At 71.4% G+C, this 40,573-nt stretch carries 41 protein-coding genes, 1 tRNA gene, 2 pseudogenes and 1 riboswitch; of the genes and pseudogenes, 24 read left to right on the top strand and 20 right to left on the bottom strand.

The genetic code is table 11. From position 1 onward, the window contains the following. Positions 1-86: pseudogene (locus SZN_RS42605) on the bottom strand (type II toxin-antitoxin system PemK/MazF family toxin); the annotation flags it as partial. A 255-nt stretch (positions 87-341) separates the two neighbouring features. Here SZN_RS42605 and SZN_RS16470 point away from each other — a divergent pair. Then, positions 342-3,872 (top strand): WD40 repeat domain-containing protein, encoded by a 3,531-nt coding sequence (locus SZN_RS16470; RefSeq protein WP_007496368.1) that lies wholly within the window; start codon positions 342-344, stop codon positions 3,870-3,872. On the opposite strand, the gene SZN_RS16475 is transcribed toward SZN_RS16470, so the two are convergent. Further along, a complete protein-coding gene (locus tag SZN_RS16475; protein ID WP_007496370.1) occupies positions 3,873-4,181 on the bottom strand; it encodes an NIPSNAP family protein in 309 nt (102 codons plus the stop codon). It abuts the gene before it with no gap. 382 nt (positions 4,182-4,563) lie between these two features. Between SZN_RS16475 and SZN_RS16480 the strand changes: the two genes are divergently transcribed. After that, positions 4,564-5,316, top strand: a complete 753-nt coding sequence (locus tag SZN_RS16480) for an MBL fold metallo-hydrolase (protein ID WP_007496371.1) — start codon at positions 4,564-4,566, stop codon at positions 5,314-5,316. Between the two features lie 72 nt (positions 5,317-5,388). Here the strand turns inward: SZN_RS16480 and SZN_RS16485 are convergent, their stop codons facing one another. Then, positions 5,389-6,639: a PTS transporter subunit EIIC gene (locus tag SZN_RS16485; RefSeq protein ID WP_007496372.1), complete on the bottom strand. Its 1,251-nt coding sequence runs from the start codon at positions 6,637-6,639 to the stop codon at positions 5,389-5,391. A 122-nt stretch (positions 6,640-6,761) separates the two neighbouring features. After that, positions 6,762-8,051, bottom strand: coding sequence for a PTS transporter subunit EIIC (locus SZN_RS16490; RefSeq protein ID WP_007496373.1), 1,290 nt, complete (start codon positions 8,049-8,051; stop codon positions 6,762-6,764). A 176-nt stretch (positions 8,052-8,227) separates the two neighbouring features. Between SZN_RS16490 and SZN_RS16495 the strand changes: the two genes are divergently transcribed. The 4 genes from SZN_RS16495 (at position 8,228) to rdgB (ending at position 10,480) form a co-directional block, all read left to right on the top strand. Beyond that, positions 8,228-8,461 carry a PTS sugar transporter subunit IIB gene (locus tag SZN_RS16495; protein WP_007496374.1) on the top strand — a complete coding sequence of 78 codons (234 nt, stop codon included), beginning with the start codon at positions 8,228-8,230 and terminating at the stop codon, positions 8,459-8,461. Between the two features lie 74 nt (positions 8,462-8,535). Beyond that, positions 8,536-9,282 carry a ribonuclease PH gene (rph, locus tag SZN_RS16500; RefSeq protein WP_007496375.1) on the top strand — a complete coding sequence of 249 codons (747 nt, stop codon included), beginning with the start codon at positions 8,536-8,538 and terminating at the stop codon, positions 9,280-9,282. A gap of 144 nt (positions 9,283-9,426) precedes the next feature. Continuing rightward, positions 9,427-9,828: a hypothetical protein gene (locus tag SZN_RS16505; RefSeq protein ID WP_007496376.1), complete on the top strand. Its 402-nt coding sequence runs from the start codon at positions 9,427-9,429 to the stop codon at positions 9,826-9,828. A 46-nt stretch (positions 9,829-9,874) separates the two neighbouring features. After that, complete coding sequence (gene rdgB, locus SZN_RS16510) at positions 9,875-10,480, top strand: RdgB/HAM1 family non-canonical purine NTP pyrophosphatase (RefSeq protein ID WP_007496377.1); 606 nt, start codon at positions 9,875-9,877, stop codon at positions 10,478-10,480. Positions 10,481-10,484: 4 nt separating this feature from the next. On the opposite strand, the gene SZN_RS16515 is transcribed toward rdgB, so the two are convergent. Beyond that, a tRNA-Leu gene (locus SZN_RS16515) sits at positions 10,485-10,568 on the bottom strand. A 39-nt stretch (positions 10,569-10,607) separates the two neighbouring features. Then, entirely contained in the window at positions 10,608-11,075 is a 468-nt protein-coding gene (gene bcp, locus SZN_RS16520; protein WP_007496378.1) for a thioredoxin-dependent thiol peroxidase, read from the bottom strand. Positions 11,076-11,170: 95 nt separating this feature from the next. On the opposite strand from bcp, the gene SZN_RS16525 reads away from it, so the two are divergent. From SZN_RS16525 to SZN_RS16535, 3 genes are all read left to right on the top strand, one after another. Continuing rightward, positions 11,171-11,500, top strand: a complete 330-nt coding sequence (locus tag SZN_RS16525) for a DUF3618 domain-containing protein (protein ID WP_007496379.1) — start codon at positions 11,171-11,173, stop codon at positions 11,498-11,500. A 131-nt stretch (positions 11,501-11,631) separates the two neighbouring features. Continuing rightward, complete coding sequence (locus tag SZN_RS16530; RefSeq protein WP_007496380.1) at positions 11,632-11,988, top strand: GroES family chaperonin; 357 nt, start codon at positions 11,632-11,634, stop codon at positions 11,986-11,988. 73 nt (positions 11,989-12,061) lie between these two features. After that, positions 12,062-12,123, top strand: a riboswitch (guanidine-III (ykkC-III) riboswitch). A gap of 35 nt (positions 12,124-12,158) precedes the next feature. Further along, on the top strand, positions 12,159-12,479 hold the full coding sequence (locus SZN_RS16535) for a DMT family transporter (RefSeq protein ID WP_007496381.1): 321 nt from the start codon (positions 12,159-12,161) through the stop codon (positions 12,477-12,479). Between the two features lie 21 nt (positions 12,480-12,500). Here the strand turns inward: SZN_RS16535 and SZN_RS16540 are convergent, their stop codons facing one another. Then, a complete protein-coding gene (locus SZN_RS16540; RefSeq protein WP_007496382.1) occupies positions 12,501-15,527 on the bottom strand; it encodes a transglycosylase domain-containing protein in 3,027 nt (1,008 codons plus the stop codon). Positions 15,528-15,749: 222 nt separating this feature from the next. Between SZN_RS16540 and SZN_RS16545 the strand changes: the two genes are divergently transcribed. Genes SZN_RS16545 through SZN_RS16555 form a run of 3 tightly spaced genes read left to right on the top strand, consistent with a single transcriptional unit; the run spans position 15,750 to position 18,390 of the window. Continuing rightward, entirely contained in the window at positions 15,750-16,550 is an 801-nt protein-coding gene (locus SZN_RS16545) for an ABC transporter permease (RefSeq protein ID WP_007496384.1), read from the top strand. Beyond that, the gene (locus tag SZN_RS16550) at positions 16,543-17,364 is read left to right on the top strand and encodes an ABC transporter permease (RefSeq protein WP_007496385.1); all 822 of its coding nucleotides are present in this window, start codon (positions 16,543-16,545) and stop codon (positions 17,362-17,364) included. The genes SZN_RS16545 and SZN_RS16550 overlap by 8 nt, the downstream gene beginning before the upstream one ends. A 9-nt stretch (positions 17,365-17,373) precedes the next feature. Beyond that, complete coding sequence (locus tag SZN_RS16555) at positions 17,374-18,390, top strand: ABC transporter ATP-binding protein (protein WP_007496387.1); 1,017 nt, start codon at positions 17,374-17,376, stop codon at positions 18,388-18,390. Positions 18,391-18,513: 123 nt separating this feature from the next. Here the strand turns inward: SZN_RS16555 and SZN_RS16560 are convergent, their stop codons facing one another. Both SZN_RS16560 and SZN_RS16565 read right to left on the bottom strand, forming a co-directional pair. Next, complete coding sequence (locus SZN_RS16560) at positions 18,514-18,726, bottom strand: DUF397 domain-containing protein (RefSeq protein ID WP_425274448.1); 213 nt, start codon at positions 18,724-18,726, stop codon at positions 18,514-18,516. Then, a complete protein-coding gene (locus tag SZN_RS16565; RefSeq protein WP_043731138.1) occupies positions 18,723-19,607 on the bottom strand; it encodes a helix-turn-helix domain-containing protein in 885 nt (294 codons plus the stop codon). Before SZN_RS16565 ends, SZN_RS16560 begins: the two co-directional genes overlap by 4 nt. A 216-nt stretch (positions 19,608-19,823) precedes the next feature. Here SZN_RS16565 and SZN_RS16570 point away from each other — a divergent pair, with 216 nt between their 5' ends. The 3 genes from SZN_RS16570 to SZN_RS16580 all read left to right on the top strand — a co-directional run bounded on the left by SZN_RS16570 (position 19,824) and on the right by SZN_RS16580 (position 21,583). Beyond that, complete coding sequence (locus SZN_RS16570; protein WP_007496394.1) at positions 19,824-20,144, top strand: recombinase family protein; 321 nt, start codon at positions 19,824-19,826, stop codon at positions 20,142-20,144. Next, entirely contained in the window at positions 20,141-20,713 is a 573-nt protein-coding gene (locus tag SZN_RS37675) for an ATP-binding protein (protein WP_007496396.1), read from the top strand. Before SZN_RS16570 ends, SZN_RS37675 begins: the two co-directional genes overlap by 4 nt. A 156-nt stretch (positions 20,714-20,869) precedes the next feature. Beyond that, positions 20,870-21,583, top strand: a complete 714-nt coding sequence (locus SZN_RS16580) for a DUF1707 SHOCT-like domain-containing protein (protein WP_007496399.1) — start codon at positions 20,870-20,872, stop codon at positions 21,581-21,583. 69 nt (positions 21,584-21,652) lie between these two features. Here SZN_RS16580 and SZN_RS16585 read toward each other — a convergent pair whose 3' ends face one another. Beyond that, positions 21,653-22,993, bottom strand: a complete 1,341-nt coding sequence (locus SZN_RS16585) for an SGNH/GDSL hydrolase family protein (RefSeq protein WP_007496401.1) — start codon at positions 22,991-22,993, stop codon at positions 21,653-21,655. 230 nt (positions 22,994-23,223) lie between these two features. On the opposite strand from SZN_RS16585, the gene SZN_RS16590 reads away from it, so the two are divergent. Both SZN_RS16590 and SZN_RS42610 read left to right on the top strand, forming a co-directional pair. Further along, on the top strand, positions 23,224-24,591 hold the full coding sequence (locus SZN_RS16590; protein ID WP_425274449.1) for a DUF445 domain-containing protein: 1,368 nt from the start codon (positions 23,224-23,226) through the stop codon (positions 24,589-24,591). A 59-nt stretch (positions 24,592-24,650) separates the two neighbouring features. After that, positions 24,651-24,958, top strand: a pseudogene (locus tag SZN_RS42610) (MFS transporter); the annotation flags it as partial. A 100-nt stretch (positions 24,959-25,058) separates the two neighbouring features. Here SZN_RS42610 and SZN_RS16595 read toward each other — a convergent pair. From SZN_RS16595 to SZN_RS16615, 5 genes are all read right to left on the bottom strand, one after another. Further along, positions 25,059-25,361 carry a hypothetical protein gene (locus tag SZN_RS16595; protein WP_007496405.1) on the bottom strand — a complete coding sequence of 101 codons (303 nt, stop codon included), beginning with the start codon at positions 25,359-25,361 and terminating at the stop codon, positions 25,059-25,061. Positions 25,362-25,521: 160 nt separating this feature from the next. Beyond that, a complete protein-coding gene (locus tag SZN_RS16600) occupies positions 25,522-25,725 on the bottom strand; it encodes a hypothetical protein (protein ID WP_007496407.1) in 204 nt (67 codons plus the stop codon). A 168-nt stretch (positions 25,726-25,893) separates the two neighbouring features. Beyond that, a complete protein-coding gene (locus SZN_RS16605; RefSeq protein ID WP_007496409.1) occupies positions 25,894-26,136 on the bottom strand; it encodes a hypothetical protein in 243 nt (80 codons plus the stop codon). A gap of 269 nt (positions 26,137-26,405) precedes the next feature. Beyond that, positions 26,406-26,597, bottom strand: a complete 192-nt coding sequence (locus tag SZN_RS16610) for a DUF397 domain-containing protein (RefSeq protein WP_007496411.1) — start codon at positions 26,595-26,597, stop codon at positions 26,406-26,408. After that, positions 26,594-27,442 carry a helix-turn-helix domain-containing protein gene (locus tag SZN_RS16615; protein WP_043731166.1) on the bottom strand — a complete coding sequence of 283 codons (849 nt, stop codon included), beginning with the start codon at positions 27,440-27,442 and terminating at the stop codon, positions 26,594-26,596. The genes SZN_RS16610 and SZN_RS16615 overlap by 4 nt, the downstream gene beginning before the upstream one ends. Positions 27,443-27,643: 201 nt before the next feature. Between SZN_RS16615 and SZN_RS16620 the strand changes: the two genes are divergently transcribed. Beyond that, positions 27,644-28,078, top strand: coding sequence for an ATP-binding protein (locus tag SZN_RS16620; protein WP_007496415.1), 435 nt, complete (start codon positions 27,644-27,646; stop codon positions 28,076-28,078). A 7-nt stretch (positions 28,079-28,085) separates the two neighbouring features. Here the strand turns inward: SZN_RS16620 and SZN_RS16625 are convergent, their stop codons facing one another. Next, a complete protein-coding gene (locus tag SZN_RS16625) occupies positions 28,086-31,169 on the bottom strand; it encodes a DEAD/DEAH box helicase (protein ID WP_050815077.1) in 3,084 nt (1,027 codons plus the stop codon). Positions 31,170-31,359: 190 nt separating this feature from the next. Beyond that, positions 31,360-32,376 carry an SEC-C domain-containing protein gene (locus tag SZN_RS16630; protein ID WP_007496419.1) on the bottom strand — a complete coding sequence of 339 codons (1,017 nt, stop codon included), beginning with the start codon at positions 32,374-32,376 and terminating at the stop codon, positions 31,360-31,362. Between the two features lie 141 nt (positions 32,377-32,517). On the opposite strand from SZN_RS16630, the gene SZN_RS16635 reads away from it, so the two are divergent. Beyond that, a complete protein-coding gene (locus tag SZN_RS16635) occupies positions 32,518-33,321 on the top strand; it encodes a class E sortase (protein WP_007496420.1) in 804 nt (267 codons plus the stop codon). A 175-nt stretch (positions 33,322-33,496) separates the two neighbouring features. Here SZN_RS16635 and SZN_RS16640 read toward each other — a convergent pair whose 3' ends face one another. Then, on the bottom strand, positions 33,497-34,915 hold the full coding sequence (locus SZN_RS16640) for an MFS transporter (protein WP_007496423.1): 1,419 nt from the start codon (positions 34,913-34,915) through the stop codon (positions 33,497-33,499). A 68-nt stretch (positions 34,916-34,983) separates the two neighbouring features. Here SZN_RS16640 and SZN_RS16645 point away from each other — a divergent pair, with 68 nt between their 5' ends. The 4 genes from SZN_RS16645 (at position 34,984) to SZN_RS16660 (ending at position 37,829) form a co-directional block, all read left to right on the top strand. Further along, entirely contained in the window at positions 34,984-35,511 is a 528-nt protein-coding gene (locus tag SZN_RS16645; protein WP_043731172.1) for a winged helix-turn-helix transcriptional regulator, read from the top strand. 79 nt (positions 35,512-35,590) lie between these two features. Continuing rightward, the gene (locus SZN_RS16650) at positions 35,591-35,902 is read left to right on the top strand and encodes a DUF6412 domain-containing protein (protein ID WP_007496426.1); all 312 of its coding nucleotides are present in this window, start codon (positions 35,591-35,593) and stop codon (positions 35,900-35,902) included. 156 nt (positions 35,903-36,058) lie between these two features. Then, positions 36,059-36,772: a YidC/Oxa1 family membrane protein insertase gene (locus SZN_RS16655; protein WP_007496428.1), complete on the top strand. Its 714-nt coding sequence runs from the start codon at positions 36,059-36,061 to the stop codon at positions 36,770-36,772. A gap of 199 nt (positions 36,773-36,971) precedes the next feature. Then, positions 36,972-37,829 (top strand): fumarylacetoacetate hydrolase family protein, encoded by an 858-nt coding sequence (locus SZN_RS16660; protein WP_043731148.1) that lies wholly within the window; start codon positions 36,972-36,974, stop codon positions 37,827-37,829. Positions 37,830-37,871: 42 nt separating this feature from the next. Here SZN_RS16660 and SZN_RS16665 read toward each other — a convergent pair whose 3' ends face one another. Together SZN_RS16665 and SZN_RS16670 are read right to left on the bottom strand one after the other, a co-directional pair. Further along, positions 37,872-38,384 carry a heme-degrading domain-containing protein gene (locus tag SZN_RS16665; RefSeq protein ID WP_007496432.1) on the bottom strand — a complete coding sequence of 171 codons (513 nt, stop codon included), beginning with the start codon at positions 38,382-38,384 and terminating at the stop codon, positions 37,872-37,874. Then, a complete protein-coding gene (locus SZN_RS16670) occupies positions 38,381-39,457 on the bottom strand; it encodes a Gfo/Idh/MocA family protein (RefSeq protein ID WP_007496434.1) in 1,077 nt (358 codons plus the stop codon). Before SZN_RS16670 ends, SZN_RS16665 begins: the two co-directional genes overlap by 4 nt. A 48-nt stretch (positions 39,458-39,505) precedes the next feature. On the opposite strand from SZN_RS16670, the gene SZN_RS16675 reads away from it, so the two are divergent. Beyond that, positions 39,506-40,573: ROK family transcriptional regulator (locus tag SZN_RS16675; protein WP_043731151.1), on the top strand; the 1,068-nt coding region annotated here is incomplete at its 3' end.

Raw genomic sequence — 40,573 nt, forward strand, 5'->3', positions numbered from 1 at the left:
CGCCCCCGGCCCCATCCGTCCACGAGCGTGGCGAGCAGTGCGAGCAACACCACCGCCGCGAGCGCCAACCACCACGACGTGTTCATGAGAACGAAGGTACCGGCGCACGGGGTCCCGGAGGGGGGTTGTCCGGGCAACCGGCGGGCTTGGTGCCGGTGTGGAGAACGAGGCAAGGAGCCGTGACCGGTTTTCTCGGGGGCTGTTGAGATCACGCCGCCCACCGCAGATGATGTTCCACGGGCGTCGGTGACCCGACGCCATGACGCGGTTGCGGCGGAGCGGGGGCGGGGAGTGCTGCGGCGACGTGGCGACGTGCTGGCTGGTGCGTCATGAGGAACCGTTTGCAGTTACTGCTCCAGGTCCTGTTGGTGCTCGTCGCGAGCCTGCTCGGAATCGTCACCAACTACGCCACCAACGAGAACGACGTGCCGTGGCTCCTGCAGGTGCTCCAGCAGGTCGCGATCCCGGCCATCGGCCTGCTGATCGTCACCATGGTGGTGGTGCAGCTCGTCGTCCACCGCCTGGAGAATCCCGGGCCTCCGCCGACGGACTGGCCCCGCGACCGCGTCCCGTATCCCGGCTTGGACGCCTTCGTGGAGGACGAGGCCGCCGTGTTCTTCGGCAGGGAGGCCCAGTCCGAGGATCTGACGCGCCGGCTGCACGAAGCGCAGGACCGTCCCGCCGACAGGCTCCTCGTCCTCGTCGGGGCCTCGGGGAGCGGCAAGTCGTCGCTGGTACGGGCGGGGGTGATGCCGCGGCTGCGCGGTCGGCGCTGGTCGGTCCTCCCCGCCTTCTCTCCGGGCCCCAACCCCCTGGCGGCCATGGCGTCCGTGATCTCTGCGGCCGATGGCGGGCGCGAACCGGTGAGCGCGGTATTGCGGCGCCTGCGCCAGGACCCTGCCGCCCTCCTTGCGGAGTTGTCCCGGCTGCGCGCCGGCAGGTTCCGCCGCATGCTCGTCGTGGTCGACCAGTTCGAAGAACTCGTCACTCTCGCCGGCGAGCGCGAGCGCACCCAGTTCCTCGAAGCCCTCCACGCCTGTGTGACGCGCGATGCGAGGATCCGCGTACTCGCCACCCTGCGCGTCGACTTCCTGGGACCCCTCCTCGCCACGGACCACGCCGACCTCTTCCAGCACCCGGTCGCCATCGGCGCGCTCGGCAGGAGACAGCTCGCCCAGGTGGTCGAGCAGCCGGCCACTCTTGTCGACCTCTCCTTCGCACCCGGTGTCGTGGAGGCCATCGTCAACGACGCGGGCACGGACGACGCCCTGCCGCTGCTCGCCTATCTGTTGCAGGAGCTGTACTTCGCCTCCGGCCCCGGCGAGACGGTCACCGAGGAGCTGTACCGCGGCCTCGGTGGCGTGGCCGGCACCCTCGCCCGGCAAGCCGACCACATCGTGGCGGAGCTCGGCTCCGCGGACGACGGCATCGACTCGGTGCTGGGGGTGCTGCTGAGGTTCGTCACCGTCCAGGGCCAGGAGACGGCCCGGCGCCGCGTGCCGCTCGCCGAGCTGACGGCACAGGAACGACGCGTCGTGGACGCCTTCGTCGAGGCACGCCTGCTGATGTCCGACGTACGCGCCGGCCAGGAGTCCTACGCGCAGGTCACCCACGAGGCGCTGTTCCGCCAGTGGGCACCCTTGCGGCAGGAGGTGGAGGCACGCGCGGAACAGCTGCGTCAACGCGCGGAACTCGAACGGTGGGCGGAGGACTGGGAGAGCTCCGGGCGCGGCGCCGACTATCTGCTCACCGGCGAGAGGCTCGCTCTCGCCCAGAGGTGGCTGCTCGCGCTGCGGGAGAGCGGGCAGGCCGCGACGGAGGCGGCACAGTCGCTCGTCGAGTCGTCGCAGCGGCGTGATCTCGCGTTCCTGCGCCGTGTTTCGGACAGCATCGGACAGCAGGTGCTCGGTGCCGTGGACCAGCAGCCCGAGCAGGCCCTCCTCCTGGCGCTTGCCGCGCTGGGCGAATGCACGCCGACCCCGAAGGCCCGGCGCGGCCTGATGACGGCTCTGGCGTTCAGCCACGGGCGCATCCAGCTGGACGGGCACACCGACACCGTCCGGCACGTCGCCTGGTCGCCGGACGGACTGCTTCTGGCCACCGCGTCCAGAGACGGCACGGCCAGGGTCTTCGACGCCCTGTCGGGTCGCTCCGTGCGGGTCCTGCCGTCCGAGGGCGTGATGGTCGAGGGTGTGGCCTGGTCGCCGGACTCCGCACGGATCGCCAGCGTGGGCCGCGACCGCGTCGTACGGATCTGGGACGCCGCGTCCGGGGAGCCCCTGCGCCTGCTCACCGGTGCCTCCGACATCGGACGGCAGGTGGCCTGGTCGCCCGACGGCCGGTGGATCGCGGGCAGTTCACGCGACCAGAGGGTGCGGGTATGGGACGCCGAGACGGGCGACCTGATCCGCGAGCTGCGCGGACACCGCGACGATGTGTGGGGCCTCGCCTGGTCCCCGGACAGCGCCCACCTGGCGTCGTCCTCGCACGACCAGACCGCCCTGGTGTGGGATCTGGCCACCGGCACCCCGGTGACGACGCTGTCCGGCCACTCCGACTTCGTGGAAGGCATCGCCTGGTCCCCGGACGGACGCCGCATCGCCACCGGATCCGGTGACCACACGGTCCGCGTCTTCGACGCCCGGAGCGGCGCGCAGCGGCTCCTGGTCCGCGGCCACACGGACTACGTCTGGAACATCGCCTGGTCGCCCGACGGGCAGATGCTCGCCTCGGCCTCCTCCGACCAGAGCGTACGCATCGTCGACGCGCACGACGCGAAGGTCGTCGCCGTCCTGCGCGGGCACTCCGACACGGTGTGGGGCGTGACCTGGTCCCCGAGCGGCGACAGGCTCGCCACCAGTTCCACCGACGGCACGGGCCGCATCTGGGACCTACGCCCCGGGGGCGCCGAACGCCTGCTTCTCCACGGGCACCGAGGGCCCGTGAACCAGGCTGCCTGGTCGCATGACGACACCCGCATCGCCACCGCCTCGGACGACGGAACGGTCCGCGTGTGGGACGCCACCACGGGAGCCCTCTCCGGGGGCGTCATCCAGCAGACGGGCCGTGTGTGGAGCGCCGCCTGGTCACCGCTCGACGATCGCCTGGCCATCAGCACCGACGACGGTGTGTTCCGCCTCGTCACGGAGAACCGGGCCGCCGCCTTCGACCACCGGGTACCTGTGGTCGAGTCGGTCGCGTGGTCCCCCGACGGCAGCCGCGTCGCCACCGGGGACCACGACGGCACTGTGAGGATCTGGTCGGCCCGAGCCGGGGTGGAGCTCGTCTCCCTGGGAGGACACCAGGACTGGGTCGGACGCGTCGCCTGGTCCTCCAGCGGTCGCCTTCTCGCCAGCGTCTCGGACGACCGTACGTGCCGGCTCTGGGACGTTGCCGAATGCCGACAGCTCACCGTGCTGCGCGGGCACGACGACTATGTCGACGACGTCGCCTGGTCCCCCGACGAGGGCCGCGTCGCCACCGCCTCCGGGGACTGGACAGCGGCCGTGTGGGACACCGCCACAGGCCGCCGCGTCGAGATCCTCAAGGGCCATGAGGGCCGCGTCCGCGCCGTGGCATGGTCTCCGGACGGCAGCCGCATCGCCACCGGATCCGACGACCGCACGGTGCGCCTCTGGTCGTCCGACACCTTTGAGGAGATCGCGATCGTAGGGGTGCACCAGGACAGGCTGGCCTCGGTCGCCTGGTCCCGGGACGGCACTCGCCTGCTCACCGGCTCCTTCGACGGCACCGCCCGGGTGTGGGCCGCCGAGCCCGACTTCGACCGTCTTGAGGCAGAAGCACGCGGCCGGGTCTTCCGCGTCCTCAGCGACGTCGAGCGACGGCACCACATGCTGCCGCCGAGCCCGTGATCACCCTTGCAGGTCCACCGTCTCGACCGTGCGGTCATCGGTGTGCACCAGGTACTCGTCCGGGTCGAGGTCCATCGCCTCGCGCTGCGGCGAGGCCCAGTAGAGCGCGTTCCGTTCGGCGAAGGTCTCCGGGCCGTCGTACGAGATGAGCCAGACGAACCGGTTGCGCTCGCGGTCTGCCCAGGCGCCGCCGATGGTGAAACCCAACTCCCGTCGCAGCGGCACGATTTCCGCACGCCACCGCTCCACCCACATGTCGAGCATGCCCTCCCGGACGGTGTAGGTGCGCAGCTGGGTGGTCCTGGGCATACGAGTCCCTCCTGAGTCCTGGCTCCGGGACCGCAGCGTACGCGTCGCAGCGCCGCCAGAGCGATGTCGTGCCACAGCTCCCGGGCGCCGGGAAGGCGCCGCCGCCGGCCTCGCGGACCAGGCCCCTCGTCTGGGGATCACCTTGCCGACCCGATGAAGACCGCGCGATGCGCGAGGCCCCTCGGATGCCCGCTGGGCATGATCGAACGGCTGCTCGTCCCGTAGCCCGGATGGCAGAGCACCACAGGTGAGTTCGCCCACAACGGACCTGTGCGGAGGAGCGACCGGAGGTTTTGCGCCTTACGCTCAACAAACCGCACGACCCCCCGACGCTCCCCTTCCCGGTCTCGCCGGATTTCCCGCCAGCGGAGGTTTCTGTTTCATGAAGCTCACCGTCGTCGGCTGCTCGGGGTCGTTCCCGTCCGCGGAATCGGCCTGTTCGAGCTACCTCGTCGAGGCCGACGGCTACCGGCTGCTTCTCGACATGGGCAACGGCGCCCTGGGCGAGCTGCAGCGCCACTGCGGTCTCTACGACCTCGACGCGATCTTCCTCAGTCATCTGCACGCCGACCACTGCATCGACATGTGCGCGTACTTCGTCGCGCGCTACTACCGGCACGACGGCGGCCGCTGCGACCCCGTCCCGGTCTACGGACCCGAGGGCACCGAGCAGCGTCTGACCACCGCCTACGCCGACACCCCCACCGCCTCGTCCATGAGCGAGGTCTTCGACTTCCACACGGTCAAGCCGTCCACCTTCGACATCGGCCCCTTCACGGTGCACACCGAACGCGTGGCCCACCCGGTGGAGGCGTACGGCATCCGCATCGAGCACGGCGGCAGGACGCTGACCTACTCCGGCGACACGGGCGTGAGCGCGTCCCTGGACGAACTCGCCCGCGACGCCGACCTGTTCCTGTGCGAGGCCGCGTTCACGCACGGCAAGGAGAACATCCCGGACCTGCACCTCAACGGCCGCGAGGCAGGCCAGTCGGCGGCCCGCGCGGGTGCCCGGCGCCTGCTCCTCACGCACATCCCGCCGTGGACCGACCCCCAGGTCAACCTCGCCGACGCCCGCGCGGTCTTCGACGGCCGGGTCGAGCTGGCCGCGCCGCGGCGGACGTACGAGGTCTAGCCCTGAGGGACAGCGGAAGGCCCCGGAACCGGTGAGCTGAGGTTCCGGGGCCTTTCCGCCATGCCGCGGGGCTCACGCCTTGGTGAGGTCCTCGGTCTCCTCCTCGGGCTCGCGGCCCGGGGTGGGGAGGTTCCACTTGGTGATCGCGAAGCGGAAGACGGAGTAGTAGACCGCGGCGAAGACGAGACCGATCGGGATGATCAGCCAGGGCTTGGTCGCCAGGTTCCAGTTGAGCCCGTAGTCGATGAGGCCCGCGGAGAAGGTGAAGCCCGCGTGGACGCCGAGCGCCCAGGTGATCGCCATCGACAGGGCGGTGAGCACGGCGTGGATCACGTAGAGCGCCGGGGCGATGAACATGAACGCGAACTCGATCGGCTCGGTCACACCGGTCACGAAGGACGTCAGCGCGAGCGAGACCATCATGCCCGTCACGGCCTTGCGGCGCTCGGGGCGGGCGGAGTGCGCGATGGCGAGGGCGGCGGCCGGCAGACCGAACATCATGATCGGGAAGAAGCCCGACATGAACTGCCCGGCGGTCGGGTCGCCGGCGAAGAAGCGGTTGAGGTCGCCGTGCACCATCTGACCGGCGGCGTCCTTGAAGTCGCCGAGCTGGAACCAGGAGACGGTGTTCACGAACTGGTGCATGCCGACCGGGATCAGCGCGCGGTTGATCAGACCGAACAGACCCGCGCCGACCGCGCCGAGACCGGTCATCCACTCGCCGAAGTCGGAGATGACCTCGCCGATGGGCTCCCAGACCAGGCCGAAGAAGACGCCCATGAGCGTGCCGACGAAGGCCATGACGATCGGGACGAGACGGCGGCCGTTGAAGAAGCCGAGCCAGTCCACCAGCTGCTTGCGGTGGTAGCGCTGCCACAGGACGGCGGACAGCAGACCCATGACGATGCCGCCGAGGACACCGGGGTTGTTGTAGGTCGCGGCTATGTCCGCGCCGGCCTGGACCTTGGCCTCGGTGACCGGGAACGCCTTCAGTACGTTGCTGTAGACCAGGAAGCCGACGAGCGCGGCGAGAGCGGTCGAGCCGTCCGACTTCTTGGCGAAGCCGATCGCCACACCGATGCAGAACAGCATCGGCAGGTTGTCGAAGATCGCGCCACCGGCGGTGGCGAACACGGCCGCGACCTTGTCCCAGCCGAGCCCGTCCTTGCCGAACACATCGGGCTGGCCCAAGCGGAGCAGAAGACCCGCGGCCGGCAGCACGGCGATCGGGAGCTGAAGGCTGCGACCGACCTTCTGCAGGCCCTGGAACAGGCCGGATCCCCTCTTCTTCGCGGGGGCCGCCGATGTGGTGGCGGTGCTCATGGACTTCCTCCATCGGGTGGTGGTCTACACCACTCAGTGGTGTAGACCTGTTGTAGCACGATGAAGGTGGCGTAAGGAACCAGTGATTCCCCGGGTTCTCCGGACCGTTATCTGGCCTTATGTCAGACCTTTGTCACGTCCTCCACTTCGTCCTCCGGCTCCCTGCCCGGCGTCTTGAGATCGAACCTGGTGATCGCGAAACGGAAGACGGCGTAGTAGACGGCGGCGAAGCAGAGGCCGATCGGGATGATGGCCCAGGGCTTGGTCGCCAGGTTCCAGTTGATGACGTAGTCGATCAGTCCGGCGGAGAAGCTGAAGCCGTCGTGGACCCCCAGTGCCCAGGTCACCGCCATCGAGACGCCCGTCAGCACCGCGTGCAGCGCGTACAGCACAGGGGCCACGAAGAGGAACGAGTACTCGATCGGTTCGGTGATGCCCGTGACGAACGACGTCAGGGCCACCGACAGCATCAGGCCGCCGACCTCCTTGCGGCGGCCCGGCCGGGCGCAGTGGGTCATCGCCAGCGCCGCGGCGGGCAGCGCGAACATCATGATCGGGAAGAAGCCCGAGGTGAACTGGCCGGCGTCGGGGTCGCCCGCGAGGAACATGTTGATGTCGCCGTGCACCACCGTGCCGTCCGGCTTGGTGAACGTGCCGAACTGGAACCAGATGGGCACGTTGAGGAACTGGTGCAGCCCCACGACCAGCAGCGCGCGGTTGGCGATGCCGAACACGCCCGCGCCCCAGGCGCCTAGGCCGCTCATCCAGTCGCTGAAGCTCTCCAGCGCGTCACCGATCGGCGGCCACACCCACAGGCACAGCGCGGCGAACACGATCGCCACGAAGGCCATGATGATCGGCACCAGCCGGCGGCCGTTGAAGAAGCCCAGCCAGTCGACCAGCTTCGTACGGTGGTAGCGGGCCCAGAAGAAGGCGGCCAGCAGGCCCATGACGATGCCGCCGAAGACCCCCGGGTTCTGGAACTCGAAGACGGTGACCGTGCCGTCCTGCACCTGGCAGCCCACGTTGGGTACGGCCTTGGAGCCCTCGGGGCAGTCCTGGGGGAACTGCCGCAGCACCGTCCAGTAGACGAGGAAGCCGGCGACCGCCGCCAGCGCGGTGGAGCCGTCGGACTTCTTCGCCATGCCGATGGCCACGCCCACGCAGAACAGCAGGGGCAGCCCGAGGGAGCCGTCGAGCAGCGCGCCGCCCGCGCCGACCATCACCTTCGAGACGTCGGTCCAGCCGAGGCCGTCGTCGCCGAACACGTCGGGCTGGCCGAGCCGGTTGAGGATGCCCGCCGCCGGCAGGACCGCGATCGGCAACTGGAGGCTGCGGCCCATCTTCTGCAGACCCTGGAAGAGGGTGTTCCAGCGGGCGCGGGCGGGGCTCACCGCACTGTCGGCACTCATCCGAACCCCTCCGTCGGCGGGCGGTTTGTCGGCCGTCCCCACGGTGGTGTAGACCAGTTGACGGACGGTTCCGCTGTCGTGATCGCCATCCTTCGGCACCGACGGCATGACCGCTCGCGAAGATGGGCCAACTGTGGGTTACTGCGACAAAGCGGTTCGGATCAGGGAGAAGGAACATGGCCAGCAAGGCTGAGAAGATCGTCGCCGGGCTCGGCGGCATCGACAACATCGAGGAGATCGAGGGCTGCATCACCCGTCTCCGCACCGAGGTCAGCGACCCCGGACTGGTCGACGAAGCCGCCCTGAAGGCCGCCGGAGCCCACGGCGTGGTGAAGATGGGCACCGCCATCCAGGTCGTCATCGGCACCGACGCCGACCCGATCGCCGCGGAGATCGAAGACATGATGTGAGCCGCGCGCTCACCCGCGAGGAGCCCCTCCCACCGCGGGAGGGGCTCCTTCCTTTCGGGCACTAGGCTCACGCCATGTCCTCAACGCCCCGCATCGACGGCCGCACCCCCGACCAGCTCCGCCCGGTCGGCATCGAACGCAACTGGAGCAAGCACGCCGAGGGCTCCGTCCTCGTCTCCTTCGGCGACACCAAGGTGCTGTGCACCGCCTCCTTCACCGAAGGGGTCCCGCGCTGGCGCAAGGGCAGCGGCGAGGGCTGGGTCACCGCGGAGTACGCCATGCTGCCCCGCGCCACCAACACCCGCGGCGACCGCGAGTCCGTCCGGGGCAGGATCGGCGGCCGCACCCACGAGATCAGCCGGCTCATCGGCCGCTCCCTGCGCGCGGTCATCGACTACAAGGCGCTCGGCGAGAACACGATCGTCCTCGACTGCGACGTCCTCCAGGCCGACGGCGGCACCCGCACCGCCGCCATCACCGGCGCCTACGTCGCCCTCGCCGACGCCGTCTCCTGGGCCCAGGGCCGCAAGCTGGTCAAGGCCGGCCGCAAGCCCCTCACCGGCACCGTCAGCGCCGTCTCCGTGGGCATCGTCGGCGGTGTGCCGCTGCTCGACCTGCGCTACGAGGAGGACGTGAAGGCCGACACCGACATGAACGTGGTCTGCACCGGCGACGGCCGGTTCGTGGAGGTGCAGGGCACCGCCGAGGCCGAGCCCTTCGCCCGCGCGGAGCTCAACGCCCTGCTGGATCTGGCGGTTTCCGGATGCGGGGAACTCGCGGATCTTCAGCGCAAGGCGCTTGATACCGTCCTGGAAAGGTAAAGAGAACACCAAGGACGGAACAGGACCCCGGGCAACCGCGGCACGCCTCCCGGCGTCACTAGGAGTACGGGCGTACGGCACACCACCGTGCGCCCGCCAGTGAACGGGGGCCGCGAGGTCCGGGCAGGGGAGGGAACGTCAACCATGGCCACGAGCCGACGCCGGAGCCGTATCGCCAGAGCAGCCGCAGCCATCGCGGCGGTCGGCCTGACGGCCGGGCTGACCACCGGCTGCAACGCCGTCGGCAAGGCGCTGGACTGCGTCCAGACCGCCGACACCATCGCCGACAGCGTCACCCAGCTCCAGCAGGCCGTCGAGAACGCCGCCAACGACCCGACGCAGCTGGAGCAGTCGCTGACCTCGATCGACAAGAACCTCGGCAAGATAGGCGACAAGACCGGCAACACCGATGTCAACAAGGCGGTGGGCGACCTCCAGAAGGCCGTCACCAACGTCCGCGACGCCGTGCAGAACGGCGACGCGACCCCGGACATCACCCCGGTCACCCAGGCCGCCGGCGAACTGACCAAGGTCTGCACGCCGTAACCCACCGGGCGGCGGAACGGGCGGGCGGGGCCGGGATACTGGACCCATGACCCGCCTCATCCTCGCCACCCGCAACGCCGGGAAGATCACCGAGCTCCGGGCGATCCTCGCCGACGCAGGTCTCGACCACGACCTCGTCGGCGCGGACGCCTACCCGCAGATCCCCGACGTCAAGGAGACCGGCGTCACCTTCGCCGAGAACGCCCTGCTCAAGGCCCACGCCCTGGCGCGGGCCACGGGGCTGCCGGCCGTCGCCGACGACTCGGGCCTGTGCGTCGACGTGCTGAACGGCGCTCCCGGCATCTTCTCGGCCCGCTGGGCCGGCCGGCACGGCGACGACGAGGCGAACCTCAACCTGCTGCTGGCCCAGCTCGGCGACATCGACGCCCCGCACCGCGGCGCCCACTTCGCCTGCGCGGCGGCGCTCGCCCTGCCGGACGGCACGGAACGCGTCGTCGAGGGACAGCTGCGCGGCACCCTGCGCACCGCCCCGGCGGGCGCGAACGGTTTCGGCTACGACCCGATCCTCCAGCCGCAGGGCGAGAGCCGGACCTGCGCGGAGCTGAGCCCCGCGGAGAAGAACGCCATCAGCCACCGCGGCAAGGCGTTCCGGGCGCTGGTGCCGGTGGTGCGGGAACTGCTCGTGCGGTAGACGGTGCGGCCGGAGGGACTCGAACCCTCACGGGTGTTACCCCACTGGGACCTAAACCCAGCGTGACTGCCAATTCCACCACGGCCGCGTGACCTTGCCCGGCCATGCTACTGGCCGGGCCGGGAGCTCAGATGCCCAGATCCTTGATGATCTTCGCCACGTGACCGGTCGCCTTGACGTTGTACAGCGCCCGCTCGACCTTGCCGTCCTCGTCGACGACGACCGTCGAGCGGATCACGCCCACGACCGTCTTGCCGTAGAGCTTCTTCTCGCCGAAGGCGCCGTAGGACTCCAGGACCTTCTTGTCCGGGTCGGCCACCAGCGTGACCTTCAGGGACTCCTTCTCGCGGAACTTCGCGAGCTTCTCCGGCTTGTCGGGGGAGACGCCGATGACGTCGTAGCCGGCCCCGGCGAGGACTTCCAGGTTGTCCGTGAAGTCGCAGGCCTGCTTGGTGCATCCGGGCGTCAGGGCGGCCGGGTAGAAGTAGACGATGACCTTGCGGCCCTTGTGGTCCGCGAGGGACACGTCGTTGCCGTCGGCGTCGGGCAGGGTGAAGGCGGGGGCCACGTCCCCCGGCTGGAGTCGCTCGCTCATCGGACCAGCCTAACCGGGGAGCCTGACGGTGCGGTCCGGCGTGGAACTGACAGACTGTCCGGAAACAGCATCAGCATCACTTCGGAGGCCGTACGGTGGCGGACACGTCGGACACCAGAACACCGGCTCAGATCGAGGCGGACATCACGCGCCGCCGGGCCGTGCTTGCCGAGACGCTCGACGAGATCGGGGTGCGCGTGCACCCGAAGACGATCGTCGGCGACGCCAAGGCCAAGCTCGCCTCGAACATCGACCACACGCTCGGCAGGGCCTACGTCGGGGTCAACCGGGCCGTGAGCGACGCGAGGTCCCGGTTCACGGACGAGAAGGGCGCACCCCGGCTGGAGCGGATCGTGCCCGTCGCCCTCGTCGCGGTCGGACTCGTGGGCCTGCTGGCCCTGAACACCCGGCGCCGCCGCGGCTAGGGAGTGTTGCGAAAGTAGCGTCGTCCGCCCGCCGGGCAGGCGGGACTTTCGAAACACGCCCTCGTGCCGCGGCACCGGCTCCCGGCCGACCCACGGCGTACGCGGGCGACAAAGGCAGGTAGGTTCAAGGTGTGAGCGCCAGAAGAAACGAGCACAGCACCCAGCACGACAAGCTGCCCATCCGGATGCTGCACGACCGGGTTCTCGTCCGGCAGGACACGACCGAGGGCGAGCGGCGTTCCGGCGGCGGCATCCTCATCCCCGCCACGGCCGCCGTCGGCCGCCGGCTGGCCTGGGCCGAGGTCGTCGCCGTCGGGCAGAACGTCCGTACCGTGGAGCCCGGCGACCGCGTCCTGTACGACCCCGAGGACCGGGCCGAGGTCGAGGTGCGCGGCGTCGCCTACGTGCTGATGCGGGAGCGGGACCTGCACGCCGTGGCCGCCGACCGTTTCGAGGGCTCGGAGGACTCCACCGGGCTCTACCTGTAGGTCCACGACACCTCTGGTTCCACGGGAAGAGGGGCTGGTGACCATGGTCACCAGCCCCTCTTCCCGTTTCTTTGCTAGCTTTGAAGAAGCCCGACGAGACGCGCCGTACCGGGACGAAGGCAAAGACGACGCAGCCCGCCCTGTGTCGTCACGTCCCGGAGGTGCCTGTCATGGCCTGGGTCCTGCTCATCGTCGCCGGTCTGCTGGAGGTCGGCTGGTCCGTCGGCATGAAGTACACCGACGGCTTCACCCGGCTGGTCCCCAGCCTGTTCACCGGCGCCGGCATCGTCGCCAGCATGATCCTGCTGTCCTACGCCGCCCGCTCCCTGCCCATCGGCACCGCCTACGGCGTGTGGGTCGGCATCGGCGCGGCCGGCGCGGCGGTGGTCGGCATGGTGGTGCTGGGCGAGCCCGTCACCGCCGCGCGGATCTTCTTCGTCTGCCTGCTGCTGGTCGCCGTGGTGGGGCTGAAGGCGACCAGCGGTCACTGAGAAGCGCTCACTGAGAAGCGCTCACTCTCTGCGGGTGGTGCCGGGCAGACCGACCGTGGTCCCCGTCGTCCCGGTGCCCCCGCTGTTCGTGGAGCCGTCGGTGGTGCCGCCGGTCTGGCCTCCGGTGTCGGTGCCCGCGCTGCCCGTGCCGCCCGAGGTGGAGCCGTCGGTGGTCCCGCCGTCCCCCGTGCCGCCGGTGCTCTCGCCGCCCGTGCCGCCGTCGGTGGCGCCCCCGTCGCCCGTGCCGCCGTTCTGGCCGCCCTCGGTGAGGCCGCCGTCCGGCTCGCCCGGCGTCTGCCCGCCGGTCTGGCCCTCGGTGTCCTGGCCGGGGGTCGGCTGCCCGGAGGCGCCGCCGTCCTCGCCGCCGGTGCTCGGGTCGCCCGCCGTCGGGTCGGTCGTCGGGTCCTGCGGGGCGTTCGCGTTCTCCTGGAGCCGCAGGTCGAACTGCTTGGCCGGCTTGCCCTTCAGGGCCTGCTTGGTGAACTGCGCCCAGATCTCGGTGGGCGCCCCGCCGCCGTTGATGCGGGGCAGGCCCATCACGCCGTACAGCGACTTGTGCTTGGCCGTGACCGGGTCCTGGCCCATGACCGCCACCACGGTGGCCAGATCGGGGGTGTACCCGGCGAACCAGGCCGCCTGGTCCTCCTCGGCCGTACCGGTCTTGCCCGCGGCGGGGCGGCCCGCGGCCAGCGCGGCGGTGGCGGTGCCGTTGTCGACGACGCTGCGCAGCACCGACGTCGTGGTGTCGGCGGCCTCGCGGCTGATGGCCTGGGTGGTCTTGCGCGCGGGCAGCTCTATGACGTCGGCGCCGTCCCGCGTGACCTTCTCCACCAGGGTGTACGTGCCGTGCTTGCCGTTGTTGGCGAGGGTCGCGTACGCCTCGGCCATGTCCAGGACGCTGGCCGTGGCCGTGCCGAGCGCGATGGACGGGTACGGCTGGAGGTCGGGTGTCGCCGCGGGCAGACCGAGGGCGACCGCCGTCTTCTTCACCTTGTCCGGGCCCACGTCCACGGCCATCTGCGCGTACACCGAGTTGACGGACTTGTCGGTGGCCGCGCGCACCGTGACGTTGCCGTAGGAGACGTCGTCCTCGTTGCCCGGCGCGTACGACCCGCCGGACCAGCCCTGGACCGGGCGCTTGTCGGTGCCGTCGTAGACCGTGTTCGGGGTGATCGTGCGGCCGTCCTGGGTGGTCGAGCCGTTCTCCACGGCCGAGGTGAACACGAACGGCTTGAAGGTCGAGCCGACCTGGAAGTCCCGGCGGGTGGCGTTCGGGGTGTACTGCTTCACGTAGTCGATGCCGTTGTACATCGCGACGACCTTGCCGGTCTTCGGGTCGACGGAGGCGCCGCCCGCGCGGACGTAGTTGTCGACCTTGCGGTTCTTCTTGTCCAGCCTGGAGATCAGCTTGTCGTTGACGGCGTCGACGAACGCGTCCTGCTTGTCCTTCTGCAGGGTGGTGGTGATGCGGTACCCGCCGCGGTCCAGCTCCTCCTTGGCGACGATCCTGTTCTTGATCAGGTGGTCCTGCACGATCTGCACGATGTAGCCGCGCTGCCCGGACAGCCCCGTCGAGGTCGCCGTCTCCTTCGGCATCGGGAACTTCAGCCCGGCCCGCTCGGAGGCGCCGAGCCAGCCCTTCTTCACCATGCCGTCCAGGACGTAGTTCCAGCGGGCCAGGACGGCCTCCTTGTTCTCCGGGCGGGCGACGACGTCGTACTCGCTGGGCGCGTTGACCAGCGCGGCCAGGTACGCGGCGCGGGCCGGGTCGAGGTCCTTGGCGTCCATGCCGTAGTACGCCTGGGCGGCGGCCTGGATGCCGTAGGAGTTGCGGCCGAAGAAGCTGGTGTTGAGGTAGCCCTCCAGGATCTCGTTCTTGGACTTCTCGCGGTCCAGCTTGACCGCGATGATGAACTCCTTGGCCTTGCGGGTGACCGTCTGCTCCTGGCGCAGGTAGTAGTTCTTCACGTACTGCTGGGTGATCGTGGAGCCGGACTGCTTGCCCTTGCCGGTGGCGGTGTTCCAGGCGGCGCGCAGCATCGCCTTGGGGTCGATGGCGGACTCGGTGTAGAAGTCGCGGTCCTCGGCGGCCAGGATGGCGTACCGGGACGCCTTGGACATCTGCGCCAGCGTGATGTTCTCCCGGTTGACCTCGCCGTCGCGGGCGATCACGGAGCCGTTGGAGTACAGGTAGACGTTGGCCTGCTTGGTGGCGAGCGCGTTGGCCGGCGGGATCTTGACCAGCGAGTAGGCGAGGAAGAAGACGCCGCCGAGCAGCAGGACGCCGATCACGAAGGTGCCCAGCAGGATGCGCCAGGTCGGGACGAGCCGCCGCCAGCCCGTGCGCTTGGGCCGGCGCGGCTTGCCGCCGGACTCCTGCCGCGCCTGGGTCTCCGGCTGGATCTGTGACTGGGCCTGGGTCTGGGCCGGTGCCTGTGCGTGGCCCTGTGCGTGGCCTTGTGTCTGGGGCTGGGCCTGGGTCTGGGCCTGGCTCTGGGGCTGGGCCTGCGTGTACGCCTGGGCGGGCGGCGGCGTGGGCGGCCGGGAGTGCGCCGGCGACTGTGTCCCGGCCGTGGCCTCGGCGCCGGGGGCCGGCGCGGGCGGTGCCTTCGGACGCCTCAGTGCCTGCGTGCGCTCCATGGGGTCGGGGTCCGATTCCGGTTCCGTCCCCGGCCGCGGGCCGGGCGCGGGCGGTGCCTCGGCCCGTGCCTGCCACCGCAGGTCCGGGCGCGGCCCGGCCTTCGGCCCGGGGGTCCGGTCGGCGGAGGGCCCGGCCTTCGGCCCGGGGGCCGCGGCGGGGGCCGGTCCCGCCTTCGGCTCCGGCTCCGGGGCCCGGTCGGGGGCCGGACCGGCCTCGGCCTTCGGCTCCGGCTCGGGCCGTGCCCCGGGCTTCGGCCGCGCCTCGGCCTCGCGGTCCGGCTGTGCCTCGGCCCGCGGTTCCGGTTCCCTTTCCGGCTCCGGCTGTGCCACGGCCTCGGGCTCCGGATCCCGGTCCGGATGTGCCTGTGCCTTCGGCTGCGGCTGCGACTCGTCGCTCATGTCGTGCACGGACTCCTGTTTCGCCTCGTACGTTCTGTACGCCCTCGTACGCCTACTGCGCCCCATTGAAGACTCTCGCCACGGGCGATCCGTTCCCGGAAAACCCGCGTGTCCGCGGAAAGTGAGCGGACTCTCGCGCCGGGCCCTGCCGGAAATTGCCTGGCGGCCCCCGCCGCCCGCGCACTAGGCTCCTGCGCTTCGGTGCCGGTGCGGGTGAGGAGGGCTGTGGACATGGGCTCCGGACGGTTGTACGCGGCCGTCGCGGCGGGGGGGTTCAGACGGTACGCGACCTACCGTCTCGCCACGGCGGCAGGGGTGTTCACCAACACCGTCTTCGGTGTGATCCTCGTCTACACCTACCTGGCCCTCTGGGACGAGAAGCCGCATCTCGGCGGATACGACCAGGCCCAGGCCGTCACCTACGTATGGCTCGGCCAGTGCCTGTACGCCACCCTCGCCATCCAGGGCGGCGGCGCCGAGCGTGACCTGATGGAGCGGATCGGCACGGGGGAGATCGCCGTCGACCTGTACCGCCCGGCCGACCTCCAGCTGTGGTGGCTCGCCGCCGACCTGGGGCGGGCCCTGTTCCAGCTGGTGGGGCGGGGCGTCGTCCCCTTCCTGTTCGGCGCCCTGTTCTTCCCGATGGCGGTGCCGGCCGGGACCGCGCCCTGGGCCGCCTTCGCCGTCACCCTGCTGCTCGCGGCGGTCGTGAGCTTCGCGATCCGCTATCTGGCGGCGCTCAGCGTCTTCTGGCTGATGGACGGCAGGGGCGTCAACCAGGTCCTGATGATCACGGGCATCTTCTTCTCGGGCATGGTGCTCCCGCTGAACGCCTTCCCGGGCACGTTCGGCGAGATCGTGCGCGTGCTGCCCTGGGCGGCGCAGGTCCAGATGCCGGCGGACGTGCTGATGGGGGAGACGGGCGCGCTGCGCGCGTTCGCCTTCCAGGCGGGCTGGGCGGCGGTCCTGCTGCTGGCGGGGCGGCTGCTCCAGGCGGCGGCGACCCGGCGGGTGGTGGTGCAGGGTGGCTGAGCGCGGCGCCGTCGTCGAGGGGGTGCGGGCCTACCGGCTGATCGCCGTGATGTGGGTGCGCTCCAGCATGACCTACCGCACCTCCTTCGCCGTGACGCTCCTCGGCAACCTGATGGTGACCGGCCTGGACTTCGTGGGGATCCTGCTGATGTTCTCCCAGGTCGACTCGCTGGGCGGCTGGTCGCTGTACGAGGTCGCCTTCCTCTACGGGCTGTCGGCGACCTCGTTCGGCCTCTCCGACCTGGCGCTCGGCTCGCTGGAGGGCCTGGGCGGGCGGATGCGCGACGGCTCCTTCGACGTGCTGATGGTGCGTCCGGCGCCGGTGCTGGCCCAGGTCGGCGCGGACCGCTTCGCACTGCGCCGGCTGGGCCGGATCACCCAGGGCCTGGTGGTGCTGTGCTGGGCGCTGGTGTCGGTGGACGTCGAGTGGACCGCGGCGAAGGCGCTGCTGGTGCCGGTCATGGTGATCAGCGGGGCGGCGATCTTCTGCGCGGTGTTCGTGGCCGGGGCGGCCTTCCAGATCCTGGCGCAGGACGCCGCCGAGGTGCAGAACGCCTTCACCTACGGCGGGACCACGCTCCTGCAGTATCCGCCGACCGTGTTCGGCAAGGACCTGGTGCGGGGCGTGACCTTCATGCTGCCGCTCGCCTTCGTCAACTGGGTGCCGGCCGCCCATGTGCTGGGGCGGCCGTACCCCGTCGGCCTGCCCGGGTGGGCGGCGTTCGCCTCGCCGGCGGTGGCGCTGGTGTGCTGCGCGTCGGCCGGTCTGGCGTGGCGGGCCGGGCTGCGGTCGTATCGGAGTACGGGGAGTTAGGGGATCGGGATGGCGGTGTCCGACGACGAGGCGTTCATCGACGTCGACAAGGTGGAGAAGGTGTTCGACGTCCGGCGCAGGGCCGGCTTCCTCAGGCGGGAGCTGCGCCGGGTACGGGCCGTCGACTCGCTCTCCTTCCGCGTGGCGCGCGGCGAGATGGTCGGCTACATCGGGCCCAACGGCGCCGGCAAGTCGACCACGATCAAGATGCTGACCGGCATCCTCACCCCGAGCGGCGGCCGGCTGCGGGTGGCGGGCATCGACCCCTCCCGCGAGCGCACCCGGCTCGCACACCGCATCGGCGTGGTGTTCGGGCAGCGCACGACGCTGTGGTGGGACCTGCCGCTGATCGACTCGTACCGGCTGATGCACCGCATGTACCGCATCCCCGACGCCCGTTACCGCGAGAACCTCGACCGGCTCGTCCACCTGCTCGACCTGGGCGCGCTGCTGGACGTGCCGGTACGTCAGCTCTCGCTCGGGCAGCGGATGCGCGGGGACGTCGTCGCGGCGCTGCTGCACGACCCGGAGGTGCTGTACCTGGACGAGCCGACGATCGGGCTCGACGTGATCTCCAAGGCCAGGGTGCGGGAGTTCCTGCGGGAGGTGAACGCCGAGCGCGGCACGACGGTCCTGCTGACCACGCACGACCTCCAGGACATCGAGCGGCTGTGCTCACGGGTGATGGTCATCGACCGCGGCCGGCTGATGTACGACGGGCCGCTCGCCGGGCTGCACGAGGTCGGGGAGAGCGAACGCACCCTCGTCGTCGACCTGGAGCGCGAACTGCCGCCCATCGAGGCGGAACCCGCGCGCGTGGTGCGGGTGGAGGGCCCCCGCCAGTGGCTGGCCTTCCCGGCGGGGGAGTCGGCGGCGGCGCTCGTCGCGCGGATCGCGGCACGGTACCCGCTGGTGGACCTGTCGGTGCGCGAACCGGACATCGAGTCCGTGATCGCGAGGATGCTGCACGCCCCGGGCGACGCCGCCGGGCTTCCGCAGGACCGGTCCGAGGGGGTGGGTTCCTAGCCGCCCGCTCCGCCGGGGCGTCGCCGTGGTGCCGGGCTTCCGGCGACGTGGTTCCTGCCGTGGAAGAGCGCCCGGACGGTGCGACGCTCGGGCGCTCCTGCCACTGTGGGCTGACGGGCGGTGCTACTGCCGCTTGAACTCGCCATCCAGTACGCCGCCCTCGAACGCGGCCCACTCGCCAGGGGTGAAGACGAGCGCCGGGCCGTTGCCCCTGTCCTTGCTGTCTCGCATGGCCACACGGCCGTCGTCGAGGAAGGCGACCTCCACGCACTGCCCGTTGTTCTGGGAGCGGCTGGACTTTCGCCACACCGCGCCCGCGAGGTCTGAACTCATCATCGCGCAAACTCCTTTGCCGCCTGGTGAAGCATGTTCTGGGTGTCCTTGGCGTTCAGGGTCGTGTCCCAGATCGATGTGAACGCCTGGTCGTACCGCTCGATCTCTTGCGGTTTGTCGAGGTAGAGGTCACCGGTGAAGCCCTCCATGTAGACGGTGGTCGGCTCCATCGGCTGACCGTCCCCGTTGACAGGGAAGCCGAGGATGGTGAACGGGCCGGACATGAGCCCGTGGTGCAGGCCCGCCGCGAACGGCACGACCCGCAGGGAGACGTTCGGCATGTCCATCGTCTCCGCCAACCGCTCCAACTGGCGAGCCATTACTTCACCTCCGCCGACCGGCTGGCGCAGTACCGCTTCACCAAGCGCCAGTTGCAGGGTGGGCGGGGCGGTCACCCTGGTCAGCAGTGCCTGCCGTGCGAGTCGGACGTGCACGCGGCGTTCGATCTCGTCAGCGTCGACATCGGGGTTGTCCGCCTGGATCAGGGCGCGGGCGTAGTCGTCCGTCTGCACCAGGCCGGGCACCAGGTCCTTGATGTACTGCCGCAGGCCGGCCGCCGCGCCTTCGAGACCGATGAACAGGTCGAACCCCTCCGGGATCACGTCACCGTAGGAGTGCCACCACCCTCGGTTCTTCGTCTCCTTGGCGAGGCCCATCAGGCCCTTGGTCAACTCGGCGTCCGCCCCGTACACACGGCACATGGTCTCGACGTCCAAGCTGCGCATGGACGTCTGACCCGTCTCGATGCGCCAGATCTTCTGATCCGACCACTCCAGGGCCGTCGATGCCGCCCGCACCGTCAGCCGCGCGCGATTGCGCAGCTCACGCAAGTGTCGCCCCAGCTGACGACGGGGGACGGTCGAACCGCTTGCCGCTTCTGCCACTTGGCCTGCCTCCGATCTGGAACCAACCTTACATCCGGAATGGAACCCCGAATGGTTCGATTGCGGAATGAGATACATGTGTTCGAGTAATTCGATTCTGGATATCCAATCTGGAGTGTTGCATATTCCAGTAGTCCAATGCTTCACTCGGTAACCCCACAGGACCGCCGCGAACACGCAGCGTGTGATCGCAGGCATGGCGAGGGAGACCGAAGCGTGTTGAATCCGCTGATCTTTGGCTATCTGCGTGTCCCCGACGACATGAGCGACGAGGAGGCGAAGAACAAGCAAGACGACCTCAACTCGTACGCGGAAACCAACGGCTACCGACTGGTCGCCGTGTTTCACGAATACGGGACAGGGGCGCAGACGGCGTTCGCGGAATTGATCCAGGCGGTTGAGCGCGCCGAGGCGAAGCACGTGGTCGTGCCGACCTATCGGGAGCTGGCGCTCAACAGGTCGCTCCAGGAGGCCATGCTGACCTACCTCTCGTACGTCACGGGTGCCGAGCTGATCAGCTTGGACGAGTGCTCATGATCACCCAGGTGCTGCCTTACCAGCCGCGGAACGTGTGCTTCTTCGACCAACTGTCGCTGGCGGCGTTGCGGTCGGCTGTGTCGAACTCCCGCCACTTCCTCCGGTTGGCCTTGAGCAAGTGGCAGGCAGCGTTCATCGAGGACGACGCTCTCCTGATCGCCTCGGAGTTGGTGACCAACGCGATCACGGCGACGGGCACACCGACTGAGACCCCGGTGTGGGGCGAGTGGGAAAAGCTCTACCTCGTCCATGTGCGGCTGGTCGGCCTGGAGGACAGCGTCGTCATCGAGGTGTGGGACGCCTCGAAGGAGGCGCCTGTACTCAGGGAGGCCGACGACGACGCCGAAGGCGGACGCGGTCTGCTGCTCGTGCAGCAGCTCGCGAAGCGCTGGGGTTCCTACCGCACCGCAGGGGGCAAAGTGGTCTGGGCGGAAGTGGCGGTACGACCGCCGCAGCCCACGGCGCCTCCGGAGCGGGAGACGCCGGCACGGTCACCGGTCCTGCCGCCCGTGGTGCCGGACGTGGGGTACCCGCGCCGCGTGTCGGCGGGCTTGGAGACGTCCCTGTGACGCAACTTGCCTCGCGCAGCGGATGCGGGCGACCTGGACGGTACGTCCGGCCTCGGATGCTGCACACCCCGGGCGACGCCGCCGGGCTTCCGCCGGACCGGTCCGAGAGGGTGGGTTCGTAGCCGTCCGGGCGGCCTTGCTCGTAGGCTGCTGTCCATGAGCGACAACGCACCGGAACTGCGTGCCTCCGACGCCGATCGTGAACGAGTCGCCGAGATCCTGCGCGAAGCCCTCGCCGAAGGGCGCCTGGACATGGAGGAGTTCGGGGAACGCCTGGACGCCGCCTACACCGCCCGCACCTATGGGGAACTGGCGCCGCTCACCCGGGACCTGCCCGCCGGCGGTGCGGCCCGGTCCGCGGTCGACATGGTGAAGCGGACCGGCGTGATGGAGGGGGACTGGGCGGCGCGGATCGTCGGCGGCGAGGACATCTCCACCTGGGGCGTCGCCGTGATGTCGGGCTTCCAGCGCAAGGGGCGCTGGACCGCGCCCCGCCGGTTCAACTGCTTCGCCTTCTGGGGCGGCGGGGAGATCGACCTGCGCGAGGCCGACTTCGCCGACCGGGAGGTGACGCTCAACTGCGTGGCGGTCATGGGCGGCGTGCAGGTCGTCGTACCGCCCGGGGTGGAGGTCGTGGTGCGCGGCATCGGTGTCATGGGCGGCTTCGACCACCGCGAAGAGGGCGTCGCGGGCGACCCCGGGGCGCCCAGGGTGATCGTGACCGGCTTCGCCTTCTGGGGCGGCGTCGGCGTCGAGCGGAAGCTCACGCGCACCCAGAAGCAGGAGCTGCGCGAGGAGCGGCGCCGGGAGCGGCTGGAACGCAGGGCCGGACGGCGGGAGTTGCGGGCCCCGGAGCGCGAGGACGGCTGACTGCGGGCCCGGGTTCCCGTCCGCTCCCGGCCGACAGGCGCGCCGGCTGGATGACACCCCGCCCCGCGGCTACAGCTCCGCCGGGGCCGCGCCCTTGAGGTCCCGGAGGTCGAAGGACTGCGCCATGCGTGCGTACCCGCGGTCGCTGGGGTGCAGATGGTCGCCCGAGTCGTACAGGGGGCGCAGCCTGCGCGGGTTGTACGGGTCCCGTACGGCCCGGTCGAAGTCGGCCACCGCGTCGAAGACCCGGCCCGAGCGGATCTCCGCGTTGATCTGGTTGCGGACGTTCTCGCGGGCCTCGGTGTAGCCGCGGTGCCCCTGGAAGGGCATCAGGGTCGCGCCGACGACCTTCAGCCCGCGGGCGTGCGCCTGGCGGACCAGGGTGCGCAGACCGTCGAGGATGCGCTGCGGGTCGGCGAGGCGCGGGTCGCGCAGGATGTCGTTGACGCCGAGGTCGATGACGACGACCTTCACGCCCGTGCGCGAGAGCACGTCCCGGTGGAAGCGGCCGACGCCCGCCTGGTTGTCGGCCGGCCGGCCGGTGCCGCTGGTGAGTATCCGGTTGCCGCTGATGCCCTGGTTGACGACGCTGTAGCGGGGCACGTCCTCCCCGGCCGCCACCGCGGCGCGCAGCCGGCGCGAGAGGACGTCGGTCCAGCGGCTGTTGGTGTCCGGGGTGGAGGTGATGCCGTCGGTGAGCGAGTCCCCGAACACCACGACCGTGCCCTCGGACTCGTTGCTGAGGACGTCCAGCGCGGTCAGGTAGCGCCACGAGCCGACCCGCCCGGTGTAGCCCGTGCCGGTCGCGTCCTCGGTCAGGTCGCCCTCGCCGAGATAGCTGGTCTGGCGGGCGTGCGGGTGGTAGGTGACCGGGCCGGACGGGGTGGGGGAGTAGGTGCTGACCAGCACGTTCGCCCCCGCCGGGATCGCCAGGCGCACGGCGTCGCTCAGGATCTGCTGCCCCGGCGGCACGACGACCGTGGGATTCCCGCCGAAGGTCAGCCGCCGCATGGTCTGCGCGACGGCCGCCGCGCTGCCCGCACCGGCCGAGAGGGCGATCGACGCGTGCGTGATCGTCAGCGGCGACTGGCCGTAGAGGTTGGACAGCGTGATCCGGGCACCCGTACCCCCGACGCTGGTGTGCACCACGTTGCGCACGGAGTTGCCCGCCAGGCCCCTGACCTCGGTGCCGGGCTCGGCGCCCGCCGGTGAGGCGGACCAGGTGGCGACCCACTGGCCGGTGGAGGCGGGCGCGGCCGGCCCGCGGCCGGGGGCCTGCTTCACGGGGGCGGTGCTCGCGCCGGCGCCGCTGCCGTCGTCGGCGGCCACCCCGACGTAGAGGGCGGCGGACAGCGAGACGATCAGGGCGACGATCGCGGCGAGCAAGGCATAACCGTTGCGCCTGGTCATGCGGTGCGGTCTCCTCGGACGGACGGGAGCCCGAGGCTCCGATGTGATCACCTCATGATGCGTCATGAAGCGGAAGGGAGGCGCACGGACCCCCCATCGTGCCGCCGGAGTTCATCCGGAGTTCGTCATCGACCTCCCCTCACGCACAGACGCCGGGAACTCTTGATTCGTTCCAGGAGTAGGTCAGGAAGGGACAATGTGTGCGGGGGATCACGGACGGGTGGAGCAGAATGGAACGTACGAATGCGGATGAACCGGGAACGCGCGACGTGAAGGAGCATGCCCGTCCCGAAGCGGCCGGTAACCGGCCCGCCCCCGCGTCGGGCGTACGTGCGATGTCCGCGTTCACCCCCGCCGACGAGGAGAAGCAGCGCGGCGTACGGCGCATGAAGCTCACGGCGACCGGACTGCTGCTCTTCGTGGCACTGGTGTACGTCCTCGCCAAGGTCGCCGCGAACAACGGCGCGGGGCCCTGGGCCGGCTACGTGGCGGCCGCCGCCGAGGCCGGCATGGTCGGCGCCCTCGCGGACTGGTTCGCGGTCACGGCCCTGTTCCGGCACCCGCTCGGCCTGCCCATCCCGCACACCGCGATCATCCCGACGAAGAAGGACCAGCTCGGCGTCTCCCTGGGCGAGTTCGTCGGCGAGAACTTCCTCTCCGAGCACGTCGTGCGCCAGCGGCTGCGCGCCGTCGGCATCGGCAGCAGGCTGGGCGCCTGGCTGGCCGACCCCGAGCACGCGGACCGGGTCACGGCGGAGCTCGCGGCGGCGCTCAGGGGCGCGCTGACGGTCCTGCGCGACAGCGACGTCCAGGCGGTCGTGGGGGAGGCCATCACCCGGCGCGCGGACGCCCGGGAGATCGCGCCCGGCCTGGGGAAGATGCTGGAGAAGATCGTCGCGGACGGCGGCCACAAGCGGGTCGTCGACCTCGTCGTCGCCCGCGCGCAGAACTGGCTGATCCTGCACGACACCGAGATCATGGGAGCCGTCCAGGGCGGCGCCCCCGGCTGGACCCCGCGCTTCGTCGACCGCAAGGTCGGCGAGCGGGTCTACAAGGAACTGCTGCGCTTCGTCACCGAGATGCGCGACATGCCCTCCCACCCGGCGCGCGGCGCCCTCGACCGGTTCCTGACCGACTTCGCCTCCGACCTCCAGTCCGACACCGAGACCCGGGCGCGGATCGAGCGGCTCAAGGGCGAGGTGCTGAGCCGGGGCGAGGTCCAGGACCTGATCGCCTCCGCCTGGACCGCCGTACGATCCATGATCGTCTCGGCGGCCGAGGACGAGCGCAGCGAACTGCGGCTGCGCGTACGGGCCTCGCTGCTGTCGCTGGGCGCGCGGATGGCGGTCGAGCCGCGGCTCCAGAACAAGATCGACGGCTGGGTGGAGGGCGCGGCGGTGTACGTCGTGACCACCTACCGGGCGGAGATCACCTCCCTGATCACCGACACCGTGGCGGGCTGGGACGCCGAGCACACGACGAAGAAGATCGAGGCGCACATCGGACGCGATCTGCAGTTCATCCGGATCAACGGCACCGTGGTGGGCTCGCTCGCCGGACTGCTGATCTACACGGTGTCCCGGGCGCTCTGGGCGTAGGGCGTGGAACCGGCCCCCGCAAGGCACCCGGCCGGGGCTCCGCTCGACGCGGAGGGGCCCTGACCACCGCGGAAGCCGGGACCGGCCGTTCCGTGACCCCGACATCCCCGCCGGACTCGGCATCCCCACCGGACTCGACCGCCTGCCGTGGTCGCGCCGGCACGGGACGACCGTGACCGGTCTCGGCACCGTGTGGTCCTCGACGGCCTGGAGGTCGCGGTCGTCCGCGCCATCGCACCCCGGCTGTCCGAGCCCGGCGGCGGACTGCCGGTCACCTCCGGCCAGGTCACCGGCATGACCGACCGCCGCGCTCCATGCGGCCTGCGCCCGCGTCGGTGCCCTGTGCCGGGGGCGGCTGAGGGGGCGGGGCCGGGCGGGGACCGCGGGGCGCGGTGCCCGGACGGGGCGCCGGGCCGGCCGTACGGCCTGGTGAGCCGGGGAACTGGGCCCCGTGCGGTCCGCCGGACTCAGCCGCGCCGGTCCGCCACCGCCCAGGAGGCCAGGGCCATGGCCCCCGCCACCCCGAACACGGCGGGCCAGGCGCCCACCTTCCTGGCCAGCGGATGCGATCCGGCGAAGGCGGCGACGTACGCGGCCGTCAGCGCCCCCGCGGCCGTCCCGCCCGCCTGCTGCCGCCACTGCTGCGCCGCCGTGGCGCCCGCGACGGCCAGCACGGCACCGCCGAGCTGCCGCTTGCGGGTCCACCGGGCCACGCCGTATCCGCCGACGAGCCCGCCCGCGGCCAGCGCCGCACTGGGGATCCTCGCCATGTCCGCCTCCCACCGATCACGCCGGCCGTGTCCGCCGGTCCCGGAACGTCACGAGGCTAACCGGTTGCCGGCGGCCCGAACCCGGCGCGGGTCCGCAAGCCCGCGGAGCCGCCGGGGCGGGCCGTGTGCCTCGCGCCCTCACGCACCCCCGCCGCCGAGGTCAGTCGCCCGATTCGGAGCCGGAGTTCAGCCCCGAACTCCGCCGGGAGCGCCCCGACGCCCGTACGGCCTCGCCGAGGGCCAGCGTCACCCGGGAGACCACCCGCACCCAGCGCGGGCCGCCCCGCGACGCCCACACGACGCAGACGCACCCTCCGACGGCGAGCAGCAGCAGTCCGGCCAGAGCGAGCACCATCATGCTCATCCCCCTCGTTCTCGGTGGTGGCCGTCATCCTCTCAGGCGGTGACGGGTGCCCCGGACGCCGCACCCCGGCCCGGCCCACCGCCGCAGGAACGAGAAGCCCCGCCGGCCGGGCTCATGACCCGGACGGCGGGGCTTTCGCGGTGCGCTGCGTCGTGCGGTCCCCGGTCCTCAGTGACCGCCGCAGCTCGATCCTTGGTGCGTGCTCTGCGCGCCTGGGCTGCCTTCACCGTTGAGCAGGTTGCCCGCGAGGCCGTTGGCGATGCCGACCTCACCGAGGAGGTCCAGGTTGAAGTCGTGCGAACGGCATCCGTCGCCTCCGTAGGCGGGCTGCGCGCCGGCCGTGCCGGTGGCTATGAAGCTGAGGCTCCCGACCATGGCGGCCGCGACAGCGGCCCTCTGAAGCTTGCGCATTTCTCCTCCTAGAGGTGAGTGGAGCGCGCGACAAAAGATCCACTTCGCGCTCATTCAGGAGGCTAATCCGATATGCCGGACATCGCGCTCTGGGGCTGGCATACGGGCCATGAGGGCGGGTCAGCCCGGGCGGGCGCAGTGTGGGCCGCGCAGCCCACACCCCGTCATCCACGTGCTGAGAAGCAGGCTCTGAGGACCCGTTACTGCCCAGGTCCCGCCGCATCCGGAAGATGCCGGCGCGCGATGGAATCCGCCCACGAGGGAAAGCCTCAGGGTGTGACCTGCAACGCGTCGATGAAGTCCTGCCAAGCCTGCATGGGGATCGACAGGACAGGCCCGCCGGTGCACTTGGAGTCGCGCACGAGAATGCCCGGGTCGGTGCGAGCGCACTGCACGCACTCGGTCCCGCTGCCACCGCTGTACGAGGAGGTGAACCACTGGTAGGGCGGGGGCGCCGTCATCGCAGCTCCTTGCTTATCCGGTGGACGATCTCCATGGAGGAGTCGAGGTCCAATGCCTGTGCGCTCAGGTACTCGAACGCCAACCTATAGCGCTCCAACTCCTTCTGCTTCTCCATGAAGAGGCCACCCCCGAGCAAGTCGACGTACACCACGTCCAACTCGGCCACGGGACCCCGAAGGACGACGAAACTGCCTACGGCGGCCGCATGCGCACCGGCTGCGAAGGGGAGTACCTGCACGGTGATGTGGGGCAGTTGCGCTACCGCCAGTACATGACGTAGTTGATCCCGCATGATGGCGCCGCCACCCACTCGGCGTCGCAGCGCCGCTTCATCGATCACGCTCCAGATGTGCGGAGGGTCGGCGCGATCGAGGAGCTCTTGCCGCTTCATGCGGATGTCCACCATGTGCTGAACTTCCCGCTCGGGGCACTGCACTTCCGAGGCCCGATGAACAGCTTCCGCGTATGCGCGGGTCTGAAGCAGTCCGGGCACGTACACGCTCGCGTAGTGATCCTCGCGGACGACCTCGTCCTCAAGGGTGAGCATGAGGTTCATCGACTCGGGGACGGGGTCCGCCAACGATCGCCACCAGCCCTGGATTTTGGCACCTTTGGCGAGATCCACCAGGGCGCGCCGCTCCTCGTCGGTGGCGCCGTACTCACGGCAGAGGGCGTCGACGGCCGGCCACTTGACTGAGCCCTCCTTCGTCTCGTAGCGACTCAACGTCGCCTTTGAGACGCCGACTCGCGCGCCTGCCTCCTCCAACGTCATCCCTTGCCGCTCTCGGAGGCGGCGGAGGTCGGCACCCAACTGGCGCCTACGGGTGGTGGGTCCCACTGCCATGTCGTTGGCCTCCATGTCGATCCATCAGATCTTGAGGCTTGCCCGTGTGGGGCTGCAAGGAGGTGTGCGCTGGGGGCGCGTGGAAGTGGCTGTGCTTCCACTCAGAGTAGATGAGAGTTCCAATTTGAGAGTTCCACTGTCACGCTGACCGTGTAGCCGGTTGCGTCCCGCAACTTGGCCGATTTGTTGAGGAGTTGAGGGATGAGCTGTGCCTTGAAACCGCCAAGGCGATCATGGGAGCTTGCCTTCTCGGCGGAGCCGGCAGAGGTCGCGAGTATCCGCCGCGTCATGCGGGCCCACCTGGAGCTATGGGGGTTGAGCAACCTCGTCGCTGACGCGCTGCTCTGTGTAGACGAACTCGTGTCGAACGTCATCGACCACGTAGGAGTCGGAACGCCGGCAAGCGTCACGGTGTCCGCGCGCGGCACCCGGCTCCGCATCGAGGTGCGTGATCCAGGAGCCCAGGCGCTACCCGTCCTCGTTCGGGCAGGGGAGGACTGCGAGGCGGGGCGCGGCATGGTTCTCGTCGCCGCGCTCACCGACCTGTGGGGAGTCCAAGTGGATGGCGCCGGGAAGACCACTTGGTGTGAGCTGGTGACGCCCCGGTCGACTTCCGGCGGCGGTGTGCGGGATTGATGGCCGATCAACTCGCGACGATGGTCGAGTAGGACCAAACGTCCGCGGGCATTTGGTGGTGCAGACGCCAGGTGATGGCCATGGGCTTGCTGCCCTCGTGCCGCTCGTATGTCGCCGGACCGAGGAGCATCCAGGGCTGGGCCTTGCCGATATCGGTGTCCTTGTAGCGGCGCACGAAAAGCAGGACATGCGAGCCGCGTTGAGCGTGCTGCTGGTATCGCAGGCCCGTGGGCGAGGTGGCCGCGGTGGTGCTTTGCGACTCCCAGTGGAAGAGGGAGGGCGCCAGCGCGTAGTCCTTGTAGCGGACGGTGGGCGAGAAGTCCTTCTCGTTCTTCTCCAGCGTGATCAGCAGGGCATCGGTCTGGTTCGGCTCATCCCATAGGACACCCTGGGCGAAGGAGCCGGGCATCTGGCCACCGAGGCGAGCGACGCCGAGCGCCGCCAGGATCTCCGAGCGGTTGTACGCACAGTGGACCTTCAAGGGGATGTGCGCGTGCGGGCCCGTCAAGGGGATCGGGAAGTGATCGGCTTGCTCCACCACATGCTGGAGCACTTGCCGCAACTCACTCCGCAGTGCCCGCTGCCCCTGGAGGGACGCAAGACCTGCGGCGTAGGAACGGAAACCGCCCGCCTTGTCCCAGAGGTTGAAGAAGAGCATGCGGGCAAACGACTGGTCCCGGGCGTTCAACGCGTCATACGCCGGCGCGTCATCGCTCAGCAATCGGCCGTATACCCGGGCCCGTTCGAGGTCATCGACGTGCAGGAACGCGTGCGCTCGCTTCAGCAAGCCATCCTCACCCGGCTGCTCCGCCAGGTCGGCGAGACCGGCCCGGCGCAGGACCGACGTCCAGGAGTTGCCGGACTTGTACAACTCCTTGATCTCGCGGCGGCTCTCCTTGAGGTAGTCCGCGAGAAGCGGGGTGGCGAAGGCCCGAACCTCCTTGGCCAGCGTCTGCACGGTTGCCTTGATCTGGGTGCGGATGTTGTCCAGTACAAGGTCCTTGGACTTGCCTTCAAGGATGATCTGGCAGCCGGACGGCAGAAGGGGGAAGTCGCGCTCAGCGTGCTCAAGGAGGCGGTTGCGCGACAGGTTGGTCATCGCACGGAACTGCTCCTCGAAGCGGAACTCCGCGCGATGCTGCCCGATGAAGTCGAGGACCGTCAGTACAGGCTTGTCTGCCGTGCGACGCAGACCCCGGCCCAACTGCTGGAGGAAGACGGTGGCGCTACTGGTGGGGCGCAAGAGGAGCAGTGTGTCCACATCGGGTATGTCCAAGCCCTCATTGAAGAGGTCCACGGAGAAGACGACCTGGATCTCCCCGGCCTTCAGCTGTGCCAGAACCCGATCCCGCTCGCCGGGCGCGGACGCGCTGTCGAGAGCCTCGGCCTTGATGCCGGCCTCGCGAAAGCACGTTGCCATGAAGTGAGCGTGCTTTCTACTGACGCAGAAGCCGAGCGCGCGCATGGCCGTCGGATCGGACACCTTGTCCCGTACCTGCTTGATGACGACGCGGGCGCGGGCCCGGTCGGCGGAGAAGAGCTCGCCGAGCTGGCTCTGGTCGTAGGTCCCGGAGCGCCAGTCGAGGCGGGTGAGGTCGGTGCCGTCCGGCACACCGAAATAGTGGAACGGGCAGAGCAGGTCGTTGTCCAGCGCCTCCCACAGCCGCATCTCGGCGGCGATCCGTCCGTCGAAGAACTCATCCTGCACGTTGAGCCCATCGGCCCGCTCAGGAGTCGCGGTCAGCCCGAGGAGTTGCTTCGGCCGGAAGTGATCGAGAACCCGGCGATAGGTGGCGGCTGTGGCGTGGTGGAACTCGTCGATCACGATGATGTCGAAGTGTTCGGGGGTGAACTGCTCCAGCCGCTGATCCGTCAGTGACTGCACGCTGGCGAAGACGTGGCTCCAGTCGCGGGGCAGTTCGCCGCTGAAGAGCTCCTCACCGAAGGACGCGTCATCCAGTACCTCGCGATAGGTGCGCAGCGACTGCTTCAGAATCTCCTTGCGGTGGGCTACGAAGAGCAGCCGCGGATACCGCTGGCGCCCCCACTCCTTGTGCAGGGTGCGGTAGTCGAGGGCGGCCATGACCGTCTTGCCCGTGCCGGTCGCCGCGACGAGCAGGTTGTGGTCGTGGCCGAGCACTTCGCGTGCGACGCGCAGCCGCTCCAGCATGTCCGCCTGGTGAGGGTGCGGGCGAACCTCAAGCCCGGAAAGGCTGATCCGTCCCTCGTAGCCGGACGACGACCCGCCTGCCGTCCGCAGCGCCTCCTCCAACCTGCCGGCGTCGCGATCCGGTTCGTACGGTTCGAAGGCGATGTCGTTCCAGTACGCGTCGAAGGTGGCTTCGAACTTGCCGAGCACCGCGGGCGTCGCCACGGACGACAGCCGTACGTTCCATTCCAGGCCGTCGAGCAGTGCGGCTTTGGAGAGATTGGAGCTGCCGACATACGCGGTGTCGAAGCCGCTCTCCCGGCGGAACAGCCATGCCTTCGCGTGCAGGCGAGTGGATCTCAGCTCATAGTTGACCTTCACTTCGGCGCCGAAGTCCCGAACGAGTCGATCGAGTGCGTGGCGGTCGGTGGCGCCGATGTAAGTGGTGGTGATTACTCGGATGGGTACGCCCCGTTCCGCCGCGGCGCGGAGCGAGTCTTCCAGGACGCGCAGCCCGTACCACTTCACGAAGGCGCAGAGCAGGTCGATGCGGTCCGCCGTCGCGAGCTCGGCGCGGAGCTCGCTGCCGAGGCTCGGATCGTCGGGGGCGTTGGTGATGAGCGCCGTCTCGGACAGGGGTGTCAGCGGCCGCATCGCGTAGACGCCGGGAGCCTCCTTCTCGGCGAGGGCGAGTAGTTGGCGAGGGCCGACTGCGATGAGGTCGCCTGCCTCGGTGCCGCCAGAGTCGGAGGCGTCGGAGCCGAGCGCCTGGATGAGGTGGTTGGCCAACGCGACCCGCTTGTCGGGCGGCAGCTGACTGAGTCGCTGGCTCAGGGCCTCGCCGACGTGCCGAGCGAGTACGTGGGGCGACGACTCCTCGCTGACCTCGTCATCGACCGCCTTCCACCCGGCCGCGCCCAGCCGGTCCATCTGCTCGCGCATGCGTTGGGTCACCAGGACCTCGTAGACACCGGCGACAGGCTGCGACAGATCCCTCGGCTGAGCCACGCTGATTTCCCCCTTCCCCACACGGCGACAGCTCTGTTGTAACAGGCAGCACTGACAACCCCCTGGATCACTGGTGATCGCCAGCCCGACCCGCCCCGCTCACGCTCGGGAACGAGGGGCCAGGTCAGCTTGTCCCTCCGTGGCACTCCCCGTAAGCAGCCCCCGACCCGCACCAGCATCCCGTCGTCCGTTGCGGGGGCCAGGTGGTCGCTCGGCCTCGGGCCGCCAGGGTCGTCGCGTACTGGGGGAGGAGGGACGTGTCGGTCGGGGAGGACAGTTCCGAGGCGGCGAACGCCTCGTAGGAGGGGACCGTGCCGGTGACGATGCCAAGGTTCGGGGTGCCGGAGGCGGACAGTTCGCGCAGGGAGCCCTCTATCGTCGCCAGGTGCTCCGGGTGGGAGGGGTACTCGTCCGCCAGGGACGGGTACGCGGCGACCAGTTCCGCCAGTTCCTCCTCCGTCCAGTGCAGGACGGCCACCGGGAACGGGCGGGACAGGGCCTCCCGGTACGCGCCCAGCTCGGCGCGCAGGCGGGAGATCTCCGCCTCCAGTTCCGCCGGGTTGTCCGAGCCGAGGGACCAGACCCGCTTGGGGTCGTGCAGTTCGTCCAGGGAGACCGGCATCGAGTGGAGGGTGTCGGCGAGGGCGTCCCAGTCGTCGTGGGCCAGTCCCAGCATCCGGCGCACCCGGTGGCGGCCGAACAGCAGAGGGTGCGTCGCGTACGGCGGCTCGGCCCCGTCCGCCAGCAGCAGGCCGGCGCCCTGCGTGAACGCCTCCTGCGCCTGCTCCAGTTCGTCGTGGGACTCCAGCGCCTCCGCGACGATCACCCAGGGCGCCGGCTCCCGGGGGGCGGCGGCCCGGACGCCGTCGATGATCGCGCGGGCCTCCGCCTCGTGGCCGTACTCCCACAGGTTCGACGCCTTGAGGGCCCGGACCAGATGGGGTTCGTCGAGCGGGGCGGAGGACGCCAGCAGGCGGTCGTAGAGCGCGGTCGCGGCGGGGCGGTCGCCGGAGAGCTCCAGATGGGCCGCGGCCCGCAGCAGCAGGGCCTCGGTGTCCTCGGGGTACAGGCCGGCGGTCCGCTCCAGGCGTGCCGCCTCGGCGGTGTGGTCGACGTTCTCGGCAGGCGTGTCGGGGCGCATGGGGGACACCGTACTGCCCGCGGGTGACAGAGGGAGAGGACGGTGGAGGAAGCGGGGCGGACGCCCCTCCCGCCCCCGCGCGGGGCTGGAGACCTACGGCCGGGCCCCTTATCGTGCGGGCCCCGGCGAAGGAGGCTCGTGATGGGGCGGGTGCGCGTCGTGCGGCACGGCGGGCTGCGGCGGCGCGCGGCGCGGCGGCGGGTGCTGTGGGCGGGCGGGGAGGCGCTCGTCACGGTGGGGGCGGTGCTCCTGCTGCTGGTCGTGCACCAGACGTGGTGGACCAACCGCGAGGCCAGGCAGGGCGCCGGGCGCGAGGTACGGGCGCTGGAGCGGGCCTGGGACGCCTCGCGCGGCGGAGCGGGACGTACGGCGGTGCCCTCGGCGGAGCCCGGTCCCGCGGCCGGGGCCGGGGCCGGGGCCGGGGCACAGGAGTCCGGCCGCTCGCAGCGGTCCACCGGCACCGCGCGCCGGGCGCCCGCCCCCGACCGGTCCCCGGCGTACGCCGTCCTCAGCATCCCCCGCCTCGGACTGCGCGTCCCCGTCGCCGAGGGCGTCGGCAGGGGCGGGGTGCTCGACAAGGGCTACGTCGGCCACTACCCCGGCACCCAGCAGCCGGGCCGGGCGGGCAACTTCGCGCTCGCCGGGCACCGCAACACCCACGGCGAGCCGTTCCGGTACATCAACCGGCTCGTGCCGAGGGACGTCGTCCGGGTCGAGACGCGCGACGCGGTCTACACGTACGCCGTCGACCGGACCCTGCCGCGCACGGCGCCCCGCGACGGGGGCGTCATCCGGCCGGTCCCGCGCTCGGTCGTCCGGCCGGGCTACGGCTACGACGCGCCGGGCTCCTACCTCACGCTCACCACCTGCACGCCCGAGTTCTCCTCGAAGTACCGGCTGGTGGTGTGGGGCAAGCTCGTCTCGACGCAGCCCCGGCCGGGCTGAGAACCCGCCGCCCCCGGCACCCGCGCCACCCTGGGCACCCCCGCCACCCCCGGCACCCCTGGGCCCGCCAGGCACCCCCGCCACCCCCGGCCCTCAGGCCCCGCCAGGCACCCCGGCCCCGCCAGGCACGCCCTGCGCGTCAGGCATACCCTGCGCGCCAGGCATACCCTGCGCGTCAGGCCGTCCGCTCCCGCAGCGCGGCCACGCTCACGGCCGCCACCAGCGCCAGTACGGCCGACACCAGCATGGCGGTGTTCGCGCCCGCCGCGAGGCCGCCCGAGGAGGAGGTGGCGACGGCGATGGTCAGGGCGACGCCCGCACAGGAGCCGATGTAGCGGAAGGTCTGCTGGGCGCCCGAGCCCATCGCGGTGCGCTGCGGCGGCACGGACTCCACCGCGAGCAGCGGCAGCGCGGCGTTCAGCAGGCCGCTGCCGACACCGGCGACGACCAGGCCGGGCAGCAGCCGCTGCCAGGACCCGGCGCCGAGCGCGCCCAGCATCGTCAGGACGCCGGCCGCGTGCAGGGTGAAGCCGAGGGAGAGTTGGAGCCGCGGAGTGATCCGGCCCGCGAGCCGGCGGGCCTGGAGGGCCACCGCGAAGGAGAGGCCGGACCACAGCAGGAACAGCCACGCCGTGTCCATCACGGACAGGCCGAGGGTCTGCTGGAGCAGCGCGGGCAGGAAGCTGAACAGGCCGATCACCGCGAAGCCCGTGAACAGCCCGCCGACGGAGGACGCGAGGAACCGGGGGCGGCGCAGCAGCGGGAGTTCGATCATCGGGGTGGCCGTACGGCGTTCCACCACGGCGAACAGGGCGAGCAGGACGGCACTCGCGAGGAGCAGCAGGCCCACCGGCGCCCGCAGCCAGCCGTCGCGGCCGAGGGTCAGGGCGGCCACCAGGGCGACCAGGGCGAGGCCGAAGGTCACCGCGCCGGCGAAGTCGGGCCGGCCGCCGCGCGGGGCGCGCGACTCCGACAGCGCGCGCCGGGACAGGGCGGCCACGACCAGGGCGGCGGCGCCCAGGACGGCGTAGGTGACCCGCCAGTTCGGTATCGCGCCGGTGACGACCGGGCCCAGGGCGATGCCGCCGCTGACGAAGGCGCCCCAGACGCCGGTCGCGTGCAGCCGCCCGCGCGGGCTGGGGAAGGCGTGCACGATCAGGCCGAGGCTGCTGGCGAGCAGGGCCGCGCTGGCCGCGCCCTGGGCGACCCGGGCCAGGGTGAACGCCCAGGTGCCGCCGGCCAGCGCGCCGAGGGCGGTCGTGACGCCGAGCGCGAAGGTGCCGAGGACGAAGATCCGGCGGCGGCCGTAGTCGTCGGCCAGGCTGCCGGCCACCAGCAGCAGGGCGGCGAGGCCCAGCGGGGTGCCGTTGAGCAGCCATGCCTGGGCGGAGGGCGGGGTGTGCAGGGCCGCTGCGGTGTCGGGGAGCGTGACCAGGGGCGCGGTGTACGTCATCAGGGCCACGGCGGTGGCGGCGCTGGTCAGGGCGAGGGTGGCGCGGGCGCGCGGGGGTGCCTCGGCGGCGGGGGCCGGGCGGGCGCCGGCCGGGGCGGCCTCGGGGCGCGTACTCAGAGTTCGTTCAGTGAACCTAGCCATGGCGTCACCGTAGCACCATTGATTCGTTCATTGAACCTATGAGGTGGAGAAGGGTTACAGTGGGCGGCATGGCACTGGGAAAGGACTACGCGACACAGGAGTGCTCGATCGCGCGGGCGCTGGAGATCGTCGGTGAGCGCTGGACGCTCCTCGTCGTACGCGACGCCCTCTACGGCGTCCGGCGCTACAACGACTTCCTCGTCCACCTCGGCATCCCCCGCGCGGTGCTGGCCGCGCGCCTCCAGGCGCTCACCGCGGAGGGCATCCTCGAAAAGCGCCGGTACCAGCAGTCCCCGCCGCGCGACGAGTACGTCGTCACCGACCGCGGCGCCGCGCTGTGGCCCACGCTGCGCGCGCTCGGCCGCTGGGGCCGCGAGCACCTCGGCGAGGAGCAGTTGCGCGTCTTCCGGCACGTGAGCTGCGGCACCGAACTCGGGTCCTACGGCGAATGCCCCCACTGCGCCACCGTCGTCCCCGTCGCGGACGTCCTGATGGAGCCCGGACCGGGCCTCGATCCGGAACCGGCCGATCCGGTCAGCCGCGCGCTGCTCACGCCCCGGCGGCTCCTCCAGCCCCTGGAGACGCCATCCGCCTGAGGGCCGGTCCGCCGCGCCGGGACATCCTGTATAACGAACGGGACGAGGCCGACGCACGGACGCGAGGGGAGGGCCGCCGGTGATCAGCCGCTGGGTGCAGACGCGTCCCGCCGTCGCGCTGGTGCTCCTCCTCCTGGACCTCGCGCTGCTCGACACCGGCAGCCTCTCCGCGGCCGTGGCCCTCGCCGCGACCGCGGCGGCCGGCTCCGCGTTCGCCGTCTGCTCCCTGCTCGCCTCGCGCGCCGCGCCCCGGGTGGCGCCCACGCGCGTGCGCACCGCCATCCGCGACCGGGCCCGCCGTACCGCCTTCCTGCCCCAGCGCGACCCCGACGCCTCCGGCCGGCCACGGCCCAGGGCACCCGGGCACGCCCTCCAGGCGACCTTCGCGTAGGGCACGCACCCCCTCTGCCGGGACCCCGCCGGACCGCCACCGCGGCCGGCGCACCCCCGTGCCTCCCTCCGTGACCCGCGCGGGTCGTCATGCCGCCATGCCGTCACCCGGCATGCCCGTCACCCGGCACGACCACGCCCACCGGAGGGTCCACCCATGTCCGTCATCGCCGACCTCGTCCAGCAACTCGCCGAGCTGCTCCAACCGCTGTTCGGGGCGTCGGCCGCGGCCGCCTCGATCGTCCTGTTCACCGCGCTCGTACGGCTTCTCGTCCACCCGCTGTCCCGGGCCGCCGCGCGCGGGCAGAAGGCACGCGCCGGACTCCAGCCCAGGATCGCCGAACTGCGCGGGAAGCACGGCAAGGACCCCGAGCGGCTCCAGCGGGCCGTCATGGAACTGCACGCCGAGGAGAAGGTGTCGCCGCTCGCCGGATGCCTGCCCGGACTGCTCCAGCTCCCCGCCTTCTTCCTCCTCTACCGCCTCTTCTCCAGCACGACGATCGGCGGACGGCCCAACGGACTGCTCGGCCACCGACTCCTCGCCGCGCCCCTCGGCGAGCGGTGGGCCGACGCCCTCGCCGACGGCGGGATGTTCGGGGCGGCGGGCCTCGTCTACGCCGCGCTGTTCGCGCTCGTCGCCGCCGTCGCCGCGTTCAACGTCCGCCGCACCCGGCTGATGACGGCGGCGAACCCGGCGCTGCCGGCGCCCGACGGGCAGGCCCTGCCCGGCCTGGTCGCGGTCGGCAAGGTCATGCCGTTCATGTCGTTCTTCACGCTGTTCACCGTGGCCGTGGTCCCGCTGGCCGCCGCCCTGTACGTGGTGACCAGTACGACGTGGAGCGCGGTGGAGCGAGCCGTCCTCTACCGCTGACCGTGCTGATCCCGTTGACCCCGCTGCGCCCCGCTGACCGTGCGACCCCGTTGACGCCGACGGCAGCGCTCGCGCCGGGACCTGCGGTCCAGTACGTGAACCGGGTCTTGCGGACCGGCCCCGGACCTTGGACGATCGACCAGTCCTCCGATGGCTGCACCTGTCGGGGGGCGCCCCGCGAGCGAGGGAGAATGTGATCATGAAGCTGCTGCGAGTCGGTACGGCGGGAGCGGAGCGGCCCGCGCTGCTCGACGGCGGCGGGACGCTGCGCGACCTGTCGGGCGTCGTGCCGGACATCGACGGGCCGCTGCTCGCCGACGACGCCGCGCTCGGCCGGGTCCGCGCCGCCGCGGACTCCGGCGCCCTGCCCGCGCTGGACCCGGCCGGCCTGCGGATCGGGCCGCCCGTCGCCCGGATCGGCAAGGTCGTGTGCATCGGGCTGAACTACCACGACCACGCCCGCGAGACCGGCGCCGAGCCGCCCGCCGAGCCGGTCGTCTTCTTCAAGGCCGCGGACACCGTGGTCGGCCCGCACGACACCGTGCTGGTGCCCCGCCGCTCCACGAAGACCGACTGGGAGGTCGAGCTCGCCGTCGTCATCGGACGCACGGCCCGCTATCTGGACTCGGCCGGGGAGGCGCTCGCGCACGTCGCCGGGTACGCGGTGGCGCACGACGTCTCCGAGCGGGAGTTCCAGATCGAGCGCGGCGGGACGTGGGACAAGGGCAAGAACTGCGAGACGTTCAACCCGCTGGGCCCCTGGCTGGTGACGGCCGACGAGGTGCCCGACCCGCAGGACCTCGCGCTGCGGCTGTGGGTCAACGGCGAGCTGAAGCAGGACGGCACCACCGCCGAGCAGATCTTCCCGGTCGGCGAGGTCGTGCGGTACGTCAGCCAGTTCATGACCCTCCACCCCGGTGACGTCATCAACACCGGTACGCCCGCGGGGGTCGCCCTCGGGCAGCCCGAGCCCAAGCCGTACCTGCGGTCCGGGGACGTGGTGGAGCTGGAGATCGCGGGACTCGGGCGGCAGCGGCAGGAGTTCGAGGACGCGTAGGCGCGACGGCGCCGCGGGCCACCGCCCGCGGCGCCGCCCCGCTCACCCGCGCCGCTCGGCCAGGAACCGCTCCAGCGCCGCCACCGCCATCCGGTGGTCCGCCAGCTGGGGCAGACCGCTCACGGTCACCGACCCGATGACGCCCGCGCCCTCGACGGCGAGCGGGAACGAGCCGCCGTGCGCCGCGTAGACGTCGGGGTCCAGCCGGGAGGACTCCTCGAACGTCGTGCCCTTGGCGCGGAAGCGGGCGCCGACGAGGTAGGAGGAGCTGCCGTAGCGCTCCACGACCCGGCGCTTGCGCGCGATCCACGCGTCGTTGTCCGGGGTCGAACCGGGCAGGGCCGCGTGGAAGAGCTGCTGCCCGCCGCGGTGGATGTCGACCGCGACCGGCGCCCCGCCGTCCCGGGCCGCCGCGACCAGCAGGGAGCCCAGCGCCCAGGCGTCCTCGTGGGTGAACCGCGCGAGGACCAGGCGGCGTTCCTCGGCCTCCAGCTCCGCCACCGACGGCGTGAGCTCGGACGGTGTCCGCGGGGTGGACCCGCCGCCGCCCGTCACAGCGCCACCGCCACTCCGTCACGGGCGGAGCGGTGCGCCGCCTCCAGTACGTCGAGGGCGTCGGCCGCCTCCAGGGCGGTGACCGGGTTGGGGCCGCCCTCCCGCAGGGCCCGCGCCACGGCGGCGTAGTAGGCCGGGTAGTCGCCCGGGAGGGTGGGCTCGGCACGGCCGCCGCCCGTCAGCGGCGACTCCCCGGCGCCCACCCGGCCCCACAGCGCCTCCTCCTCCGTGCCCCAGCCGGGCTCGTCCGCGCCGGGCCGCCGCCCCTCGCGCAGGGCGGCCTCCTGCGGGTCCAGGCCGTACTTGACGTAGCCCGCGCGGGAGCCGAGCACCCGGAAGCGCGGGCCGAGCTGGGCCGCGGTGGCGGAGGCGTACAGGTGCGAGCGGACACCGTTGGCGTGGGTGAGGGCCAGGAAGGTGTCGTCGTCGGTCTCGGCGCCGGCGCGGCGCACGACCGCCTCCGCGTACACCCGGGTGACCGGGCCGAACAGGACGAGCGCCTGGTCCACCACATGGCTGCCGAGGTCGTACAGCAGACCTCCGATCTCTGCCGGGTCGCCCGACTCGCGCCAGCCGCCCTTGGTCTGCGGGCGCCAGCGCTCGAAACGGGACTCGAAGCGCCAGACGTCGCCGAGTCCGCCCTCGGCCAGGAGCCGGCGCAGGGTCAGGAAGTCGTTGTCCCAGCGGCGGTTCTGGAAGACGGACAGCAGCAGACCGCGCTCCTCGGCCAGCGCCGCCAGCTCGCGCGCCTGCGCCGCGGTGCCCGCGACCGGCTTGTCGACGACGACCGGCAGGCCCGCCTTGAGCGCGGCCGTCGCGAGCGGGACGTGCGTCCGGTTCGGGGAGGCGACGACGACCAGGTCCAGATCGCCGGCGCGGGCGAGCAGTTCGTCGGGCGTCGCGACGACGCGGACGCCCGGGTGCTCGGCGCGGGCCTGCTCCTGCCGCCCGGGGTCCGACGTGACCACCGTGTCCAGGGCGAGCCCGGCGGTGGTGGCGATCAGCGGGGCGTGGAAGACGGAGCCGGCCAGGCCGTAGCCCACCAGGCCGGCGCGGAGGGGAGTAGCACTCATGGCCCCCACTTTCACAACGCTGTTGCCAAAGTGCAAGCGCCGGGGACAATGGGTTCCGTGAACAGGACGGAAGGCGGTGCCGGCGGCGTGAACCTCGACGCCCTGCGCAGCCACAACACCGCGCTCGTGCTCGATCTGCTGCGCACGGCGGGCGCCGGGGGCATCAGCCGGCTGGAGGTCGCCGAGCGCACCGGTCTCACCCCGCAGGCGGTCAGCAAGATCACGGCCCGGCTGCGGGAGGACGGACTCGCGGCGGAGGCCGGGCGCCGGGCGTCCACCGGCGGCAAGCCGCGCACCGTGCTGCGGCTGGTGCCGGAGGCCGGGCACGCGGTGGGGGTCCATCTGGACCGGGACGCGCTGACCGCGGTGCTCTGCGATCTGACGGGCGCGGTGGTGGCCGAGCGGAGCACCCCGCTGGACCTCGGGGCGGGCGCGGAGCCGGTCGTGGAGCGTGCCGTGCGCGCGGTGGGCGAACTGGCGGCGGACGGCGGCCGGCCGGGCGCGGTGCTCGGCGTCGGCGTCGCCCTGCCCGGACCGCTCGACCACCGCCGCGGCGTGCTGCACCGGGTCACCGGCTTCCCGCAGTGGAACGGCTTCCCGCTGCGCGACGTGCTCGCCCGGCGCCTCGGGCTGCCGGTCGTGGTCGACAAGGACACCAACGCCGCCGCCCTCGGCCTCGCCGTCGGCGGCGAGGGCGCCTCCTTCGCCTATCTGCACTTCGGCGCGGGGCTCGGCGGCGGCCTGGTGATCGGGGGAGCGGTGCACCGCGGCTCCCGGACCGGGGCCGGGGAGTTCGGCCACCAGGTGGTCCAGCTCGACGGCCCGCCCTGCGGCTGCGGCAACCGCGGCTGCGCGGAGGCGCTGTGCCTGGCCGCCGTGGCGCGCGGCGACCTCGCCGGGGCGGCCCGCGTCCTGGGCACCGCGGCCGGCAACCTGGTCGCCCTGCTCGACGTCGACCTGGTCCTGCTGGGCGGCCGCAGGGTCGCCGCCGCCCCGGAGACCTTCGTACGGGGTGTGGCGGACGTCCTCGGCGCGCGCGCCCGGCGCGCGGGCGAGAGCGCGGTCCCGGTGCGGGCCGCCGGCGGCGGGGACCGCGCGGTCCCCGAGGGCGCGGCC

This window comes from Streptomyces zinciresistens K42, assembly GCF_000225525.1.
Classification (GTDB): Bacteria; Actinomycetota; Actinomycetes; order Streptomycetales; family Streptomycetaceae; genus Streptomyces; species Streptomyces zinciresistens.

Coding starts and splice junctions, on each gene's coding strand:
- SZN_RS16555 (WP_007496387.1), top strand. CDS start 17,374: ATGGCGGTGTCCGACGACGAGGCGTTCATCGACGTCGACAAGGTGGAG.
- rph (WP_007496375.1), top strand. CDS start 8,536: ATGTCCTCAACGCCCCGCATCGACGGCCGCACCCCCGACCAGCTCCGC.
- SZN_RS16605 (WP_007496409.1), bottom strand. CDS start 26,136: ATGCGCAAGCTTCAGAGGGCCGCTGTCGCGGCCGCCATGGTCGGGAGC.
- SZN_RS16580 (WP_007496399.1), top strand. CDS start 20,870: ATGAGCGACAACGCACCGGAACTGCGTGCCTCCGACGCCGATCGTGAA.
- SZN_RS16610 (WP_007496411.1), bottom strand. CDS start 26,597: ATGACGGCGCCCCCGCCCTACCAGTGGTTCACCTCCTCGTACAGCGGT.
- SZN_RS16505 (WP_007496376.1), top strand. CDS start 9,427: ATGGCCACGAGCCGACGCCGGAGCCGTATCGCCAGAGCAGCCGCAGCC.
- SZN_RS16535 (WP_007496381.1), top strand. CDS start 12,159: ATGGCCTGGGTCCTGCTCATCGTCGCCGGTCTGCTGGAGGTCGGCTGG.
- SZN_RS16660 (WP_043731148.1), top strand. CDS start 36,972: ATGAAGCTGCTGCGAGTCGGTACGGCGGGAGCGGAGCGGCCCGCGCTG.
- SZN_RS16595 (WP_007496405.1), bottom strand. CDS start 25,361: ATGGCGAGGATCCCCAGTGCGGCGCTGGCCGCGGGCGGGCTCGTCGGC.
- rdgB (WP_007496377.1), top strand. CDS start 9,875: ATGACCCGCCTCATCCTCGCCACCCGCAACGCCGGGAAGATCACCGAG.
- SZN_RS16585 (WP_007496401.1), bottom strand. CDS start 22,993: ATGACCAGGCGCAACGGTTATGCCTTGCTCGCCGCGATCGTCGCCCTG.
- bcp (WP_007496378.1), bottom strand. CDS start 11,075: ATGAGCGAGCGACTCCAGCCGGGGGACGTGGCCCCCGCCTTCACCCTG.
- SZN_RS16625 (WP_050815077.1), bottom strand. CDS start 31,169: ATGCGCGAGCAGATGGACCGGCTGGGCGCGGCCGGGTGGAAGGCGGTC.
- SZN_RS16655 (WP_007496428.1), top strand. CDS start 36,059: ATGTCCGTCATCGCCGACCTCGTCCAGCAACTCGCCGAGCTGCTCCAA.
- SZN_RS16590 (WP_425274449.1), top strand. CDS start 23,224: ATGGAACGTACGAATGCGGATGAACCGGGAACGCGCGACGTGAAGGAG.
- SZN_RS16620 (WP_007496415.1), top strand. CDS start 27,644: ATGAGCTGTGCCTTGAAACCGCCAAGGCGATCATGGGAGCTTGCCTTC.
- SZN_RS16635 (WP_007496420.1), top strand. CDS start 32,518: ATGGGGCGGGTGCGCGTCGTGCGGCACGGCGGGCTGCGGCGGCGCGCG.
- SZN_RS16645 (WP_043731172.1), top strand. CDS start 34,984: ATGGCACTGGGAAAGGACTACGCGACACAGGAGTGCTCGATCGCGCGG.
- SZN_RS16615 (WP_043731166.1), bottom strand. CDS start 27,442: ATGGCAGTGGGACCCACCACCCGTAGGCGCCAGTTGGGTGCCGACCTC.
- SZN_RS16630 (WP_007496419.1), bottom strand. CDS start 32,376: ATGCGCCCCGACACGCCTGCCGAGAACGTCGACCACACCGCCGAGGCG.
- SZN_RS37675 (WP_007496396.1), top strand. CDS start 20,141: ATGATCACCCAGGTGCTGCCTTACCAGCCGCGGAACGTGTGCTTCTTC.
- SZN_RS16670 (WP_007496434.1), bottom strand. CDS start 39,457: ATGAGTGCTACTCCCCTCCGCGCCGGCCTGGTGGGCTACGGCCTGGCC.
- SZN_RS16490 (WP_007496373.1), bottom strand. CDS start 8,051: ATGAGTGCCGACAGTGCGGTGAGCCCCGCCCGCGCCCGCTGGAACACC.
- SZN_RS16480 (WP_007496371.1), top strand. CDS start 4,564: ATGAAGCTCACCGTCGTCGGCTGCTCGGGGTCGTTCCCGTCCGCGGAA.
- SZN_RS16495 (WP_007496374.1), top strand. CDS start 8,228: ATGGCCAGCAAGGCTGAGAAGATCGTCGCCGGGCTCGGCGGCATCGAC.
- SZN_RS16485 (WP_007496372.1), bottom strand. CDS start 6,639: ATGAGCACCGCCACCACATCGGCGGCCCCCGCGAAGAAGAGGGGATCC.
- SZN_RS16640 (WP_007496423.1), bottom strand. CDS start 34,915: ATGGCTAGGTTCACTGAACGAACTCTGAGTACGCGCCCCGAGGCCGCC.
- SZN_RS16475 (WP_007496370.1), bottom strand. CDS start 4,181: ATGCCCAGGACCACCCAGCTGCGCACCTACACCGTCCGGGAGGGCATG.
- SZN_RS16545 (WP_007496384.1), top strand. CDS start 15,750: ATGGGCTCCGGACGGTTGTACGCGGCCGTCGCGGCGGGGGGGTTCAGA.
- SZN_RS16560 (WP_425274448.1), bottom strand. CDS start 18,726: ATGATGAGTTCAGACCTCGCGGGCGCGGTGTGGCGAAAGTCCAGCCGC.
- SZN_RS16600 (WP_007496407.1), bottom strand. CDS start 25,725: ATGAGCATGATGGTGCTCGCTCTGGCCGGACTGCTGCTGCTCGCCGTC.